Raw genomic sequence first — 57,671 nt, 5'->3', positions numbered from 1 at the left:
GGATATTTTGTTTCTAAAAGATACGGATGGAGATGATATAGCAGATGTTCGGGAAGTTTTAAACACTGGCTGGGGAATCCGTGACACGCACGCGGTATTGTCAAACCTCCGCGTTGGGTTCGATAACCACATCTGGGGGACAGTAGGTTATTCTGGTTACAATGGACCGGTTAAAGGTGGAGAAGGGAAATTCGCTCAAGGGGTTTTTAAAATGTTACCTGATGGGACCGAGATCTCCTTCATGCATCAGTTCAACAACAATACCTGGGGGCTGGGATTCAATGAGTCCGGTGATGTGTTTGGGTCAACTGCCAACAACAATCCTGCGTTCTTCTGTGGGTTTCCGGAAACCGGCTATGCCGATACAAAAGGGATGTCCGCCAAAATGGTTGCCGATACGCCTGCATTTCATCCTATCACGCCCAATGTCCGCCAAGTGGATGTCTTTGGTGGTTACACAGCCGGCGCCGGGTATGCCTTGGCTACTTCGGGTAATTTTCCTGAATCCTGGCGCAGTTCCATGGCGTTCATTTCGGGTCCAACGGGGAATTTGCTCGGCATGTATAAGAATGTGCCGGATGGATCCGGTTATGTTGCGAAGAACCATTTTTCCCTCATCGCCAGTGCCGATGAATGGTTTTCACCGGTGGCCGCGGAGGTGGGGCCCGATGGAAATCTCTGGGTGTTGGACTGGTATAACTTTATTATCCAACACAACCCGACGCCCTCGGTGGTTCGTGGCGGATATGATGCTGTTAACGGCACGGGCAACGCCCACGTGAATCCGAACCGCGACCGTCAGCATGGCCGCATTTATCGTCTGGTTTGGGATGGTGCCAAGAAGTCATCCATCGTAACTCTGCAAGGAGCAAATGCACGGGAATTGGTAGAGGTCTTGAAAGATGACAACCTGTTCTGGCGCTTGACCGCCCAACGACTGTTGGTTGAGCAGCAAGCATCAGGGGTGTTAAACGAGCTGAAGCAGATGCTCACATCAGGTGGTTTTGCCGGCATGCATGCCTTCTGGACCATTCATGGATTTGGGAAACTTGACCGAAGCCTTCATCAGGCAGCGCTCCTCAATAAAGATCCTGTGATCCGAAAGGCGGCGGCGACTGCTTTGGGTTCCACGTTGCAGGATCGCGAGTTGCTTATTGATACCGCCATTCTTACGGATGCAGATCCTGATGTTCGGCGTGTGGCTTTTTCGGCGTTGGCTCATTTGGCAAAAGACGCTGCTTTGCAGGCGGTGATTCGCAGGCTCTACCAGGATAGTGAAAATCGTGAGGATACCTGGCTTTCGATTGCGCTGAAGGCCGCGGCCGCCAACCAGGGAGTTAACCTTGGGGAATCGATCCTCGGACCCAACCTGATTTCGAACGGTTCATTTGAAGAGGTTGTGAATAGAGTTCCGAGTGGTTGGAAATTAACTGCATCAGACAACTATGGCGATACGAAGCTGATATTCGAACAAGGAGAGAAGGATCCCTATTCGCCCAAATCAGGAGATAAGCTCCTCACTATAGAAGTGGATGAAAGCGCCACCTTCTCCTGGACCAACAAGGTAAGCGTAAAACCCAATACCGAGTATCGATTGGCCACTTGGGCAGCAGTGCCTTCGATTAGAGAAGGAAATGGCTTTAATATTAACGTTTCAGAAATCCCCGGAGCTCAAACGGACACCCAGCGATGGAGAATGGCCTGGGAGGAAAGGGAAGTGTTTTTTAATTCCGGGCCCCACAACGAGGTATCTGTGAATATTAATTATACGGGAGGCAGACCTTTCACGAGCACACTCACCTTTGATGATTTCACTTTGTCAGAAGTTTTGGGCAAGGAAGACTCAACTGTTTCCGGTGATGTTTCCCGGGGAAGATCTTTGTTTTACGAACATGAAATTGCTTCCTGCACACGCTGTCATCAAATTGGTGGAGTAGGGGGAGTGGTGGGGCCACCATTGGATGGCATTGCTGGTAGGAAGAGCGACGACTACTTGCGCGAGAGCTTAGTGGATCCACAAGCAACAATCGCTGAGGGATTTCCGATTGAAATATCTCCTATGCCGCCATTCGGTGTGCTTCTTTCTCCTCAAGAGCTGGAAGATGTGTTGGCTTATTTAAAAACTTTGAACTGATGTGTTGTAGTATGCTTTTTAACAACTGTAGGAGCGGCTTTACGCCGCGATTTCATTTCTCTGCCCCAAAGCCATCGGGGCTACAATTTCTGTAATTACCTAAAATCTAAATCCATTATTCTAAATGAGTGATAAACAAATAAACATAGCCATCGTTGGTCTCGGATTTGGGGCCGAATTTATTCCCATCTATCAACGGCATCCGAATGCCAATATGTACGCGATCTGTCAGCGCACGGAATCCAAGCTCAATGAGATTGGCGACAAGTTCGGTATCGAAAAAAGGTATACCGATTATGATGAACTTTTAAAGGATCCGAATGTGGAAGCGGTCCATATTAATTCTCCCATTCCAAATCACGCGGAGCAATCCATCGCTGCTTTGAAGGCAGGAAAGCATGTCGCTTGCACAGTTCCCATGGCGACTTCGGTGGAGGATTGTCTGGAAATCATTCGGCTGACGCAGGAGACCGGCTTGAAATACATGATGATGGAAACCGTGGTTTACTCGCGCGAATTCCTGTTCATGAAGAAGCTTTATGATGATGGTGAGCTGGGTAAGCTGCAATTTCTCCAAGCATCGCATCAACAGGACATGGAAGGCTGGCCTGGCTATTGGCCAGGATTGCCTCCGATGTATTATGCAACGCATTGCGTAGGTCCTGTTTTGGGAATCGCGCGAAAGGATGCCGAGTATGTTTCCTGTTTCCCGTCCGGAACTATCGCTGAAGACATGCACCATTGCTACAACTCGCCCTTTGCAGTTGAGACGACGCATATCAAAATTCGGAACAGCGATCTCTCCGCGCGGATCATACGCTCGCTCTTTGACTTGGCACGGCAGTATCGTGAAAGCATCGATGTCTATGGACAAAAGAAATCCGTCGAGTGGCCACTCATCGAGGGAGAACCACTGGTAATTCATACCGCCAAGAAACCAGAACCGGAGATCCCTGAAAAAGTGGAGTGCCCGGACTTTGGTCACTTACTTCCCGATGAAATCGCAGGCTTCACGCTTGGAGGAGTCTATGGTGGGGTAGAAGGCGAAGAGCATTTGTCATTCACCCAAGGTGGAGGTCATGGTGGATCGCATCCGCACTTGGCGCACGAGTTTGTCGATGCCTTGCTTCAGGACCGCGATCCTTGGCCGAACGCCAAACAATCCGCTAACTGGACCTGTACGGGGATTCTCGCTCACGAATCAGCGTTGAAAGGCGGGGAATTAGTGAAACTACCGGAGGAAACGTTCTCGGAGTAAGGTTTCAGTGTTCAGGTGTCGGGTGTCAGGAAATTTAAAAATGTAGCCATGGTCGTGTTCACGAGCGAAGGGAGAAGGCCTGACAACCATGGATTGGTAGGGCTCGATCGCCGAGCGAGCCGATTCTTTCGGCGGTTTTGGCAAAACCGCCCTACCTTTAAAAGAGTGCCGGGTTCAACGAGTATAATTTGAAGTAAGAGGAAGAGTATGAGAAAGATTTTTATATCAGGAGCGTTTGTACTTCTAGCTTCAGCCTTCATCCTTCCTCCTTTAAGGTCGGAGACCGACCAACCCAACATTCTCTTCATCGCGGTCGATGACATGAATGATTGGATTGGGCCGCTTGGTGGTTTGAGTATCGCCAAGACTCCGAACCTCGATCGCTTGGCTGCGGAGTCGACGACCTTTACCAATGCCCATTGTGCGTCGCCCGCTTGCGCCGCCTCCCGTCTTGCGAATATGACGGGGGTGCAGCCATCGAAAACAGGTGTCATGCAAAATGTATGGTACGATGGACCCAAGTGGCGGGAGATCCCGATACTGGCGAACATTGAAACAGTTGAGCAGTTTTTCAAAAACCGCGGTTACGAAACATTGGCTGGCGGTAAGATCTATCATTCATTGGCGCCGCCCTGGTTAACTTCGAATCAGGTGGATCCGGCAGGTTGGGATTTTTATTATCCCAGCATATCGGTTCCGATGCCACACCAGATCAGTGCACCGGAAGAAGTGATTAATCCTGACCGATTCATAGGAGGGCGCCACAAATGGTTTACCTGGGGTCCGATTAATGCAGCGGATGAAAAGATGGCCGACCACCAAACCGTTGATTGGGCGAGTTATGAATTGATGAGGGAGCGAGAGAAACCGCTCTACCTCGCTTGTGGCATTTTTCGTCCCCACATGCCATGGGAAGTCCCACAAAAATATTTCGATTTATATCCGTTGGATGAAATACCTGATTTGGAGATTGAGGAAAACGATTTGGAGGATGCGCTCATTCATCCGCGACGAGGTTGGCACAAATTTGTTTTGGAAAACGATCAATGGAAACAGGTCATTCAGGCTTACTTGGCATCGATCAGTTTTGCGGATGCCCAAATAGGTCGATTGCTCGACGCGTTGGATGAATCGGGTAAGTCAGATGAAACAATTGTGGTGCTCTGGTCCGATCATGGAATGCATATCGGAGAGAAAGAAAATTGGGAGAAATTTACCCTTTGGGAGGAGTCCACCCGTGTGCCGCTTTTTGTTCGAGTTCCGGGAGTTACTACTCCTGGCAGCGTGGTTACCCAACCAGTTAGTTTGCTGGATGTGTATCCTACGTTGGTCGACCTTGCAGGATTTGAAGTGCCAGAACATTGCGATGGTGAATCCGTCGTTCCGCTGTTGGAGAATCCTAATATGATAAGGTCACACAGCGCTTTAACCAGTTTCACCTTTCCGGAGGAGAAAACGGGTCACTCGCTGCGAAGTGAGCACTTTCGTTACATTTATTACGAATGGAATAGCCTGGAAGAATTATATGATCATGCCGCCGATCCCAATGAGTACAAAAACCTGGCTTACGACGCTGCTCATTCAAAAATTGTGAGTCTGTTCAGAATGGAACTTGTGAAGCGAGTGGATCGAGTTAAGCTCGACGAACTATCCAGGAAACCCGATGGTTATACGATCACGGGTAACTCAATAATCGCGGATGACTTTGTTCCGATGTCCGAAGTGCCATTGCCGCCAGAGAGGCCGTTGGTGAAAGGGATACGGTGAGGAGTTTTGGTAGTGCGATGGCGTCTCGCCGCGCCGAGATTAAGATTAAGACGAAGATATTGCCACGTATTACAAAGTGTAGCCAGGGTCGTGAGACCATGGAATGTTGAATGTCAGTTTTGAATTTTAAAGAACGAGAAAAAGTAAGAGGGAAAGAAGGATTTTGATATGAAGAAATACTTGTGCGTTTTTGGGTTACTATTGAGTGGGGTTTTGCTTGTCGGAGCTGACAGGCCTAACGTTGTCCTCATCCTCGTCGATGACATGGGGTGGTCAAACATCGGTTGTTACGGAGGTATGGTGGAGACACCGAACCTTGATCGTCTGGCCAGAGACGGGGTGCGTTTTGACCAGTTCTACAATGCGGCTCGGTGTTGTCCTACACGGGCGACTTTGATGACCGGACTGCATCCTCATCAAGTTGGCATCGGTCACATGACTTTACCCATGGCGAATAAGGAGGAAGCTGCGCCCGGGGAGTCGAGGGGATACTTCTCACTAAGCCCAGAGGATATGGCTGATGTCCCATGGCAATACCAGGGATACGTAAGCACTGATATCCCAACCTTGCCTGAAATGCTAAAAGAGGTCGGTTATGGAACTTACATCACTGGCAAGTGGCACCTCGCTTCTGAAAATCCTATTACCTGGCCGACGCAACGTGGTTTCGATCGCTTTTATGGTCATCTGGCAGGAACGTCGGACTTCTTCGATCCTCCTAATCTCTATCGTGGCAACAACCCCATCCGCGCCCACGGTGAACGCTTTTATCTGACGGATGCAATTTCTGAGAATGCCATCGATTTTCTTAGTGACCATCACAACGAACGGCCGGGCGAACCCTTCTTCTTATACCTCGCTTACAATGCGCCTCACTTCCCGCTTCAGTGCATGCCCGAGGAATACGAAAAGTATCGTGGCCGTTTCATGGAAGGGTGGGATGTTCTTCGGGGCAGGCGTTTGGATAAACAGAAGGAAATGGGGCTGGTTCCCCAAAACACAATACTGGCACCTCGACCTGATATCGTACCGGCCTGGGATTCCCTGTCTCTGGAAAAGCAAAATGAGATGGACGCCATCATGTCCACCTACGCGGGCATGGTTGATCGCGTGGATCAGAATATTGGAAAATTGATCAAGCATCTGGAAAGAACTGGTGAGTTGGACAACACGCTTATTTTCTTTTTATCGGACAATGGAGGTGAAGCCGAAACTGGACCCTTGGGGCAGTTTAAATTCGAAGACCTCGGCCAGTATGGCAAGGGTGGTAACAAGTACGGCAGAGGTTGGGCGACCTTATCCAACACGCCTTTTAGGGAGTATAAGCACTATACGTATCAAGGTGGAGTTCAGACGCCTATGGTCGTACATTGGCCTGATGGAATAGCTGAACGCCCTGGAAATCGGTTTATCCATCAGTACGGCTATCTTCCTGACATCGTCGAAACGATCATGGATGTATCCGGAGCGACCCGGCCAGTCACTAAAAACGGAAGACAGGTTCCGAAGGGAGATGGAGTCAGTTTCGTCAGTTCGCTCCAAGGTAGTAACATCCCCATTCACCATGATCCGATTTTCGTTGAGCACGAAGGGAACCGGATCGCCCGGCAGGGAAGGTGGAAACTGGTTTCCTACTACGACAAACCCTGGGAATTATTTGATCTGGATGCTGACCGCAGTGAGAGCAATGATTTAATAAATAAGTACCCCGACATTGCCCGTAAACTGGAAGTCGCCTACGATGAATGGGCTGAACGGGTAGGGGTGATCTCTTGGGATGAAGCTCAGGATTTCAGTGTCTATTCAATTCGTCGAAAGAAACTGGAAGCGGCAAACAAGTAGGAGTATGAGGACGAAAAAAATAATCCTCGTGGTATGGCGGTCTCGCTGACTGTGTCGAGTCGAAGCTTTTAGCGAAGCCTGAGAGCGCCGAAACAAAGATGGTTGAATAGCGAAGAGTACGGTCAGTGTTTGTGATCGGCTGATGTTAAGATCGCCAATAAATTTGCACCAAAGTCGAGAGTATCCATTCGAGTTGTAGGAGCTAGCTTGCTGGCGATTTTGTTAACTGTAGTTGGTCGCGAATAAATTTGCTCCTACTCGTAGAACCAAGAAAAATGAGACCATGAACAGAATACTGATATGAATAAGTTTTTCCTGATATTGTTGCTTTCCTTCATAGGTGTGGTCTCGCAAGTTTACCCAGCTCCTCCAAACTTCGTCATGTTTATTACCGACGATCATGGAGTCTGTCACTCGAACCCCTACGGGGCCGATTGGATGCGCACGCCTCACATGCAATCCCTGGCTGACGATGGCTTGATGTTTACCCGGGCCTATGTGGTTTCTCCGTCCTGTGCGCCGAGTCGTGCAGCGTTGTGCACGGGCTTGATGCCCTACAACAACGGGATCGTGGGCAACCACGAAAACATACGGAAGGATGGCGTGGAACCGTTGCTTCCTATCCTGGCCAAGCTGGGTTACGAAATTGCCTGGTATGGCAAGGTCGGGCATGGGAATGCCTGGTATTCTCAGTTGCCGGAAATCACCATGATTCCCTACGCTAACAAAGCACCAAGAGGAGCCCAGCAACGGCTGGATATTACCGATGTGGAAAACTTCATAAAGAATCGGAAGGACGCCTCACGCCCCCTGGCGTTGTTCGTGGGAAACAAGTGGCCACATCGCCCTTGGCCGGAACCGGAAACGGCGCGTATTTCGCTGGAGGATATCAGGGTTCCTGAAAAGACCTACGACACTCCGGAGACCCGCAGTGAGATGACACGCTATATCGAGTCAATCGAACGGGTAGATAATCGCCTGGGTGAGGTGAGAACGCTTATACGCGAGTATCTGGACCAGGATAACACCCTGATCGTTTATACCGCCGATCATGGGCATGCCTGGCCTTTCGGAAAATGGTCGCTTTACGAGACGGGAGTCCGAACACCCCTTATTGCGGTCTGGCCGGGTAAGATAAAACCAGGAACGACCACACGAGCCATGGTTAGCTGGATCGATATCATTCCAACCTTTATCGATGTGGCAGGGGAGGGGATTCCTTGGAAAATCGATGGCCGATCATTTAAGAATGTCTTGCTCGGTAAAACGGACTCTCATCGTGACCGCATTTTTGCCGTCCAGAAAGGCGATAAAGCCATGAGCGTTTATCCCATTCGTTCCGTGCGGACCGAGCAGTTCAAATATATCTTGAACCTGTACCCCGAGTTTTATTACACGACGCATATGGATCTCGTTGGCTCCGAATCTCCTTACTATAATCGCAACTGGCCGTCTTGGATCGAAGCTGCCAAAACCGATCCGGAAGCTACAGCGTTCCTGCGAGCCTATCATGAACGTCCACCTGAAGAACTCTACCTCGTGGAAAGCGATCCTTTTGAAAAAACTAACCTGGTTAATGATCCCAGTTACCAGGATGTGCTCATTGAATTACGCGGCCTTGTGGCTGACCGCATGAAAGCAGTCGGGGATGATAAGTCGCTCAGTGGTGAACCCAGGTATCTAAAAGATCATCCACTGCCTTAAATGGCCGCTATTCAAATTTAGAATATGTGTATACTTCTAGGCGTTTGAACCGACCTTCATTTATCACTATTTTAGCCGCAAAAGAGCGCATAGAACGCAAAGCGTTTTTTTCTTTTTCCTGCACTCTTTGTTTTATTGTGGTCATGTCGTGCCGGGTCGCTCGGTAGTGGCCATTCGCTTTTCACATTCAACCATCATCCATTAAACCATGCTTTGCTTCTTTAGCTCCATCCGGCAGAGATTATTCCAATAAAGTTAGGGCGCAGTCGGCGCGCCCATTGCACTTGACGTATTATACTTTTAGTATACTACCGTTTGTGTAATGAGCATTCGCAACCCATTTGTTTTCGCCAAGGTGGTGGCTGGCCGGGACTTCTGCAACCGGGTAGAAATGGCTGGAATTCAAAGCAGGATCGAGAGTGGTCAGTCGATTGCGTTGATAGGTCCGCGCAGAACGGGTAAAACATCCGCCATTCATGAAGCGGTCAGGCGGGCAAAAATGAACCTGGTGTATGTTGACTTAATGGCTGTCAAGGATCTGGCCGATGTCATAAAGCGAATTCTGGATGCCTTGGCTGCGTCCAAACCTCTCATGTCCAGGATCATGGATGTAGCTAAACAAATAGGACCTTCTGTTTCGGTCAGCTCAGGAGTTGTCGATGAGTTTAAATTTAATGTTTCTTTGGGCCTCAGCCCCAATGAGGAGATAGATACTCTGGAAAAGGCGCTTCAATCCCTGGGTAAGGTTCTTGGCAATCGAACGGACTATGTCATAGCCTTCGACGAGTTTCAGGATATCTTGGAAATTGAAGGGCATGAGCAAGCGTTGGCTGCTTTGCGGAGTCGCATTCAGTTCATGAAACAGTCTATCGTTTTTTCTGGCAGTGTCAGACATCAGCTTAATTGGATATTCCGCGATCAAAAGTCTCCCTTTTATAATTCCGTAACTATTTTTGATATAAACTCGATTCCTCGTGCAAAACTGGAACCATTTCTAGCAAGACGGTTTGAAAAAATCGGGAATGTTCTCACTGCCGAATCCTGGAATCTCCTGTGGTCATCCACGGATGGCATTTCGGGAAACATACAACAACTTTGTGGCGCTATTTATGATTTGGGCGTTCCCAAACAGGTGACCGACAAACAAGTTGAGATGGCTTTAAATAATCTCATCATCCAGCAGTCGTCCTCTTATGCGGATATCATGCGAAACCTGCCCACCCATCAGGCGAAAACCCTTTCGGCCCTGGCCCATCATGGAGGTAAGGAGATAACGGGGAAACTATGGATGAGAAATGCCGGGCAAACGAATGCCTCATCTGTTAAAAAGTCCGTAACGGCGCTGGTTAAAAAAGAGTTGGTTTGGATCCATGAAAAAAACTACAGAATAGCGGACCCTTTCTTTGGTGTATGGTTGAGAATGAATTATGCGCAAAGATAAATACAAACCTGAAAAGTGCTTGTTATCCCCATCGGTACTGCCCGTTGTCGTTATGAGTTTTTGAATTTAATCTTACTCCAAAATACCATGCTCTGCTTCTTCAGCTCCATTCACAAATCCTCCTAAATGATTGAACATACTGACATCCTGATTGGTTTAGCTCAAGTAGCAGGTGTATTCGTCGGCTTTGGAACTTTGATTATTTTTTGGAAAAATGAAGGAACTACAACACAGGAAGTTGGTTTACTTAGAAACGCAGTAACCGTAGGACTTATAGTTTTAATTGCCTCGATTATACCGCTTTTGCTTTCGACGTTCCATTTATCTAACCGACTAATCTGGGGCCTATCATCCACATTGTTTTTTGGGTGCATTTGGTTTGGGTTACTTCACCCCCAAACCCGTAACGATATTCGAGCCCTCTTTAAGCTGGGTAGCTTCGGAAACATCCTCTTCTGGATTGTAATGGAAGTTCCTATCCAAGTTTCCCTACTGCTGGTAATGTTTGGCGTGTTTCCAAAACTCTGGCCCGCCTTTTACTTAACGGCCCTTATTGTGAACACGTTTCAGTGTGCACAAATGTTAGTCCAACTGGTTTATCTAAAAATTTCTACTCAAATTAGATAGAAACTAAACAACTAACCCCATGCTCCGCCTCTTTAGAAATATTCGCCAGAACCTCATCAACCAAGGTAAGACCTTCAAGTATCTGCAGTATGCCGTGGTCCTATCTGCAGTGCTTTCAAGTTTTATGATTCAGTCGGCGGTGCTACACGGAATGGAACCCACTTCTGAACCTTTCGTTGCGCCCAAAGGCGAATATGTTACTGAACAAGACCGCTATCACACGTTCCGGATTCCGGGTATGGTTGTCGCACAAAATGGAACGATTCTGCTCTTTGCCGAAGGTCGTCGCGGGGATGGAAGTGATCCGCGAAAAGACGAGAATTCTCCAATCGACTTGGTGATGCGCCGCAGTACCGACAATGGCGATACATGGGAACCAATAGCCGTAATCGAATCCGGGTATCGCCCTGACGGCAAGCTTGTCGATTTCGCTGATCCGACGCCTGTGCTCGATGCTAAAACCGGGACGGTGTTCTTACTCTACGGACAATGGCCGGATTTAGCGCCGACTACTGTGGCATACGGGCAGGATCCTGACTCTGCGGAGGGTAATCAGGTCGTCTGGGTTCGTTCCAGCACCGATGACGGCAAGACCTGGTCGGATCGTCATCAGATAGTTTATCCCGACGAACCGCATGAGACGAGTGACGGTCTTTTCTGGAGGCAGGCCGAACCCGGTCCAGGCAGCGGTATACAACTCCGATGGCAAAAGGATGCCTCACTCAACGGACGCCTCGTCATTCCAGCCAAGCGCAGCGGGTCGAAAACTCCAGATGGGGAAGTAACGGTTGAACCCTTCGTCTACTATTCGGACGACCACGGCAAAACCTGGCAGGTGGGACATGTAACTTCGGGTCCTGACGCCAATGAAGACGAAGTTGTCGAGCTGACCGACGGCACAGTATTTTTGGACGGTCGGCAGAACAGTGGTTATTTACGTCGCCGACATCCCAGCTACGATGGTGGAATTACCTGGGGACCTGACATTCCCGATACCATCCCGCTTACACCGGTGGACGGCTCAATGATACGCTACTCCGCCAAGCGAGACGGTCATGACCAAGACCGAATTCTTTTTTCCTGTGCGCTCGGAGAAAAAGGCCTCAATCGAAACAACATAGCAATATGGATCAGCTACAACGAAGGAAAATCCTTCACCAATCCGGTTCAGCTCAACTCCGGATTCGCGGCTTACTCCGTCATGCAGCGTCTGAAAGACGGCACCATCGGTGTGGCCGTCGAAACCGCCAAGGACGAGGGTGTCCGCTACGGCGAGATCACGTTCTACCGTATCGACCTCGCCCAACTGGAGCGTAAAACGGAATCTCATTGAGAGAGCCAGAAACGCTAGATCCAATCACCTAATGGCTGGTTGAGCCCGATACCTTGACCGGTTTGCTTCGGAACTATCCAGCTTTCCAGCGACTTGGAGCGATGCCTGGAGCGTGCCGCTGCATATTATCCGGCCGGTTGGGAACGTCGAAATCGATTGTCCGGGTATTGAGGCTCCGGAAGAAGGGTTGGATATGTTTGGGCAATTTCGCCACCTGCTTCGGATCGCGGTCTTCCACCGGGCCAATGGGTCCAGCCCAGGCCGGGCGGTAGGCAATGGCGAGCATACGGCGTGGACGTTTACTGTGGTTGGGGTAATTGCCGTGAAATACTTTCTGGTTGATCACCACGGCAGATCCGGCCTTGCAGGTGACCATGCGTTCTTCGGGATGGCTCAGGTAACGCTTGTAGGGATTACCGTCGCGGTGCAGAGACAAGTGAGACCGAGGAATGACCTTGAAGGGAGAACAGTCAGGAGTCTGATCATCCAGGTAGTAGAGGACTCGCGTGAGTATGGGGGCGCTGGCCTGGACACCGAAGATCCTGGAGCCGTAGGGTTGTGAGTCGGTGTGAATTGCGATTCCCGGATGTCCCGGGTTGGCGCAGGTATAACCGCAGGATGTGCAGATGAGCTCATCGCCGAAAAGGTCGCTTAAAAATTCAATAATGATCGGATGGGCAATCGTTTCAATAGCCGTTGGAGAGTCTGTCCACTGCACGTTCGAGTAGGAACTCTGGTAGGGGCTGTAATCAACGGTCTTCGTTGGAAGTTGGCTCAGTTCTTCTCTGATTTTCTCCAAAGTCTTTGTGTCCAACAAATCGGGTAGCACAACGAAACCATCCAATTCAATGGAGCGTATTTGTTCTTCGCGTGTTAGGCCTTTCCAATCCGTTGTAAAAGGGTGGGCTTCAGTCAGGCTTTCTTTGCTGTTGGTGAAGGAAGTATCCATATCGAATGAACTATCCCCACGGCTTTCATCCGTCAAGATGGGAGATGTTTGTTACGACCAATCAAACGTCCATAGAACGTTTAAGATTTTCCGAAACTAATTTCAAACTGTAGCCATGGTAGTGACACCATGGACCGGACAGGCTGCAGATGGATGTTTCGGAAAAGAAAGACAATTAAAGGAGCCATGTGTTGCCCAGGCTCTTCTGAAGCTGGATACAGATGGAATGGATAGGCTACAGATCGAAATCCAATCAATGGTGTAACCAGCAATACTGCATACCCATTGTAAAGGACGAGTTTACCTTCGTGAAAAAGCTTCTGGCGGATGCTGCGGAATGGGGACTGTTTCATGCGGCACCAAAAACGATTAACCATTTCCAAATAACTGCAGCTTTGCTAATATTCCTCCAACACGGCGAGGAAGTCTTCGAGGCTTTCGGCAATCTGCCTGGAGAATTCCATTAGGTTAATTTTCCGGCTATCAATTGTCTGGACCGTATATTTGAATTCGGACGAAGTCTTCAATTCTTTCAAGTCATACACGGGAGCACGGCCTGTACTTACTGATCCTCGCCCCCTGAATTTGTTAAAGCGATCGCTTGCAATGTTTATCTGGGATGAAACGTTCTCCTGGTTGCTCAGTCTCGATTCTACCCAACTCTCCATTTCCAAGGCTTTTTTGGCCAAAAATGGATTTCGGCCAATGACGTCCATGTTTCCATTTAAAATCTGCCCCAACAATCCCACGTAGACCTGTGGTTTATTATAAATACTCAAAGCACTAAGCCCATTTTCAAAACGAGCCAAATCATCGGGCTCAAAATCCGTTTGTTCCAGAAATGTCAGAACGAAATCAGATCTTTGCATAAAGCCCTCCATAATAGTAATGGAACGTTCTACATCCTGGATTGCCGCTTGTACATCCTCCCTCAACTGCACAATATACACATCAAACTCCGCCTGTGATTTCCGGTCCTCGTTCCAGTTGTTCAGCTGAAGCGCCAGCATGATCCCGATAATGATCAACGCGATTTCACCCACAGCATAGCCGAGGTAGCGGAGGAGTTTACCTTCTTTGAAAAGTGTTTGGCGTAAACTGCGGAAGGGACTCTTCATTCGAATTATTAGTTAACTACAAAAATCGCAAAAAGACGCAAAAGTATGAGATGAGTTCTGTGTAAGGTTTCGTGCATTTTGCGTGTTTCGTAGTTATGAAAGGGTATTGAAAGTTATTCGTATTCCTCCAGGACGGTGAGAAAGGATTCAAGTCGATCAGCCATCGACTCAGAAAACTTCATAATACCCACCGTATTGTGGGTAGAGTTTTCGGCTGCAAAAATGAATTCGGAGGAAGCTTGGAGTGCATCCAAATCATACCTGAGCTTTAGTTCTGGAACGTCGAGCTGGGTCATTGTTCGGTACCTTAGGAATATGGCATTGGATTGATCATCCAGTATTTGGAGATGATCAATGATCCTGAGTCCACCATCTATGGCACTTTCCAGCTCCAAGGCGGCCTGGGATAGTTTTCTATCGCGCTTGATGATCGTCATATCTCCTTCCAACAATTGGCCGAGAAGACCGATTTTAACTTGCGGGATAGCTTGTTTACCTAGATCAGCCAATGTGCGTTCGAAAGCCTCCAATTCATCAGCATTGTAATCCTTTTTTTCAAGAAACTGCACCATCCTCAGCTGTCGATCGATTCGGTTCTCAGAATTACTAACAACTCTATTCGCATTCTCTATCGCCTTTCGAACATCTTCCTTTAGCTGAAGAATATATACTTCAAACTCCGCCTGCGCTTTCCGGTCTTCATTCCAGTTGTTCAGCTGAAGCGCCAGCATGATCCCGATAATGATCAGCGCGATCTCGCCCACGGCATAGCCGAGGTAGCGGAGGAGTTTGCCTTCGTTGAAGAGTGTTTGGCGTATACTGCGGAATGGGGATTGCTTCATCTAGAGAGTTTTTAACTACGAAAGGGCGCAGAAGGACGTGAAACCTCAACAGAAGCAAACGGAGGAAACAGAGAGGATAGGTCTGATCATTCTCAAATAAATCATAAGCTACGGTTTATGGCATGTTTGTGTCCTTAAGGCTCGGTAATCCGAAAGAAATGGTTTTTTAAAATACTCTGTTTTCTCCAGCTCCTCTAGCGTAGCGGGTGGTTTGAAGTCCTATTCGTATTCTTCCAGGATGGTGAGACAAGCCACAGAACAAGGAGCTTAGAGCCACACCGAATCAACTAACTCCGATCACCGATACAATAGAGCGTTTGGTTGGTGCGGATGAACAACTGGCCGTCTGAGGCTGCGATCGAGGAGCGCGAATAGTGCTCGTCTTCGTCGCCCATGGCTATTTCGTTGAGGACCTTTCCGCTCTCGGCATCCACCACCACGACGTCAGAATTGAAATTCATCAGGTAAAGCTTTCCGTCCGCCGCCAGGGGCGACGCTTCAAACTTGATTCTTCCAGGTGTTGCGATGCTCCATTTGACTTTACCACTCTGAGGTTCGACTCGTGATAGCGCATTTCGAACGTCACTCAAAACGAAAAAATCCCCGTCGTAATAGGCCGGCGTCGGAACGTCCGAGCTTATGTCGCGTTCCTCGTTGCTCACCCAGGCGAGGTCATCATCGTTGAGTGTGCCGCGGCCACCCGCCTTGACGGCGTAGATCGGATCGCGTTTGGGCGCGCAGGCCAGGATAACACCGTCACCCGCAACCGGTGAAGGCACCAGGCGCCAATGACCGATTCGCGTGGGATTCCAGGTGCCCCAGCGCCAAAGCTCCTTGCCGTTCGCCGGATCGTGTCCTGAAATATCGTCGCCGCCCGCGACCAGTATTTCTTTGCGTCCATTGAATTCATAAGGAACCGGGCTCGTAAACGCCTCAAGCGACTCGGCCACTGCTTGGCTTGGGCGAAGGGTACGCCAGAGTTTTTCCCCAGTCTTGGGGTTCAAAGCCAGGATGTAGGACTCGTTGACGCGATCAGGTTCACCATTTCCACGCGTCGGGACATTGCGTTGAAGGATTTGCAGAATAAGTTTGCCGTCAAAGAGGAGGGGGCTGGTGCTCGGAGTCCAGCCGTAGGCCAGTCTTCCGAAATCCTTCTCGATATTGCGATTCCAAAGTTCGTTGCCCTTGAAGTCGTATGCGAAGATCGATCCGGTGCCGTAGAAGAAAACCACAACCTCACCGTCTGTCGCGGGCGAGTTGGAAGCGAAATCACTCTTTTCGTCACGGCGATGTCCTTTTCCAATCTGATGTTCCCACAGCAACTTTCCGGTATTTCGGTCGTAGCACAATGCGTGCAGAGTGTCCGTATCCGGGTTGGCCGTTGAAATAAACACGTGATTGTCCCAAACAATCGGAGACGCCGCGCTGGGACCTGGTAGATCCGTGCTCCAGGTAACGTTCTCAGTTTTCGACCAGTTGGTCGGGAGACTTCCGGCATCCGTTGAGCCATTGAAGTTGGGACCGCGCCATTGACCCCAATTTGCAGCGTTTGCGTAAAGGGAACTGGCTAGCAGCAGTAATAAACAAGGATAGCGTTTCATGGTATGTGTCTTAATGGGTTGTTTTATTCTCACTATCGCTCGTTGAAGTGCCTTCATTGGGCTCGATCATGTCACTTCGTTCGGTACATTCCTCGGTAGTGATTTGGGGATTAAGAACACCATCTCAATAGAAGGCAACGAAGTCTTAAAGCTATTCATAACCCTTTGTTGGTTTTTGTGCTTTGCTCATAGATGTGTCACTTTGTTCGGTACCTTCGTACCGCTCTAGCGAGCGGGTGGTTTAAACCTATTATTATTGCTCTCTCCAAAACTCATTCTCAGAGGACGAGTACTGCCATTCATTCCCTTAACGACCATAGGTGCTCTTTTGATCTGACCAGCAAGGCGTTTCCTGCGATAGCCGGGGTACAGCGGATGCTTTCACCGAGCTGATTACTGGTCACCACATCTAGGTCGTCCCCAGGACGCACCACGGTGATGGTTCCTCGTTCACTGGTTAGGTAGACGTAGCCATTGGCTGCGATGGGTGATCCGACGTATTGACCATCAACCCCCACACGTTTACGGTCGAGAATACGTTCGCCCGTCTTGGCGTGGAAAACTGAGAGGCGTCCTCCATCTGCAACAATATAAACATGCCCGCGGTACTAGAGGGGAGAAGGCATCTCATTGAGGCCTTTGGAGGTTTCCCATACGACATGGGTATCGCTAGCATTGCCTTGACCACCCGGCCGAATGGCAACCAAGCGATCCCTGTTATTTCGGCTGAGGTCAACGGCCATCGAATCAGCCCACTCCTCCTCGGTTACGATTCCATTCTTATCCGCGTCACCATATTTTAAAAGCGAACTTACTTTCATACTGCTGCCAGACCTCCTTGCCATCGAAGTCATAGGCGATGACGCCGAAGGAGTTGAAGTAAATATACACGCGTTCGCCATCGGTACAGGGAGTTGATGAGGCCGGAGAGCTGAATTCATGGGTCTTCTCGAATTCTTCCGGCACGACAGCTTGTCGCCACAGCTCATGTCCGGTGCTGGCATCATAGGCGACGGTAAGGAGTTTTTCATCATCGACACCGGTTATAAAGATGCGATCACCCCAGACAATGGGCGAAGAAACACCGGCGGGTGCCGACGACTTCCAGCGCACGTTTTTGTCAGCTCCAAATTCGATGGGAGGCTTTGCTGACTCCACGACACCCGAACCATTGGGCCCTTGAAATTGCGACCAGTTTTCCGCTAATAAACTGAAGGGCAGAAGACAGAGAATGATAAGGGAATGGAAGGAGAGGTAATTCTTCATATACTTTGGGGAACAAGGAATGGGTTGAGTATATTAAGTTAAATATTAAATGAAGCAGTGGTGTTCAAAGGCTATCTTTGGAGACGCGTTCATTCTATTCATGCGCTGTTTCGGTGCAAAAAGTTCCAATAAAATTATAGGTTTTGAAAATACTCCGTATTCTCCCTCCCACTAGCGACTCCACTGTCCATCTAGTGAGTTGGCATCGCATGGCTCGAAACGATTTTCCTAACTCTTAGGCAGAGGGGAGTTTCACCCGGTTGTCTGGTGTATCCTAAATATCAGGATTAAAGTTTCCAGGGATCTACCAATGAAGTGCCAGTGTTTTTGAAGTCCTTTGTATTTCGCGTGGCGAGTTTGAGAGAATGTTCCAGAGCAGTCGCAGCGATGAGGGCATCTTCAATATGTAAGACTCTTCCTTTCGTAGATGCAGATGCTCGAAGATCGGCTGCCCGGTTCGCAATGTGTGAAGTTACATCCAGGATACTTTGTGGATAACGCTCTTGGATGGAATCAATCCAGTTCAGCAATTTTTTCTGCTTCGATTTGGTCTTAACTAGTTTGGCTCCAAAAGTTAGTTCATGAAGCGTTATAACGGAAATATAGGAAACCTCAATGTTTCGGCAATAGTCTTCAACCGAAGCCTCGGGAACAGGCCGCGCGAGTTCGGAAAGCACATTCGTGTCGAGGAGTACACTCATCCTCAGCCTTGGTTAAATGGGAGCGGTCTGGAATCGCTTTCCCCTCGTTCAGGCAGAGTTAGTTCCACACCGGGAGAGTTTTGCGCGAGCCAAGAGCCAAGCGATTCGGAAGTTTGATGTAATCGATCCCATTCTTCCCTGGACACAACGACACATTGATTCCTGGTCCCAATGATTTGTGGCCCTTGGGTTCTCGCCCTATGCAGCACCTCTGACAGTTGGCCTTTTGCTTCACTTACCATCCAAACCGGAGACTTTCGTTGTTTATATTTCATAATAAATAAGTAGTCCATTATGGACTATTAAATAAGTTTCTGTCAAGAAGTGTGTCTATGCCGAAATATCCAAGGATGTTTTTAAAAGGCGGTGAGCATCTTGTCTTTTTAATGTCCGCTCAGGTTGATAAGTTAATCCTTTAATCCGGGGGGTACAGCGTCCTCGCTGTGCCGTGTTTTTCTGAGAATTCCTGGCGGCAAAGCGGGGACGCTGTAGCCTTTTGGAGTTTCCTAAAATGGAAATAGCCAAATCAATTCCTCCGGATTCACGTAAAAACATTCAGACTCTAACGCCAAGGCAAGCTTCCAAGATCGACGTTGCCCCCTGATAGAATGACACCCACGCGGTGGCCCGGTATTTCGTTTCGTTTTTCAAGAAGAGCAGCCACAGGTACGGCGGAGGAGGGTTCAATGATGATCTTCATGCGTTCCCAGACCAGGCGCATGGCCTCGATGATGGATTCTTCTGAAACAGTCACAATCCCTGCGCAGCGCTCTTTCAGGATAGGGAAGGTCAGTTCGCCCAGACTAGTCAGGAGACCATCTCCGATCGTTTTTGGATTGAGCGATGGCTGGATCGAGCCCGTTTCGAGAGAGCGAAACGCGTCGTCCGCATTGAGAGGTTCTGCGCCGAACACTTTCACGGCTGGTCGAGATTCGCTGACGGCGATCGACGTGCCGCTTAGAAGTCCACCGCCGCCGACCGGGGCCATCACGATCTCCAGGTCGTCGACTTCTTCGAGAAGCTCGAGTGCTGCGGTTCCCTGACCCGCGATAATCCGAGCATCATTGTAAGGATGGATCAGTAAGCGTCCCTCACTTTCGATGATTCGCGCCAGTGTGCCCTCCCTGGCTTCCAGGGTAGGTTCGCAAAAGGTAATGGTCGCGCCGTAACCTGCAACCGCAGCCTTTTTGATGGCTGGGGCATTTGATGGCATGACAATGTGCGCGGTCGATCCGGCGAGCTTTGCAGCAAGTGCTAACGCCGCTGCATGGTTACCTGAAGAATGCGTTGCAACTCCCCGTTTGAGTTCGGTCTCGTTAAGGCTCATTATGGCGTTGCAAGCTCCACGGAATTTGAAGGCTCCCACTTTTTGAAAATTTTCACACTTGAAGCTGAGCTCCGCGTCGAGAATGCGATCGAGTGTCGTGCAACTAAGAACAGGAGTCCGATGAGCATAGGGTGCGATTCGGTTGGCTGCTGCTCGGATGTCTTCAAGCTTGGTACAGAGTTTGTTCATTGGTTGAAGTTAGACTTCTACGAGGAAGTTTCGCTATTTAAAAAGGTTGGGTGAGGGATTGAGGAACTTAGGTGCTGAGGTGCTGAGGTGCTGGTTGTGATTTCAAAGTTTAGCAAAAAAGCGGATTAGGTTTTCGACGTGCTCCTGGATGGGGACGCCCAGGTGTTCGCAACCGAGGTCGATGGTAAGGCGATCGACTTTGGCGGCGAAGGACTTGTCCTTGATTTTCTTGCGGATCGATTTCGATTTCATCTGATCGTAGGGCACGGGGTTCATTTTCTGGTAAGCGTAGAAAATGCCGCAGATTTCATCGCAGGCGAGCAGGCCGGCAGCGAGCTTTGTTTGGGGTAGAGTGCTGTACCCATTGTATCCGTACGCGTGGGCTTCGACTGCGTGGATAAGGTCTTCCGGATAACCCCATTCGGTAAACCAGCGGAGTGATTCCGCCGGATGGGTTTCGGGGTGTTTTTGAAAATCGATGTCGTGCAGGAAACCGGTTATCCACCACAAGTGCGCATCTTCACCGAGAAGCTGGGCATACCCGTCCATGGCTGTAGCAACCATGAACGCATGGTGTCGTTGGTATTCGTCCTGAACATGTTCGTTGAGAAGAATGTTCGCTTCATCTACAGTTGGAAGGGTCATAGTCATTTAATCAACTTTCATGAAGACAGCTTTGGGGGTCATGGTCGAATCTGATTTTTTGGTTCTTCCTCTTGCGAATGTCGTCTTCCAGACTTGAGTGCGGCAAGGTCTTCCTTCCTAATTACAAGATATTGAAATGAAAAACGATTCATCGGTTCCTCCAAATGACGCACAGCGCCAAGCACATCCTTCCTTTGCTGAGGCGTTACGCTTTTGGCTGAAGCTTGGGTTTATAAGTTTCGGCGGTCCTACTGGACAGATCGCAATTATGCATACGGAACTGGTGGAGAAAAAGCGATGGATCAGCGAAGAGCGCTTTCTTCATGCCCTAAACTATTGTATGCTCCTGCCGGGTCCGGAAGCCCAACAATTGGCGACTTATGCTGGATGGCTGCTTCACCGCACCTGGGGTGGCATTGTTGCCGGTGCATTGTTCGTCCTGCCATCGGCATTTATCCTGTGGCTGCTCAGTTTTGTGTATATGGCTTATGGTAATCTTGAGTGGGTTTCCGCCGTTTTCGACGGACTCAAACCTGCCGTACTCGCTATCGTGCTAGCTGCAGGAATTCGTATTGGCAAACGGGCACTTAAGAACGAGATCATGTGGGCTCTTGCCTCTTTGGCATTTGTGGCGATCTTCTTTTTCGGACTACCTTTTCCGCTGATCATAGTTTTTGCAGCCCTTCTTGGACTGGCTGGCGATCATTTGGCACCAGGCAAGTTTCGCGTGCTGAAGGAACATAATGGGAATACCTCTAAAGGTAGGAGTGTCAGCGAAGAAACCTTATCTCAAGGAACTGTTTCTTTGAAAGGATCTCTCCAGGTGTGTGCTGTTTGGATATCGCTCTGGTGGGCTCCTATTTTACTGGTTGGTGCGCTCCTGGGATGGAGTCATGTGCTTTTCCAGCAGGGAGTTTTTTTCAGCAAGGCTGCGATGGTAACCTTTGGGGGCGCATACGCGGTACTTCCCTATGTTTCACAACAGGCAGTGGAGAACTTTCAATGGATGGAGGCGGGACAGATGCTTGATGGGTTGGCATTGGCTGAAACGACGCCCGGTCCACTGATCATAGTTCTGCAATTCGTTGGTTTCGTCGGAGCCTGGAAACTTTCGGTTCCTTTCACACCTCTCCTTGGAGCTACTCTTGGTGCGGCCATTACGACCTGGGCCACCTTCCTGCCTTGTTTCCTCTGGATATTTCTTGGCGCTCCCTTCATCGAACGCTTGCGTGGCAACACACGTCTGACTGCTGCGCTTTCCGCCATCACGGCAGCAGTAGTAGGTGTTGTGCTCAATCTGGCAGTTTGGTTTGGTTTGCACGTACTGGTTCCAAGCGGCGGCCCGGTTTATTGGGTAGGCATAGCAATTGTAGGCATAGCATTTGTGGGTATGTACCGGTGGAATTGGGACATAATTCCTGTTGTAGCAGGAGCAGCTGTTTTCGGACTTCTGCGTTGGGCAGTTTTTCTCTAATGTTTCTACATCCCTGCCATGGTCATCAGGAAATTTTCCTTCGACCCCACGATTTCCCAATTCGGAAAACAAAAGTTTCTATAATTCTTTGATCTTCAAATTGCGAAACCACACCGAGTGACCGTGATCCTGCAGGCCGATGTGGCCTTTTCCTAAAGTGGCAAAGTCCTTCCACTTACTGAACTTGGCGTTGGCGACTTGTTCGTCCCACTTGGGGCTGTGCATTTCATATTCTGCCGTTTTAATGCCGTTAAGCCAATATTCGACATGATTGCCCTTAACCAGAATCCGACCTTCGTTCCATTCACCTATCGGTTTGGTTACGTCACTTGTCGCGGCTTCAATTCCATAATTGGATGCAGAGTGCTCCTTTGGGCCGACTGGCTCTCCCTTACCTGACCGAAAACCTAAATTGTCCAGAACCTGGTACTCTGGGCCTGTTAGATACGGTTCTTTCGGACCTTCTCCAATATGGAACATCACTCCTGAGTTCGTTCCCGCTTCCGCCTTCCAGTCGAAACGCAGATCGAAATCATCATAAACGCCCACGGTGATTATATTTGCATGAGGTGTATTTTTTGTTCTGTTGATCAGGCTTAGCACACCGTCTTCCACAACCCAGGCTCCCTCAAGATTGGCTCCATTGTAACCTCGCCACCCATCAAGGGATTTCCCGTCGAACAGCGAAACCCAGCCGTCGGTGGATTCCTTTGAAGCTGCTGATGCATTGTCAGTGTTGGAACAGCCGCTCACGAATAAAAGTGCGGTGATCAAAATGAAGATAGGGAATTTTTGCATAATGGTTGGGGAAATAATTTCAGTTTCATCAAATCTAGGTACTTTCGCTCGAGAGAAGCAATTGGAATGTAGTGGTTTGCTCATAAAGCTTTTCCTCACCCTTGCTATTAACGCGCATTCCTGAATATTCTGTTGGCTCTAATCATTGCCCGATTTGTATTCACCTTATCGGCCCACTTATAGATTTGATAGTATGAATGTAGCGCTTGTAATTATCATCGTTTATATGGCAGTTGTAACCGTCATTGGGGCACTCCTGGCGCGTAAGAGTACTTCCTCAAAAGATTGGGCGGTAGCTGGTGGAGGTATGGGGATAGTTATGATTGCCGTGGGAATTGCCGGAACGCGTATTGGAGGTGCAGGTACCTATGGAGTAGCCGGTAACGTTATAAGTGGCGGTGTTTGGAATATGTGGTGGTACGGCATCAATACGTTTTTGGCGATGGCGCTTGTGGGGTTCTTTTTCGCAAAACCCTATCGCCGCACACGACTTCAAACCGTCGGCGAAATCTTTACCCTGCGTTTTGGAACACGTCGTTGCCAGGTGATGACCAGTCTATGCGTTCAGATTGAGTATTTCATCGTTAACATCATTGAAGCGTATGTAATAGCGGTGGTGTTGCGCGGAATCGTTGGACTTCCCATGGAATACGGCGTGTTCATTGCCGCGTTCGTTTTGGTGACTTACATCGCGATGGGCGGACTTTGGGGCGCTGCTGTAACCAACATGATCCATTGCCTGGTAATACTGGCCGGCCTGGGGTTAATCGGCGTGATGGGCATTAATCAGATGGGTGGCTGGTTGGAGGTGAAAAGCTCGATCGATGGATTTGTTAATACGTCTGAAAAAGATTTAAGTCATTTTTGGAATTTTACTGGAATGGGCTGGGGTGCGGTGTTGGGCATGTTCTTTTCAGCGGCAGTACACACACCCGCAGCGTCTGTTTACACCAACTATTCAACCGCAGCCAAAAGCGAAAAAAACCTGGTTCCAAGCTTTTTGCTGGCAGGAATCATCGGTGGACTCATGCCCATCCTTGCCGGTTTGATAGGATTGTTGACAGTGGCGAAGTATGGATTGCAACCCGGTACGAGCGGCTACACGAATCTGACCAAATTGGCGACGGACATCAGTCCCTTGATTGGAGGCATCGCTCTGGCCGCGGTGTTGGCTGCGGTGATTTCTTCCGGTGGGCCGATATTGTTATCGAGTTCCACGATGTTTGTTAGGGATTGGCTACCGTTTACCAAAGACTGGTCTCCCGATAGAAAATTAAAAGCTTATCGAATAACGACAGCTGTCTACGGAGTAATCGCTGCGATTTGTGCTTTGCTGGTCTCCAAAATGGAATCCGTTTCGATTCTTGATATGTTGTTATTCGGATTCGCTATGGTTGTTCCTCCAGCGCTGGCGGTGGGTTATTTGATCTACTGGAAACGCACCACAGAAAAAGGTGCCTTGTGGGGGATGATAACTGGATTGGCCGCAGGTTTGTTGTGGTTCGTGGCGATTAAGGTAGCCGTCGCAAGCGGACTGGAATTGACCGAATCATCGAGTGCCTTGGCTCGATTGGCGTACCACTGTTTTGCGATTAATGGAAAAGGCATCGATCCTTCCTACATAACCACCTTTGTGCCATTATTTGTAATCCCAATGGTTTCTTTCCTGTCCAAAGAAACGCCCGAAGGCAAAGAGGAATTCTACTCAATAGTATCAGGAGAAAAGAAGATGGACGTAGAATTGAATTAGTTTTTTGGGTAGAATCTTCTCAATTGATATCCGGTGCCTCAATGACACCTGCTTTTTGTAAGGCATCTATCTTCTCAACAGTATAGCCAAGATATTCGCTGAGCACTTCACGGGTGTGCTCACCGATCCGGTACGGGGCACCTGAAGGAGGATGAGTAGGTTTACCATCGATGTGAAACGGTGATGCCGTGACTCGGACTCGACCTCTTCCAGGATGATCGACCTCCGGGAATGCTTCACGGAAATGGAGTTGTGGATTCTCAATGGTTTCTTCTGGTGTGCGCATAGGTGCGGCCGGTATGCCGGCTGAGGAGAGAGCTGTCAGTGCTTCATCGACGCTTGAGTAGCTATTCAGGCCTTCCCTTAACAAAGCTAATAACTCAGTCCAGTGGACCCGCCGCAACATGGGTGTCTCAAATCGAGGATCTTCGGCTAACTCAGGTTTGCCTATAAGTTCAATAATTCGCGTCCACAAATGTGGGGCACCTGCTGACTGCATAGCCATGTGATGATCGCCGATCTGGTGAACGACCATGCCAACTCGCGGTTGGCGTTGAACAGGTGCTCCATTCAAAATCGCTCCGAAAGTGATGTCATCGCTCGCAATGAGGCATTCCAGCATGGAGACGTCGATCGTCGCGCCTTGCCCAGTACGGGCGTGGCGCAATAGTGCTGCGCTGATTGCACCGAAAGCGTGGGTCGCAGCGAGAACGTCCGCAGCTTGCAAATATTGTGAGCGCGGTTCGGATGAACCATTGCGGTCGAGGTCCATCATGCCAGAGACAGCATTGATGAGGTGCGCGTAAGCCTTCATAGAACTGGATGGGCCGGTCTGACCGAATCCTGAAATAGAACAATAGACCAGGTCCGGTTTCTCTGCGCGCAAGGTTGCGGCATCAAAACCGTAGCGTTTCATAATGCCAGGGGAGAAGTTTTCCACGAGAACGTCTGCTTTGCGAACGAGATCAAGAACGAGTTCACGCGCCTCGGGATGTGCGAGGTCAATGGCTATACCTTGTTTTCCGGTATTGATACGCACGAAGTAGCTGCTCTGGTCAGCTCGACCTTCTTCCAGTTGACTCACGGTGTAGCGAATTTCGTCTCCTTCACCGGGACGCTCGATCTTGATTACATGTGCGCCGAGGTCCGCCAGCAGACGTGTACAGTAGGGACCTGCCAGTACGCGCGTGAAATCTATGACGGTGTAGCCGTCCAGCATTTTTTCAGTCTTAGAAGATGAAGTACTTTCAGTCATGGTAACAAATAATAGAACAGGTCATCTTTAGGTTGATAATCTTTTAGGCAAGCCAAGCTTGGATCTAATCAAGTAAGTTTATCGAAATTCGTCGCTAAAGAGAGTAGGGATAACGGTAATTAATCCTGTGAAGAGTTACACTCTTTCAACTTCTTCAATATAAAAAGTTTTATCAGAATCCTACCCAATGAATTACAATCGCAGAAAATTTCTTAGACAAAGTTTGATGGGCGCGAGTGCGCTTCTGGCAGGGCCATTTGCTCTAAATGCAGACATCAAGTCTGGCATCAAAATAACCAAGGTGAGTCATTATAGGGATCCGACTTACTTGAAGCCGACTTTCGCCCAGGCAAGAGACATCGTGGTGATTGAAACCAACGCTGGGATAAGTGGAATCGGCGAAGGTGGATCTAAGGAAATGATCCAGAACTGTGCGGAGATGTTGGTTGGTGAAGATCCATTTCGGATCGAGCATCTTTGGCAGAAAGTGTATCGCCAATATTTTTATCCGTCGGGTAGGGAGCGACTTCACGCCATGGGTGGTTTGGATATGGCGTTGTGGGATATAAAAGGAAAATATTTCAAGACGCCAATTTATGAACTTTTGGGAGGATTGACTCGAGATTTCCTGCCCTGTTATTCCACGGGATTCCCTGATCAAGGATCGGTCAAAGAGACAGCGAGGGCGTGTATCGAAGCCGGGTTTTACGCATATCGGGTCGGCACAGTTTCGGAAGGTCCGGTTTTCGATTCTCACAAATTCATGGATGAGAACTTTCGTTTTTACTCGGAGGTCCGTGAAGGGGTTGGCGAAAAAGGCCAGTGGGCTACTGATTTTCATACCCGCTTCGATACAGCTGAAGCTGTTACTCTGGCTAGAATGATAGAACCGCTAAAACCGCTGTTTGTTGAAGATTTGGTGCGGTCGGAAAATGCCGGTGTTTATCGTGCGCTCAGAGATCGGATCAATGTACCCATTGCGGTCGGCGAGCAATTTGGAGACCGATGGGATATCAACGAATTGATTGAGGAAAATTTAATTGATCACTCCAGAGTCACTCTTCCGAACGTTGGCGGAATTACCGAGCTTAAGAAAATAGCCGCACTGTGCGAAACACATTACGTCGGGATGATTCCCCATTTTACGGGTCCGATTTCCACCGCTGCCTTGGTTCATGTGCTAGCTTCGTCATCCGGTTTTGTTATGACCGAAATCACTAACGATCGCCCTACCAAAACAAGTTATCTCAACGACGATTATCTTAGTTTTAAGAACGGGAAACTCTACCCGAATGAAAGACCTGGGTTAGGTGTGGAATTTGATCCCAAGCATATTGAGTTGGTAAATGTAATTACCAAACCATCCGCTTACGATCATCCCGTATTTCAACGAGGAGATGGATCAATTACGAATTGGTAGGCATTAACGTCGGAACCGAGGAGCCGATTCATCGGTTTCCTCCAGCGACTTATTAGCGCTAAATACCTCAAAGGTTTGACCTGCCCATTCTAAAGGCCAAAAAATTTCAACCGATTCTGTATTTGTATTTTCTTTTGGTCCCCGAATGAGTAGATCTAATGCATGAGTTTCTAAGTTCTCAGAAATCATGTAATGATCCTTTTCATTCTCTTTGAAAGTGACAAACCCAATTCCAGCAATTTCAGCTCCGTGAAGTTCAGCGATGTCGCTTTCTAGAATTCTATCAGCTATTTGATCTAATTCTATCCCCATTCGAATATCTGCAAGAAAATCTGATTCAGAATAATCTGTATAATCAGAATCGGTTTCTTTTTCAATTCCACACGAAAACAATAGTACCAATAATGGTATTAAGACTAGGAGGGCTTTCATTTCATTCTGCTAACTATACTGCCGCGCATCAAGAATTGCGTTTTTTGGACCATTGTTAGTATCGATACGTGGTGCTATTCCTGTGTTTCGGCGAAACTACCTCTTCAAAACATGATGCACGGCAGTATAAAATGTTAACTTCGACCGGCGTCTTTTGATTTACGTCGAAATCAAATGTTTGCCAGGCGACGATTGGTATCTCCAAACCGAGGAACATTGACTCCCATTCGATCCATGAGAGACAGGTACAAACTACAGGCTCTTCGGTTGTCTGCGTCTTCTTCTTTGAAGTCCAGAACTTGTCCAGGTTGAAGTGACCCGCCGCCTTTTCCTGCGAGGAGGATGGGCATATGATCTGCCTGGTGCAGGTCTCCATCAAAGAAATTTGAGCAGAACATCAGCATGGAATTGTCCAGCAAGGATTGGCCACCTTCGTCGATGTCCTTCATGCGACCAAGCAGGTATGCAAATTGTTCAGTGTGAAATTGATTGGTTTTCAAATACATGGCCTCGAGTTCTGGATCGCGTCCGTTGTGAGTCAGGTCCAGGTGAAGGCTACCTTTGACGTGCTCGAGGAAACCGAAATTCATTTGTGAAAGATCGTTGTTGAGCATGCAGGTTGCGATGCGCGTCTTGTTCATTTGAAAGGCCAATACGATCAGGTCCATCATGAGCCTCATATGATTCGGGATGTGCTGAGGAAGCGTTTCCGATGGCCGGGTCAAGTTAGGTTCAGTGATGGAAGGGTGCCAACCCTCAAGTTGATGATCTTTCGCTGCGAAGTTTATGCGTGTCTCGATGTCTCGAATGGAGTCGAGATAGTCCGTCAGTTTATGCCTGTCGCTGTAGGCAACCTGGCTTTTCAAATAACTGGCATCTTCTAAAACTTCATCCAGGATACTCTGGTCCAAACCACGATCGCTGCCGTTGCCGACCAGTAAGTCAAATACCCGGGATGGATAAATTTCCTTCATGGCAGGCTTTGTGTCAGTACTCCAGGAAATGTTGGAACCGTAGAGCATGGATAGTCCGTCTTCGAGACGGAGCTCAGTAGGTTCGATTCCGAGAATCAAGCTGGGGATGGGTGATTGGTGACCAATTTCCTTTGCCATTAATTGATCCATCGTTTGACCAACACGTATTTCGCTTTGATCCTTACTAACCCAGGCACCTGAAAGAAGATTTGGTGTGCGACCCAAATGCGCGCTGTCATGTTCAACCGCCTTTTGGTTAAAAAGACCGCGGATGAATGAAAAATGTTCGGTAAATGGTTCCATCGGCTTTAACCCGGGACCGATTTCCATTTTTGATTCGTTCTTGTTTGCCCACCAATGTGCGGGCTCAACTCCATTGGAGAAAAATAAGCAGCCGAATCGGACAGGGGCTTTATTTGCTAATCCACCCGATATTCGTTTTCCTGTTTCCAGAGCATAAGTGGGAACAGATTCCAACCAGGGTAGCGCTAAAGTCATTCCTGCTCCTCGCAAAAATGTGCGTCGTGAAAAGCGTTTGGATTTCAGGAACTGAGGCATGATTAAATTTCGGTGTCTTCCTCTTTAGAGGACGTTTTCTTCTCAATAGCGGCAGATTCGTTTCTTTGACTTCTTTGGTGACGGAATTGGGTACTTGTCACAATTTGTGTAATCAGGTTTGAAAACCGGTTATCAGCTTCGAGGCTATTCATCATTTTGTCGATCAATATCCGGTCCGCCAATATTTCGCTTCGACCCAGAGCATAGCCAAGCAACTTCCTGCAGAGGTTTCGGCGAACAGTTGCTTTCTCCTGTTCAAAATAGTGATACAGATCATCCAGTCCGCTTATCAAAGTTCCGTCGTTGAGGATCCCCATGGTATCGATGTTTCCACCATCCCTGTAAGTATCACGCCATTGACCAATAGGATTGAAATTTTCCAAAGCGAAACCCAAGGGATCTATCCGAGTATGGCAATTGACACAGGAAGATTCCCGTCTGTGGGCCTCCAGGCGTTCTCGAACCGTTTTCCCGTCTGGCAAAACGTCCTCATTCGGAATAGAACCAGCATCAGCGGGAGGAGGGGGAGTTGGAGTTCCTAATACTCGGCGGAGAATCCAATCTCCACGTTTGACCGCACTGGTTCGAAGGGGAGCTGACGTTACTGTTAAAACTGCACCTAAATTAAGCAATCCGCCTCGATTGAACTTTCGGGTTCCGTCGACACGCACCAGTGTATCGGATTGAGAATCAACCGAGTCCCACGGTATTCCGTAATGTTGTGCGAGTTCCGGATTTAGAAAAGTGTAGTCAGCGTAGACTATTTCATCGACTGGTCGGTCTTGCGTTACGACGTATTCGAAAAATGAGATCGCCTCATGGTACATGGCAGCTTTCAGCTCGTCGGTGAAATAATTGAAAAGTTCTGTATCGATTCCGTTATAACCATCAAAGCGATAAAACCCAAACCACTGTCCGAAGAATTCTGTCACAAATCTTCGCGACTTTGGATCTCTCAACATGCGCTTGGTTTGTTCAGCCAAAATCTCAGGATCACTCAGTTCACCAGATGCGGCCAATTTTAGTAGTTCTTCGTCTGGTTTGGAAGACCAAAGGAAATAGCTAAGCCGACTCGCCAGTTCCCAATTGGAAAGAGGAACCATAGCGTGGCTCTTAATCGGACTTTCGATGCGGTAAAGAAACTCGGGTGCAACAAGAATTCGTGTTATCAAAGTCCGGATAGCCTCCTGGTGGCTCTGTTCCTTGACTTGTATAAGCTCCGAGTAAAACGAAGTGAGACGATCCTTGTCCTGCTTCCTTAGCGGCCTCCGCCATGCCTGCTCGGCAAACAGCAGTACGTCGTTGATTTGCCCTGCCTGAGCTTGCTGAAGTTCGGTTTGTTTTTGATTAAAATCTTGGAATACATTTTCGACGTGTTCATGGGGAATGGAAGGAAGCTCATTGATCCAACCTTGATCAAGATCGGCGAGTGATTTGACAGGGCTTTTCAAATCGTACTTTTCGTTAGCGAACCTAAAAATGGTGTCATGATAATCGAACGAAGTGAGGAGGTCCGCCCAAGCTTCATCGAGCTTTCTTGCGCTTGCTGAATCGAGGATAATATTCGTTAGAAACGAATCTTGCCTTTGGTACTTAATGGCCGTGTGAAAATAGTTTCTCTCAGGTTTATTGTAAGTGTTATCAAAAGGTTCCGGAATGTGATCCCGATCTGATGGAGTAGGTTCGAGATGAGAAACCTGCGGCAGGTTTTGAGCAAAGGCCAGAATACCGGTTCTAAGTTCCTCTATCTGGGGGCTATTTGGATCTGCTAATAGCGCGGATGCTGAACCAGTTGAAGCGATAGTCTCATTTGCATTATATCCGTCTGTGATTTCACAACGAACCAGGACGTCATCGCCGTTTTCAGTATCCAAAATTGCTTCCACTTGAAATTCCGCCCGTGACCTTTCTTTAGGTAATTGTACCTGAATTATTAGCTTGGTTGCATCGTCAGTTACGAAGTCATTGTCGTCTATCTTGGCTCTGTTCACACCTATCCCGAATTGGATTAATTCAGCGGTTTCCTGTGAAACAAGTTCTCGCAGCGGTACCAGTGTTGGAGTGGTGCTTCCAGTTTCAAGGATTCTAATGGTCGGTTGTTTCCAGTGGACTGCTGGCTTTGAACTATCTTTACCGCCTGCTACTTTTGCCAGAATCTCAAACTCGGTGTAAATGGCAGTCGGGTGTCGGTTCATGCGAACCCGAAACTGGTGTGACTGGTTTGCCTCGAAAGCTTCGTCGCTCAAAACGGCATACTCTTCATCATCTATGGTACTCGCTGCCAAGGTTTTCTGCCATTCAAAGAGGTCCTCATACAAGTTAGAACAGGCATTGCGAACCGTGAATTCTGAAGGAGTCAGACTTTCAATTGGAATAGGGAGGTCATTCCATTTGTCGATTATTTCGCTGGTAGGAAAACTTGGGTGTGCCTGTGTAAGAACCTTCCAGATGTGTTCTGTAAACTTGGGGGAAATGGATTCTTCCTTTGCCAACTCGGTCAGTGTAATAGAAGGCCGGCCAAGCGAATGACGATGCTGGTAATACCAGGCCGCGTAGAAAGCTTTGGCGTATTGGTCCAATCCAAATTCATTCGCTCCTTCTCCGGCTCCTGTACGGAAACCATTTTCTCGATAAATAGTTTTGATGCGATTTATCGCCGAAAGCTCCTGTCCTGTGTCCCCGGGATCAGTATAAAAATCTAAGGCACCCGCACCGATTAGCGCATGCGACGCTACCGTCTTTGCTGCATCAAGGTAACGTTCAAGCGTCGAATCCTGGATAAACTGGACTTCTCCCACATTTGAGAATCCTTCTCCACCTACAGCTTCATCCATAAAGGATTTTTCAAAATCAAATTCGAGCCCTGTCAGATCCTTGATTGTGTAGGCGTACTCTGCACTGGTGAGTCGTCGCAAAACTATTTCTCCAGGGTCACCGGCATTCTTTTGAACGGTGTCCTCAATCTCCTTGCGAATGAACGACGCCAATTGCTGTCGTTGCGTGTCGCTTGGTTGGTCCTCATTATCTGGCGGCATCTCTACCATCTCCAGCATCTCAGCCGCCAGTTCCCAGCTCTTAAAATCACCGGGAATGTCCAGGTCCCTGGTCAGTGTCTCGAAATTGATATCTCCCTTGGTTTTTTTGTCGTTATGACAATCAAAGCAAAATTGTTTAACAATAGGAATTGCCGTGTCGATCTTGAGCTCAGCGCTCCAACTTGTATGAGGCACAATAAACGTGACTATCAGAAAAAGACCGCAAGGCAAAGCGGACTTGTATCGGGAGGCTTTAATAGCTCCAGGGGAATTGTGAACTAAATTTCGAACCATAAGCTTGGGCGTAGCTGATAGAGAGGGTTCAGGAGTTAACACTATAAAACACGTCTATTCTGTCAACAGGGTATCTGGCCTAATATATTTATCATTTAGTACCCGATGTTTAGGTACTAAAGATCTTGTTTTCTAAATTTTAGTAACCCCTCATGGATGGGAGTGAATCCACGAATCGTGCATTCGTACGCTTCAGTTCGGACACCAATAATTTATGCTGTTTTTTCACTGTATCGCGGTATTCGGGAAGTAGGGCGAGGTTGGTCAGTTCGTCGGGATCGTTGTCGATATGATAGAGTTCCGGAATCTCGTTCTCCACAAAGGTTTGAATGAATTTGTAACGGTCCTGAATGACAAAGCCATACCACGGAACATTGTTTCCTGTATAAGGTAAAGGTTTGGGAATGATGCCCGAATCGGGCCGGAACGCTTCCAGGGTAAAGGTCAAAAATACAGGTCTTTCCCAGGCTTGGCCCGGATTGCGAAGCAAAGATGTCATGTCTCTTCCATCCATTTTCCATGGCAAATCGAGACCGGCAAATTTGAAAAAAGTAGGAACCAGATCAATGCTGCCCACGGGAGAGCTACAAACTTGATTATCAGGAAGGGTTCCAGGCATCGAAACAATGAAGGGTACTTTTATATTGGCAGAGTAGGGAGCCCGCTTGTGTCGGAAGCCATGTTGTCCCCACGCAAATCCCTGGTCGGCGGTAAAGACGACCAAAGTGTTGTCATATTGTCCTGAGGCTTTTAGGGCTTCAATGAGTCGACCCACCCCCTCATCCACGGATATTGCCGCCTGGTGGTATTGCCTGGTGGCGTCATAAAGGGTCCCGCCGAATTTTCCATTGTCATAGGATCGGGCCGTGCCCTTTTCATCCGCCTTCCAGACGCCGTACTGGCCTGAATACTCGGGCTTCCCGGCGCGGGGAGGATAAATATCTGCCGGTGTTGGTATTTCTACTCCCGGATATTCTTCCAAGTGCCTGTCTGCTGGGGTAAAGGGTCCGTGAATACCGGTATAGCACAACCACAAATACCATGGTTTTTCCGTGTCGCGATTTTGTCCGTGGATGAATTCTACAGCTCGGTTGGTGTAATTGTCAGTGGCGTAGGCTTCTACGGTGCCAATCGGTTTGCCATTTAGAATTATTTTTTGATCTACGTAATATTCCCTTGCATTGCCGGCCGTTGGTTCTGGGCGAATCCACACGTACTGAAAATCCCAGTCTCTACCATAACCGGTATCGGTGCCGACATGCCACTTTCCGATATGACCGGTGGAATACCCGTTTTCCCGAAACTCCTTGGGCCAGAATTTCAGGACGTTCGGATCATACTCTGCACCCGGGTAAGGGCCCACTCGATGAAGGCTGGGGATGTTGTGCTGTTGCAGGCCGGTGAGCATGGTTGCCCGGGCCGGCATGCACCACGAACTTGTGTAAGCCTGATCAAATCGGATTCCCGATTGAGCCAGACGGTCGAGGTTGGGTGTATGAGCCCAGTCGTAAGCTTCAGGGTAGCTGCTTACTGTTCTAGAACTTTGGTCATCCGTAAAGATGAACAGGATATTCGGCTGTGGGGTTTGCCCAAAACCTTCGCAGGAAATAAACAAATAAATCAGGGCAATGTTAGCCAAAGGGAAGAATGGCCTCCTAACTAAAAAACAAAAATAACGGTACGATTTCAACATTGCTTGAACCTAATTTTAAAATCGGAACCAAGGCAAGGATATGGTTTGGATCATCAAAACAATTTTCTATCCTTTTAAAGTAATTCCAGGCTGCTTGTCCGTTTTTCACTTACGCAACAATTTTTTTGCCTTATCCAATCTCCGGACCGGTTATTTCTCAGAAACGGCAACGTTCTCTTTTAAAAGAAATGACTGATACAATATCGTAATGTTGATCTTGGTTTTCGGCTACCTACCTATCTATAGTCCGGAGTAAATGCTTCAAAACAAGATCCATAGCCTAAAGCAGTTGGTCCTTATATTTGTGCTTCCTGTTGTTTCGTTTGCACATGACCACGCCGAACCGCATATAGCGGTTGAGGCGTATCAGACACCGCAAACGCCGATTGTTATTGGGCAAGGTGATTTCAAATACCGTTTGATTCCCGACTGGGGAATGCAAAACTCACCAGCCATACAGCTCGGTCATTGCAATGCCATACTGGAAGATGCCCATGGAAGAATACTCCTGCTAAATGCGAGCGAGGATCATTGTATGATAGTCTTGGGTCCTGATGGTGCACTATTGGATGCTTGGGGAAGTTTTGCTCCAGGAGCACACGGACTTTCTATCGTAGAGGAGGATGGCATTGATTATCTGTTTATTACAGACAACAGCCAAAACGGGAAAGTCTTCAAAACCACAGCAGATGGATATGTATTAAAGACGATTTCGTGTCCGATGGAGTCGAGCCTCTACGACAATCCTGATGATTTCCGACCTTCCAAGACCATGCATTTACCGAATGGAGATTTCTTTGTTATCGATGGTTATGGGAAGGACTTTATCCACCGTTACAATTCCAGATGCGAATACCAGTCATCTTTTGGCGGAACTCTCGGAGAAGGGGAGGCAAAGCTCGCGCATTTCGGTCCTCATGGTGGAGCTATTAATTTTTCTGACCCGAAGAACCCGGAAATTATTTTAGCATTGAGTGATAAAAACAAGATGAAGCGATTCACGATCGATGGCCAGTGGCTTGAAACAATTCTCCTTCCAGGCAGCAATCCACGCGACGTCATTTTTCATAGGGATCATATCGTGGTTCCCCATCTGGGAGATAACTGGCCAACGGATAAGAATGCCGCAGGTTACATTTCGATCCTTGATAAAGGCTTTCAAGTCGTAGCCAATCTCGGAGCCGATGCACCGGTTTACGATCGTCGCGGCAACCTGAATACCATGAAGCACTCGAGCCATTTATTTTACCATCCCCATGGCTTGTGCTTCGATCAGGCGGGCAATCTCTATGTGGCTCAGTTTGCTTCGAACGGCACCTAGCCTCTTAAATTTGAACGACTGAAAAAATAATGAGTCCATGTGGGACGTAAATTTCTTCGCGTCCTTCCGGTCTTAAGCACAAAGTGTAGGGTTTCTTCTGTCCTCCAACGTGTCTCGCCCTTGGGCGGCGGCGGAAGCTGAAAGCGACGGATGGAAACCGCGATTCGTGAATCCAGGAATCCCGACTAAAGTCGGTCCTGCATTTGTTTTCGACTTTAAAAGGATTTAAGAAGATGTCTGTTACTCCCTTCATTATTATCACCTTTTTGCAGAAACACCAGGTTGTGATAAAAATGGATCGAAACGATGTTCTTATCAAGGTAGGTGGGCTCATAATTATCTTCGGTGAATTCCTCATAATTCAGTCCATCTGTTAGTGACTTTAAAAAGTTCATGCTGGTGTGAGGTGCATTTTTATCACTGGATCCACCCCAATCATGATTCAAGTTTTTCCCCCAGTAAGAGGTTTGAAGGTCTTCAATCGCGTAAATTCCATTCGGAGCCAGAAAGGGAAACAAAAAATTAAAAGTCGCAATAACATCGGGTGAGTAGTGGCTGCCATCATCTATTATAACATCAATATCTCCGATGTCTTTGACAACATTGGAAAGAAACTCCCTATCGACCTGACTTCCTTTAAAAGTTTTTATTCGGTCTTCCTCATGGAAAGACTTATCGTGAATATCGATCCCGTAAATATTACTGTTAGGGAAATAAGTCTTCCACATTCGAAGTGATTCACCTCCGTCTTTTGGTTTGGCGTAGCCTCCAATACCAATTTCCAGCACATTCAACTTTTTTAATCTGACGGGTTCAAAGTGATGCTGGTATCTTTTAGAGTAGAAATGCACGGCTTCCTTATCCGTTCCATACGCAACCGCGAGTTTTTGAAGGTCGCTACCGTATTTAAATCGGTATAATAAATGCCGGATTTGTCGTTTCCTTTTGAGACCAATACTATCCTTAATTTTCCTCGAAAATAATTGGAATAAGTTGCTCATAATTAATCAACACAAGGACAGTTGTGCGGTTGTGCTTTGTCTAACTGTGGTGAAACAGCATTACCTAAAATTCATTCGCGTTTTATAACAACTTCATAATCCAATTTATCGGGAAGGTTTCAGCAACCATTTGCGATGCCAAGCAAAGGCCACAGCCAGGTGCACGATGAAGGTCTCGAACTAATTATAAACTGGATCAAGGGGATGGCATAAACCTAAAAGGTTCATGGTGCCAGAGGGATTCTTACAACTATTATTCAACGATAACGCGTATCGCTTGCAATATAGCCAAATACAATAAAACTTCTTTTTTATCATGCCCGATTATCCCGATATTTTCCGAGTCCGCCAATCGTTTGAACGCACGGTGATTACTGACATCCCCGCTGAAGTTGATGCCCAACTTTCAATGTTGAAATTAAGAGACAAGGTCCGGCCAGGCCATACGGTGGCCATCTCCGCGGGCAGTCGAGGTATCGCCAATATTCATTTGGTTATAAAAGCGATTGTTGATCATTTTAAAGGTCTGGGAGCCAAACCCTTTATTGTTCCTGCGATGGGAAGTCACGGAGGAGGAACTTCTGAAGGGCAACGCGGTATTATCGAAGGCTACGGTGTGACTGAGGAATTTTGTGGCTGCCCCATTAAAGCCAGCATGGAAACAATCATTGTCTGCCAGGCGGACGAAGGATTTCCGGTTCATTTTGATAAATATGCATCTGAGGCGGACCATGTCGTTGTGTGTGGTCGAGTTAAACCCCACACCAACTTCTTTGGAGATATTCAGAGCGGTCTGATGAAGATGATGCTTATCGGTTATGGTAAGCACAATGGTGCCAGGATTTATCACCGTGCGATCAAAGATTTTGAGTTCGGTCAAATTGTCAGAAGCGTTGGAAAGGAAGTTCTTTCCAGGTGTAATGTGGTTGCTGGAGTAGGTATCGTTGAAAACGCTTACGATGAAACAGCAAAGATAGCAGCAGTCGCTCCTGAAGAATTTGAAGAACGTGAGAAAGAGCTGCTTGTATTAGCTAGAAATTGGCTTCCGCGCTTACCTTTTGATCGTTGCGACCTCCTGCTTGTCGATGAAATCGGAAAAAACATCAGTGGAAGCGGACTGGATACTAACGTAGTTGGTCGAAAAGATGGGTACCACAGAGCTGGACCAAATGAATTTCCAAATATTCGGTTCATCGGAATTCGTGGGTTAACGGAAGAAACCCATGGCAATGGTTGCGGTATCGGCGTTGTGGAATTTTCTCTCACACGAGCTATTGATCAGGTGGACATGAATATCACACGTATCAATTGCTTGACGGGTGGAGAAGCTTCTGGAGCCATGGTTCCTATTCATTATCCCACAGACCGCGAAGTCTTAAACTCCGCCCTTCCACTAATTGGCTTAACCGAGCCTTGTGATGCCAAGCTGATGTGGATTCAAAATACACTCCACGTCTCCGAGCTGGAATGTTCGGTTGCTTATTTGGATGAAGCTCGGGAACGGGACGACCTCGAAATAATCGTCGAACCGCGTCCGTTGCCGTTGAACGAAGAAGGCATGTTGCCGGAAGTCAAAACGCTAGGCTAGTTGAATCGCAACCGGGTTCATTCCTCGAAGCTTGGTTCGTCGCTGACTTTTCCGATTCATCGAGCCCCGAAGCCCGAGGGGTTGCTTTGTTATGATGCTTCTTTGCTTGCTGCGGAGTAGCAAAGCAAGGGCGAAGATTTCACTTGTAATCTCTAATCCTTCACGATTTTCCCGATTGCTAGCCCGGCAAGACACCAGGTGATACCTGGGTCAACTAAGGTATCAAGGCTGTAGGCCGGATGAGATTGGGAACGTTTAAACTTGTTATTCCCCGATGCTTGGAGGGTGTTGAAGGGAACGTTTGAAATCGCGGAGATCGCCAGCCATTTGGACAAGCTCAAGGAATACAAGCTGGCTCCTACATTTTGACATGCGAAAGTAGCTGTAGGAGTGACCTTGGTCGCGAATCGAATACCAACGATGTCTGCTGGATTCTTGCGAGCAAAAGAAAAAAGAGCTTGTTCTTGTATTTCAGATCCCCCGATGCTTGCAATTGGGAGTTTCATTTGGTTTGAGATTAGCAGGACGCTTGTTTGTTCATTAAAGACTCTAATCCGGCTTGAAGATGGGGTCAGATGTCCTTTATTTTTAAATTTGTTCATGAGATTCCTCCTCTACCCAATAACTTTGATTTTCGTTTTGATGGCCTTCGGCTGTCCCGCCCAAAAAGGAAAGTCACCTCTGTTTGGCTTTAACCAGGTTCATACCAATGTGATTGTGATCATAACGGATGATCAAGGCTATGGAGATATTTCTGCCCATGGTAACCCCTACTTAAATACGCCCAACCTCGATGCTTTACACAAAGATAGTGTCCGACTCACCAATTTTCACGTTGATCCTACCTGCTCGCCCTCAAGGGCAGCCTTGGCGACAGGCCGCTATTCAAGTCGGGTAGGGGTATGGCTCACCTACGGCGGACGTAATCATCTGCGAAAAGACGAAATGACCATGGCCGAGGTTTTTAATAATAGCGGGTATAAAACCGCAATGTTTGGCAAATGGCATTTGGGCGATAACTATCCCTTCCGGCCACAGGATCGAGGGTTCGAGGAATCGCTTATTCACGGAGGTGGAGTGGTGGGTGAAACTCCAGATTTTTGGAACAACGACTATTACGATGATACCTACTTGCGCAATGGCGAGCCGGAAAAAACGGACGGTTATTGCACCGATGTTTGGTTTCGTGAGGCGGGTGATTGGATAGAGAAGAACCAGAATGAGCCGTTCTTTGTCTACCTGGCGACCAACGCTCCGCATGGTCCTCTTCACGCACCGATAGAATTCATTCAACCCTTTTTGGATGCTGGAATCCCCGAACGAAGAGCCCGTTTTTATGGGATGATAAAAATCATTGATGAAAATTTGGGTCGTCTGCGAAGTCGCCTGGAGGAAATGGAAATTGCTGAAAACACCCTTATCATTTTCATGACGGATAACGGCAGTGCTGCGGGAGCAGAACTAACCGAGATACCAAACGGGTTTGTCGAAACAGGCTACAATGCCGGGATGCGTGGAATGAAAACTTCAGCCTACGAAGGCGGTCACCGGGCGGCTGGTTTTTTTCATTGGCCTAAAGGTGAACTGATCCAAGGCAATGATGTGCCCCATTTGACCGCGCACATCGATGTGCTTCCAACATTGGTTGAGTTGTGTAATTTAAAGGTTCCCGGCAAAGTACAATTCGATGGCGTTGATCTTACTCCTTTGCTTCGGGGCGATCCTGATCTCTGGGAAGACAGAAGCATCGTCGTTCATCACCAAGGTCGGTTTGGCGACTTTGTTGGCGAAGGATTATTAATCAAGAATAAGGATTATTCTGTGATGACTGATCAATGGAGACTCGTGGGAGAAGAGCTTTATGACCTGTCGATTGATTCAGGTCAGAGATCAGATGTGGCCGCTGTTAATCCCAAGGTTGTTAAAAAGCTAAAAGAAACCTACGAAACGTGGTGGAAGGATATTGCCAAACGTTCCCATGAATATGTGCCCTTCGTCATCGATGATTCAAAACAGAAATGCTACACTTTCTCTTCACAGAACTGGCATGGAGATGCCGTACCCTACAGTCAACAACACGTTCGAACAGGAATGAAGGCAAACGGGTTTTGGGCAATTGATGTAGTGGAAAGTGGCAGCTATGACATTTCTGTCCGGAGATGGCCGAAGGAAGTCGACGCTCCTATAGGCGGAACGGTGGAGCTCGGACCCTACGTTGCGGAGTTGCACAATCATTCGAGCAAAATAATTAACACACCAACCTTGGCTATTCCCGTCAAAGCGGTCCGGCTAAAAGTAGGAGACTACGATCAAACGGTTTCGGTTTACCCAACCGATGAAGAAGCCCGTTTCAGTGTCTATCTTTCAGGCGGTGAACAAAAAATACAATCCTGGTTGATTGATGATGGTAATGAGTCAAGGTCAGCCTACTATGTATATCTAACAAAGAGCTAATGCATCCCTTACCATGGAAATTCGATTCCAGCCAAAACTCTCAACTCTTTCGAATTATGAATGTTACAAACTTGGTTTATCCGAACTATGAATACGTTGGAATCATTTAATCTCTCAGGTAAAACGGCCCTGGTCACAGGCTGTAGTCGAGGTATTGGTCAAGCGATGGGAATTGCCTTGGCTGATGCCGGGGCAAACATCATCGGCGTAGCAGCTCACATGCCACTTAAAGATTCCGAACTTGAGATTGCGGTTAAATCTTTGGGAGGACAATTTTCAGGTTACGATTGTGATTTTTCCGATAGAGCGGCCTTGTATCATTTTATTGACGCTGTTAAATCTGAGCACCCTTGCATCGATATTTTAATTAATAATGCCGGGACCATCCTGCGTATGCCTGCTGCCGAGCATACCGATGAATATTGGGACCAAGTGATCGAAGTAAATTTGAATGCCCAGTTCATACTCACCCGTGAATTTGGTAAAGAGATGCTGAAACGTGGGAGCGGCAAGGTCATATTTACGGCTTCATTACTTACCTTCCAAGGCGGTATCACAGTGCCTGGTTATGCAGCTAGCAAAGGTGGAATCGGCCAATTGACCATGGCATTCGCCAACGAATGGGCAGGGAAGGGTGTTAATGTTAATGCTATCGCTCCAGGATATATCGCTACCAAAAATACGGAAGCCCTCAGGGAGGATCCCGTCCGCAGCGAACAAATTTTATCCAGGATTCCGGCTGGTCGTTGGGGCGAACCGGACGATTTTAAAGGACCGGTTGTGTTTCTCGCTTCTGATGCAGCCAATTATGTCCATGGAACAACTCTCCTGGTGGATGGCGGCTGGATGGGACGATAATGAATGCCAACGATTAACTTATGAGTGAGATAATTAGAATCGAGACCAAGCTTTATAATATTCCGTTAGTCGAGCGGCTGTATGATGCACAACACGGGATGCACAGTCATTTTGAATTAGTAGTTGTAGCAGTTTATTTGAAAGACGGTAGCGTGGGTAACGGTTATACTTACACTGGAGGTCGAGGTGGACAGGCTATCAAAGCGATGTTGGACTTTGACTTGGCACCGGCACTGAAAGGGCAGGAAGGAACCGAAGTTGAGGCAATCAATGAATTCTGCGAATGGTATATTCACTATGTAGGTCGTGGTGGAATTGCCTCATTTGCTATTTCTGCGTTGGATATCGCTCTTTGGGATATTCGTTGCAAAGAAGCAGGTCAACCTTTGTGGCAGTACCTGCAGGGAGATAACCCTTATTGTAAGGTTTATCGAGGAGGAATTGATTTGGATTTCCCGCTTCCAAAGCTTTTGGATAGCGTTCGGAACCATTTGGCGGATGGATTTAATGCCGTAAAAATTAAAGTGGGTAAATCTGATTCAGATGAGGACATTGAACGTATAAAGGAAGTCCGGAAATTGATTGGTGACGACGTCATTTTCATGATTGATGCCAATTTTTCCATGACGGTAACCAAGGCCATTGAATTTGCCAAAGAAGTGGAACCCTATAATATTTTTTGGTTCGAGGAGCCTACCATACCCGACGATTATTCCGGGTATGGAAAAATTGCCGACGCAGTTAAGATTCCCTTGGCCATGGGTGAGAATCTTCATACCCTCCATGAATTCGGATACGCCTTTGATAAGGCAAAACTCTCATTTATTCAACCAGATGCATCCAACTGCGGCGGAATAACCAATTGGCTTAAGGTCGCTCAAATGTCGCGAGTTTATGGAATTTCCGTGTGCTCCCATGGTATGCATGAACTGCATGTAAGCCTTGTTGCCTCCCAATCAAACGGCGGGTGGGTTGAGCACCATAGTTTTCCAATAGATGAGTATACCAAGCGACCGCTTGTGAAAAAAGACGGTCTTGCTGTTGCTCCTGACACTCCCGGCATCGGAGTTGAATTTGATTGGCAAAAACTGCGACCCTATCGGGACCTATAAATTCATAGTGGATCAATTGTTTCTTACTCAATGATCGTCCCCATGGTATATCCACATAGGTTCTGTTTTACCTGAGCGTTGAAATCCCAGGCTTTCATAAAACGCAACGGCTTCCCCATAGGCAGTGAGCTGTTGTTGATGGAAATCAGGAATGATTTCACCTCAGGGAAGAGACTGACATTAAGAATCAACCGTTTTGTGTACCAGGCTTACTGTTTCCAAAGAGGCTTTTTATGTCGGTGATTTTCGTGATGAGCAGTTGTGCGCCGACAGTGCTTCCATTACCGGTTAGCGTGATAGGTGTGCCCACATGGTATGCGAGATTGAAATTATGGAAATCTCGGAATTCTATTTCAATACGGACGGGTTCCTTGCCATCAATGTCTATGTAAAATACGCGAGCCTCATCGAGATTGTCTGACATGCGGAGGCGGCCTTGTGCAGTAATTACACCGGCTTGATGCTTCACCCAGCTATTGAATGGTTGCTCGCGAAATTCATTAAAGCGACCTCCGTCGAGACCCGGTAATGGTGAGCTTGAAGCTGAAAACGAGTCGGTTTCGATTCCAAATATTTTTAGCAATGTCAAATGAAGGTTACTAAGCTCCTGATTCTTTGAATAACGAATATACCGGCCGGTCTTTATGCGTCCGTTGCCATTACCCGCCAAAATAATCGGGATCCGTTGTGCCGTATGATTATCACTATGACCCATGCCGGATCCAAACAGAACAATGCTGTTGTCAAGCAAGCTTCCGTTTTGATCCTTGTAAGATTTTAACTTGGTCAAAAGGTAATCAAATTTCTCCATATGCCAAAGACTGATCTTGAGAAGCGATTCCAGATTTGTGCGGCTAAAATTACGGAAGAAATGGGATAGGTAGTGGTGCTGTTCTTTAATGCCAAGGAAATCGAAAACCATCCGACTGTTACTGTTGCCGAGCATATAGGTGATGCAGCGAGTCGAGTCTGTCCAAAGAGCCAGAGCGATAATGTCGATCATGGTTTCGACCTGCTCGTTTAAATTGGAGCTCATTCCCGGACGTTGAAAGTTTGTGAAGTCGAAATGTGCGTTGCTCTTTACTTGATCCAGATTCTCGATACGACGTTCGGTTTCGCGAACTACGGTGAGATATTCGTCAAGAGTTTGTCGATCCTCACTTCCAGCCTTTCGAGCCAGAGTCTTCGCATCGTTGTTAACGCGATCCAGGATACTTGTCATTGCAGCTCGCTGATTCGGATCACTCATTGGATTCCTAAACAATCGATCAAATACCAACTGAGGATCGCTTTCTCTCGGGATGGCTCCTCCGTCCTTATCGTACGAAATGTAGCTACAGCCAAATTGTCCGGTAAAAAGTCCTTCGGTGGTGAGCTCCAGGGAGCGATGAGCGGTATCCCCACCAATCTTATCCGCTATCAGTTGATCTACCGAAGCACTATCTTTATTCTCATGGTGTCCAGACAGGAAACGACGTGTGGAGTTGGCGTGGGAGGAAAAACCAAAGTCGCCCATATTGTCGAGTATGAGCAAGTCGTCCTTATGTTTCGAAAATGGTGCCATGAGAGGTGACATTCTAAAGTCGAATTCTTTGCCTCCATTAATATTCCAGGATGGTGGATGGACCCCGTTAGGCTTGAAAAGAGTCAGGAACCTCAATGGTGCTGAATCCAGATTGGAAGCTCCACCAATTATATGGCTCGTCTTTGCTTCCATCAGGTTGAGAAAGGGTAGCGGTAATACAGTGCCGGCCAATCCTCTTAAAAAGGTTCGACGGTCAATTTTCCAGTTTCTCGTCATGATTCGTTCTTCGGGCTAGGGGAGATGTAGGTCTGTTGAAATGGTAGGCTTAAGGCTACTTCGATGAAAAGATCACGCCATGAACCATTGGTTTCGTCAATCTTTTCAGTGATCGTGGTTACTGTAGGGCGATCGAAGGATTCGAGTTTTCTGCACAGAGCGTATGCCAATACTTGCTCGACCACATTCCGGATGATATCCTGGCGCTTGGCTCCAAGAAGTAATTGTTTAAGGCCTTCGAAATCTTCGAAACCTTCGCCGCTTGGTAATTGCCCGGACGTATCGATCACTTCCAGCGAGTCTTCATGTTCCGATATCCTGCGTGGTGCTTTATAATTGGGATCCAGTTTAAATGCGCCACTGTCGTCATAGGCCTGCAAAGCAAAGCCGAAGGGGTCGATGCGATCATGGCAACGAGCGCAGGTCGGATCACTTCTATGCTGTTCAAAACGTTCACGAAACGAAAGTGTTTCATCGGGCATGGCGGACTTGATTGCGGGAACATCGGCAGGAGGTTCTCCGAGACGTTCTCCCATAATTCGCCTCAACATCCAGGTGCCGCGCAATATAGGACCTCGATTCATAGCAAGGATTCCAGGCATCGTGAGAATGCCGCCGCGACTTTCTGTGTGCTCGAGAGTGATACGTTGGTTGGGAACCAATTCCCGTTCTATTCCCTTGAACTTAACGTACTTCTTCAATTGTTCGCTGTCTTTGGGGTAGAAGGACGCTGTGATGTAATTGGTAAACACAATCTCCGAGTCAATGAGCTCCATGACAGGTCGATCTTCAGTAAAGAGATAATTGAGAAAATCCAGTGGCTGGCTGCGCAGTGCTTCACGTTCGGTGACATCTTCGGCGGCTTGATCAATATCTGCAAGATCGAGCCATTGGCCGCCAAAACTTCCGGCAAGACTTCGTGCCTTCGGAGAGGCTAACATTCGATCGATCTGCATGGTCATTTCATCGGGATCATCCAAGCGACCTTTGTTTGCTACTTTGATCAGTTCTTCATCCGGCATATCTTCCCACAAGAAGTAAGATAGACGTTCAGCCAGTTCATATTTATCGACCAATTGTTGTTTGCCAACCTTGCTTTCCAGCAGATGCCCACGATAAAGAAACTGAGGAGAGACTAAAAGCACCTTCATTTCCGTTTTGGTAGCATCAACGAGAGCCTGACCTTCAAGGCCTTTAAGCGTGCTCAGGATTTTGTTAATCGCATTTCTTGGAAGTGGGCGACGGTAGGCAAGTGTTGAAAAGGTCCGCAGAATCGACTTGGCTTGAGCTTGACTCAATTGGGTCGGAGTAAAGGCATCAGGCAATTTTTCCCCGATTAACTTTTCAAGTTGAGGAAGCCTGTTATCAGAGAACAATTCCTCAAGTGCTCGATCAGCAAGGTAGGCATACTGCTCCCAAATATTGGAAGACAAGCGGGCTGCATTTGTGTCATTGATAAATCCGCTTTCTCCAGGTGGATCGGTTGGAAGCAGTTTAATTACGAGGGATCTTTCTGCCTTGGTTTGTTCCGCCGCTATTATGGCTACCTCAAGATCGAATCCAAACAGTGTTCGGAGTGTGTTTCGGTATTCGGGAGCAGATAATCGTCGTGGCTTGAATTCACCTGGACGCGCTTCAACGGATCTAACAAAGCGATCTTCATACCAGTTAATAACTAATTGTGCTTCTTCAAGGCTTGGCCGTAGGTCCTCTTCTTCAGGAGGCATTTCTTCATAGGCCAATCTATCCGAGACCGTCTCCCAAAGTTCAAAATGTGCTGTCACATCCGCTTCGTTGTTAATCAGAGTGAAGTCTACCTCGCCCTTAACTTTTTCACCACCATGGCAGTTGATGCAGTACTTTTGCAGAATGGGTTGAATATCCGCATCGAAATCAACACCAAAACTATTGGCAGCGAAAGCGATTGTGAGAACTGCCAATACAGGCTTTGAAAATTTCGATCTAAGGGGATAGATATTCATGGGTTATTTAGAAACAAAACTGGCGAATGAAGGAATCGCAAAGTTTTCTTTCAATCTACACTAAGGGACTTTTTGTAATATTCGCCGGATTGAATGGAATATTATAATCAACAGTTTCGGTTGATGCTTTGACAATGTAACCGGATCGGGCAATCAATTCGGGACCTGACAAAAATTCATCCCTTGTCTTCCTTAAAAGTAGGTTAAGTCGATCATCGAGAGTTTTCTGCAGTGAAGCAAATTCAGGTTTGTTTACCAGATTGTCCATTTGAAAGGGATCCGATTCGTTATCGTACAACAACCAGGGCCCATCCAGTGAGCGGCAATAGGTATAGCGTGTGGTTCGTACGCCCCGGTACTCTCGCCCACCTTTATCGCGAGTCCATTGACCAAACGGTGACGGGCAAGTCATTAATGCTGCGTGTTCGCTATCCGGCTCTTCGGTACCCAAAATGACCGATGATCTATTAATGCCTTCGACCTCATCCGGAATTGCGGTTTGAGTAAGACCAAGCAAGGTTGGCATGATGTCGGGTGTGTCGATGGGCATCGAAATAGCTCGTGCTTTGTTCTTCAACGCCTCCGGCCATCGAAGCAGAAACGGAATTCGTAACGATTCGTCCCAAGGTTGTTGTTTCTTCATTGCTCCACGCGAGTGTAACATGTCCCCATGGTCTGAGGTGTATACGAGAATGGTGTTTTCCGACAAACCTGTTTCTTCGAGTGTTTTCATGAGATCTCCCATGCAATCGTCCAGTGCCGTCATGTGAGCATAGTAGCCTTTGTAATCTTTCATCGCTACTTCCCTTTCGCTTTGAGGCACGTTTTTTCGTAAAATGATTTCTTTGTCTTCGTATAACTTATGGTATTTTTCTGGAGCGGTGTGATAGGGAGCATGAGGTGGCCCCCAGGAAAGAAATAGCGCAAAAGGAGAATCAGAATTCGACTGTGCGTGCCGCTCCAAATATGACTGAGCGTCTTTGGTCTGTTCGATGGCGTCGTAAGCCTTCCAATATTTCTTTTCAGATGAATCCCCGAAGTAGGGAGAATTATTGTAGTCATGAGTACACTCCAGGGCTTTCCAATATTCGAATCCCTGGCGACGTTCCGGAGGAGTAAATTCTTCGCGACCTTGTCCGTCGATGTGCCATTTCCCAATCCAACCCGTTTTATAACCAGCATCGTTCAGGCAATGGGCAATACTTTGATGTTCAGGCGCCAGGGACAGGTCATTTAAATAAAGACCGTGAGTGAGTGGGTATTTTCCTGTAATGAGTGTTGCGCGATGCGGACAACATACCGGAATTCCGGAAACTGCGTGAGTAAAGTTAATGCTTTGGCCAGCAAGTCGATCAATGTTGGGCGTGATGACATCTGGATTCCCGGCATAGCCGTGGTCGCATTGACGCCATTGGTCGGAGAATATATAGAGTATATTTGGTTTCATCGATTTTGCTTCTGCTTTTGAGCATCCAGCGGGAAGTGAAGCGGCTAAAGATGCTGCTGCCGTTGTTTTGATAAAGTCTCTTCGATTGATCATGGCCTATCTTTGTTCATTCTGACTCTGAATTACCGGGGCAATTACCAACCACATAATCGTTCCGATCAACATGGTCATTTTTACCTCCGACAGTTCCATGCTACCTAATAAATAAAGCACCGGCGGAACAATGGTTAAAACCAGGCCAAGGCGTGCCTGTATTTTCAATACGTATTTCATCATTAGATAGTTTCGACTATGGTTGGCTTCGAGTTGCGGCTAAGGATTAAGTAAAGTATTCCGCAAGCTATCCAGCAAGGCAATGGCAAGAACCAAGGTGACACACCTTGGAATTTATAGAAATACAGGGCAATTCCTACCGGTATTAACCAGGACAGAAGTACGGGAACACTGAATGAGGTTGAGGCTTCGGATTTTTGTAAGCTACTTCCATCGCCCTTTCGTTTGAAATGCCAATCGAAGAAAATAATAGCCCCTATAGGAGCAAGGATGGTTCCATAGATTCCGACAAAATCCAAAAGCTGCCATGCGATTGCTGGAAAAGTGCCTGCCAAGGTGGCAATGAAACCGGTAAACAGGGTTACTCGAAATCGAGACGCTTTGGGAATGATAGCTTGAAAGGCAAGGCCTGCCCGGTAAATAGTTGGGTTTGCCGTAGTCCAACCAGCAACAATGACACAGATGATTCCTGCCAGTCCTGTTACGCTATAAGCCATGGGTCCTGGCACAGGATTGGAATCACGGAGCAGCTTGATTTGAGCGGCGAGCATGAATGCTGCCGCAATCCAGGCCATGTAATGACCTACATACATACCAGCTGAGCTTGCCCAGCCGTAACTTCCTTTATTCGCAAAACGAAAAACCGACAAATCGGACATACCGAAATGCATGGCTGCATTGCAAAACCAGGCAAAGAACACCACGCTCCAGAAACTCATGGACGATTCGGACTGACCTTCCTGCGCGAATACAATCGATTCAGACCAAAGAGCATTTAAAGCAGACCAGTCAGAAACATCCAGCTGCTTGAAGGCCACCAGGCCGCATGCAAGAAAAACCAAAATCATCCATGGAGCAGCGACATTGGCAAATTTCGCGACCGTATCGTATCCCTTGGCGGCAACGATCGAAATGAAAAAGCCGACAACAAACACTATGAGTACAAATGAAACACTCGTAGGGAGAATATTTTCTCTGGTTGGCATTTCCATATCAAATGGAATCCCAACCGCTGTGGCAGACACCGTGATCATTGCGCCGGCGAGAAAACAAAAGAGGATGCCGTTCGCCAGATTGTAAATTACCACCAGATGCTTTCCTGCGATTTTTTCCAAATGGTAGTATAAGGTCAGTCGGGCTTGCGTGGCAATAGGTGCGCAAATGTAACGCCAACTAAGAACTGCCAACAAATTTCCAAGTAACAGGCCGGAAAAGATATTTTGAAGGCTTACACCGTTCAGTAGAAACAGGGGGCCAATCATAAACTCTGTTCCAGCACAGTGCTCTCCGGCATACATGCCCCAAAACTTGTTGGCCCCCTTCAACTGTGATTCAGGTACAGGTTCGCGTTCGTATTCGCCAAATGAACTGGCCTGGTGGTCAGGGTCGGTTGAGTAATCAGATTGGGTCACGTAAGAGAAGAAATGGTTTTGATTGTTGGGAATGGGAGATCCGCAATTTGTGGTGGGAAATTGGGTAGTGTCAACTATTTGACTACTCTGCCTGGAAGTTCTTTCTGCTTGGAGGAAGTTTTTCGCACCTTCCTCATTGCTTCTGAAAACGAACTGTTTTTAACTGCACTAATCTCTCGAATTGTATGATGCTTAAAGTCCTGAAAATAAAGTGCCTCAATTTTGTTCTGTGGATCATTGTTACTCCACTGCTGGTTTTCGGAGGAGACAGGCCTAACCTCTTGATTATTTGCACCGACGAACACAATTTTCGGACATTGGGTTGCTATCGGGAACTACTGTCGGAGGATCAGGCATTTGTCTGGGGGGAAGGAATCGCAGTTGAGACCCCGCATATTGATTCGTTGGCCAGGGATGGGGCAATTTGTACCAGTTTCTATGGTACGACTCCTCTGTGTGGACCGTCCCGTGCTTCTTTGATGACAGGGCTTTACCCTCATGCCACCGGTGTGCCTGTAAATGATAGTCCCCTAAAAGACGGTATACTTACATTCGCCGAGGTTTTGAGCCGGCAAGGTTATAAAACCGGATATTTCGGAAAATGGCATTTGGAAGGCACAGCGAAACCTGGTTGGGCACCTGAACGAAAGTTTGGTTGGGAGGATAATCGTTACATGTATAACCGCGGGCATTGGAAAAATATGGAAGATACACCGAACGGACCGCGGGTGAATACACCCATAGGTAAGAATGGTGAACCTACCTACGATTTGGGTGATGCTGACGAGGAGACTTATCCAACCGATTTCTTAACGGACCGAACTATTGAGTTTATGGAAAGGAACAAGGATGAGCCGTTTTGTGTGATGCTCAGTATTCCCGATCCGCATCAGCCGGATACGGTTCGGCCGCCTTACGATACGATGTACAACCACTTCAATTTCGAATCACCTAGAACGCTTTTTGAAAAAAACGAGGAATCGCCCAACTGGATCGTGGGAAACGAGGGGGACCTTACCAATGATCTATTGTTTCAAGAGGAAGATATGGCCGGGTATTTTGGCATGGTTCGATTGATAGACGACAATGTCGGTAAGTTGTTGAGATTTCTTGAGCGGCAGGAACTCGATAAGAATACCATCGTCGTTTTTCTTTCAGACCACGGCGACCTGTTGGGTGAACACGGGCGCTTGAACAAGCGCTCGCCCTATGAAGGTTCAGCTATTTCGCCTTTGATCGTTCGGTATCTGGGGAAGATTAAAGAGGGGAAGGTAATTCATTCTGCAATGACAACAGCTGACTTTGGACCGACGATGTTAAGCCTTTTGAAAAGCGAGAACAGTTTGGGAGATATTCATGGGCGTGATGTATCCCGTCAGTTTTTGAGTTCTGCGAAAGTTGTAACAGAGGAAGAGGTCGTTTATCTTCGTGGTGTGATGGGTCCATTGGGGCCGCCCCCTTATTGGTTAGCGGCGATCGACTATCGCTATAAATTGGTCATCTCCAAAAGTGAACCACCGTGGTTGATCGACTTAGATAAAGATCCGGATGAGCTGATAAATTTTTACAGTCGCCAACGCGAAATAGCTTTGGATCTTTCTGGTAAGCTGAAACAGTTACTAATCAAAACCGCTGATACTGCTTTGAACGACCCGGAGCTCATGCGGTGGTTGGAAAACTAGTCCTAATTTATTAAAATATTCTCTCACCCCTAACAAGTATCTCGAAATGCAAAGTGATTTTAGGCAACCCCTGATGATAATTGGCTGTGTTTGTTTCGTATGCTTCTTTCAAAGTGCAATTGCACAGCAAGCTGACTATTTGTCGCCTGAGCTTCGGCAACATGTGGAACAATTAAAGCAATCATTCCAAAATGCTCCTACTAATCCAAACAATTACTCCGGACGCGCCAAGGTCCTCTGGGATTGGGCCAACGCCTTTGCACTATCAGGCGGTTCTCTTCCGGTGAATCTGACAACTGCGGTGCGTCCGGTGCTTCCCGACCCTCCTACTCGACGGAACGGACAAGGTATCGATTTTTACATTAAAGAACTCACGCTTTTGGATGAAGAGCCGAATGCCTTGGGCACGCTCACCGCTGATTTGGGTCCTTTTGAAGCGCGGACGTTTGTAACGGTGGTTCAAAGATACACCGTTGGATCCAAACCCATTGTGAGGGGTGGTGGTATTCTGGTGGCGCGTCATTTCATGCCTGGCTATGGGCAATACCAGGATGAGGATCCGGCTGGAGATAATTATATGACGATAACAAGCAGTAATGCTTCAGTCGAATTTCGGGCAGACGGCATTCCGGTGAGCGGGATGCATGGAGGTTTTCGAGGTGCGGCACCGGCCCGGATTTATCGAATTGAAAAAGGAACGCTAAATTCAGGCGATGTGGTAACGATTACTTATGGAGATAAATCGGGAGGTAGCCGAGGTTGGCTGATGGGGTCTGCGTCCACCGACTTTCTTCCGGTTCCTTTGTATGTTGATTTTGATGGCAGTGATCATACCTATGCATTGCCGATCCAGCCAATTCGAGTCTCAGGGACAGAATTGGCAGGTGTGCATGTTTTTTCCCCGTCCGTTGTCAGACCTGGAGAAACATTTGATATATCTGTCCGTGCACAGGATAGGTTTTATAACCGGGCTAAGGGTGCCATTCCCGGGTTCAAAGTTTACGCAAATGGAAAGCCTTGGGTGACGACTCAAAAATCGAGTCAGGCGATAACGGTCATTAAAGGTCTGACGTTTGAAGAAGAAGGATCGTATCAGATTTCGGTTGTTTCAGACGATGGTTCCATTTCCGGAAATGGAAATCCGGTCCTGGTGTCCCGGACTGCCCGGAAAGTCTATTGGGGTGACACGCATGGTCATTCCGGTTTTGCCGAAGGAATTGGAACTCCCGATCATTTTATGGAATGGGCAAAGGAAGATGCGCGTCTCGATTTCGTGACGCACTCGGAGCACGACATCTGGATGGACGACAGCGAATGGGAAGAGTTGGTCAGCAATGTAACCGACTATTCTGAGCCGGGAAGGTTCACGGCCTATCTAGGATATGAATGGACCACCCAAAACCAGTGGGGAGGACATCACAATGTCCTCTTTCGCGACTTGGAAAATAACTTTCGCCTTCCCAATCAAATCTACCCAACTTTATCCAGTCTGTTTCAAGGATTAAGAACAAACTTTCTGATGGAAGACGTATTGGTAATTCCTCACGCACATCAGGCAGGTGACTATCGTCAGAGCGATCCTGAATTAGTGACTCTCGTAGAGATCATGTCCAAGCATGGCACCTTCGAATGGTTCGGTCGCATGTACTTAAATCATGGGCACGAGGTTGGCTTTATTGCTGCCAGTGACGATCATTTGAGTCAACCTGGATACACCGCTCCTTCCGAGAGTTACCATTCCCAACGAGGCGGCCTTGCTGCTGTGTTGGCTGAGGAGAATACCAGGGACGGGATTTTCGACGCCATGAAATCGTTACAGGCCTATGCGACAAGCGGAGACAAAATTATTCTCGATGTTTCAATCAATGGTGTGGGGATGGGAAAGCGTATTCCTTTTTCGGAGGATCGAACGATCAAAGGTAGAGTGATAGGAACCGCACCCATTGGATCGATCACCGTAATAAAAAACGATGAGGAGATTTGGCATAAGGATTACCTGACGATTGAATCCGGTGACTATGCAGATGAGGAAGATTTCTATATCACTTTTTCAAGTGAATCGTTTCCCATGCACGCACAGGATAATCCTCGTGGAACACGCGGGTGGGGCGGACGTTTGGAAATATCGGGTGCCGAAATTCTGGCCTTCGAAGGGACTGATTTTCTGCATCCTGAAGTGAGTAGCTTGAGTAGGGATCCAAGGAACGCGAACGCACTTCTTTTCGAAACAGGTACGAGGGGAGATACCAGCTCGATCAAAGTGCGACTTAAAAATGTGAGCGAGGATACGCGCATTCATTTTGATTTTAATGCGACTACCGAGACGGGTAGTCCACCTCGGTTTCGTCAGCCAGCGAGGATTCGGCCTGCGAAGGTTGATTTGGCTTTCAAGGATCTTCAACGAGGACAGACCGTAAAAGCAATACCTCTGGATGTGTATCGCGATCGGGTTACCCTGCGCCGGGTCATCAACAAGGGCGAGACCGATGTCAGTTTCGAGTTAAAAGATCAGAGTAACCTGCAGGGCGAGTATTATTACGTCCGTGTCGTGCAAGCCAACGACGCTATGGCCTGGTCGAGTCCCATCTGGGTCGGCGGCTACGAGCCGCGTTAGTTTTTACAGGACGCTATTTGAGTTTTTGCCTGAACAGCCAATCCCAAACGTCTGGTGTAGGGTCGCAGCGATCGCTGGAAGTGTGGGTGATAAATCCTTTTTCCGCTTCATCGCCTTTGTAGTAAAAGGCATAGTCGCTCGCGTTGTGTTTCACGTCCTTGAGCACGGTAAATTTCAAGTTTCCTCCGGCGGCCTTCATGGAATCAAATATCTCCTGGGAGAAACTAAAGGGAACAGTAGGATCCACATCGCCGTGGAACGTCCAAATGGGAACGTCTTTGAAGCGAGTTTTATCTTTCCAGGGAGGGAGGCCACCCGCGGTGGGAATTGCTGCAGCGAAGCGTTCCGGAGCTTCCCACAAGGCGTTCCAGGAACCCGCACCGCCCATCGAGTGCCCCATCACATAGATGCGCTTTTTATCCACGCTGAAGTCCCTGCTGATTTTATCCACGAGCAGAAATGCCATGGACAGACTTCCGGTAGAGGTAACATCCGTTGTGTAACGACCGGATTCGAAACGTTTTTGCCAGGCTGGGCCGAAACTGGCAATTTCTTCTGCTGAAAGTTCGGGATTCCGTTCGTTGAATACAGACCATGAATCCCAGGACTGGGGCGCAACTACGATGCAGGGATATTTCTTGCGCCAAGCCTTGTCGGCAAAAACCTCGGTCCAATTCCGCATCTGTGTTTCGTTGTCATCCCCGATACCCCCGCGACCATGCAGGTTTAGGATAAGCGGATATTTCTTTTTTGGATTATAATTTTCGGGCAAGAGGAATCTATAAGGCATTCCTTCAAAGGTATGTGCCTCGTAGACGTTGAGAACCTCGGGTGCAATTCCGGCACCTTTGTTGCGAGTCTCATTTTGGGCGGAAAGGAATGATTGGCTGAGGAGGAGGGGGACAATGAATTTTACTAAGGAATTCATGGGTGTTTTTTCTGGATTGTTTTGAAACGCATAATTGTAGGAGCAAATTTATTCGCGACTCGTGAATCAATAAATATTCGGGTCGCGAACAAGTTTGCTCCTACATTTTATAGTGAGATTCGTGATGATTTTAACGTTATTTCCGGTAATCGAGTGGTGGATCGCGGTCACCCAGGAGTGGATAGTAATCAAAGTCTTTGCCTCGGGCTTCATTCCATTCTGTTCGGGCTTTCTTAATGAGATTTGGGTCTTGAAAAAGATCGGCGGCTGTCATGGCAAGTGTCTTGGCGGCATTAATCATGCCTTTATGACCGATACTGGTACCTCCCGCAGAGACCGCCTGCCACGTATGTGCCGAGGTTCCGGGTACCCACGTAGCCGTGCCTAATCCGGTTGTCGGAACTAGCCAGCTAACATCTCCGACATCCGTGGATCCTCGAGTAGAGCTTAGTTTATACTCGGCGATTTCTTTTTCGGATCCAATTGTCCTACTGGGTTGAACCAGTGTTTCGTACAGGTCCTTTGCAAATACTGTTTCTTCTTTTGAGTAATGGACGCCTCCGACGGTTCGGAGATTTGTATCCATGAGTTTTGCTAAAGCTTGGTTCGGGAGCACATCGTAGTTTCCGTGAATGACTTCGTATTTCATAGTTGTGCCCGTACCCAAGGCGGCTCCTTCAGCGGTCAGAACCAAGCGTTCAAAAAGTTCACGGACAACTTTGTAGTCCGGATGACGAATATAATAAAAAACCTCGGCAAATTCCGGAACAACATTGGGGGCTTCTCCACCTGAAGTGATCACGTAATGGATGCGCGTGGTTTCTGGAACATGTTCACGCATCAAATTAGCCATATAATTCATCGCCTCTACGCCATCTAGAGCGGATTTTCCTTTTTCAGGTGCGGATGCTGCATGTGCCGCAACTCCATAAAACCGAAATTTAGCAGATTTATTGGCATTCGATGATTGAGGAGATGCATTGTTTTGGTCCGACGGATGCCAATGCAGCATCACATCTACATCGTCATAAAGTCCTGCGCGCCCCATATAGACTTTCCCGGATCCGCCTTCTTCAGCCGGTGTCCCATAAAGACGGATAGTCCCTTTCAGTTTACCCAACTCAATTTGTTCCTTGATCGCAATAGCCGCGGCCAACGATGCCGTACCAAACAAATGATGTCCACAAGCATGCCCAGCTGCTCCTTCAATGCGCGGATCTCGTTCTGTCGTTGCATTCTGAGATAAGCCCGGCAACGCATCAAACTCCCCCATGATACCTATCACCGGTATTCCACTTCCATACGTTGCGACAAATGCTGTTGGAATTCCGGCCACCCCGCTTTCGATTCTAAACCCTGCCGCTTCGGCTTTACTCTTCAAGAGCCCCGAGCTCTCGTTTTCGAGGTAGCCTAGCTCGGCCAGTTCCCATATCTTCTGGGCAGTATCGGCATACTCGGAGGCATACGAATCAATAGATGTCTCAAGTTTGCTCTTAATGCCTTGCGCGCTTACGGTGTGGATCAGGCAGAATAAGGAGCTCAACAGTGTGAAATTCTTAATTGAAAATCTAAAAATAGTCATAAAGGTGATGCAGAATTAGAATGCCATTTTTCAACGTGATCATACTGAAAAATTATGGCAATTCCAGAAAGCAGATTTGTTATTCTAAATCGAAAAAGAGAGAATCTTCGACATAATTAACAAATTGGAGTTTAAGGTTTAGCTACACGGAAATATGTAGTTATTTCCTATGATTTATTTGGAAAGCCGACAATGACCTGATCTGTTTGATTTTAGCTTAGGCTCAAATTGAATTAAGAGAAAACACTATCAAATTTGGGCGTAACAACGGCAGAGAACCTTTAGTGGAATCACCTAGAGATTTACTAGGGTTAAACGCCTGAAAGCGTAGGAAAATCGCCTGATAGATCTTTATCCCTGAGTATGGTAATCTATCGAAATCGATTTCACCGAAATGAGTTTTTTAAAAAATCAACTAGCACAATATTTAAGGGGAATTGGGGATGCTTTTCCTAATTATTCTAAGCGATGTATCACCGCTTTAGGAATTCTCTTACTACCATCCACTGAAGTTTTCGCACACGCTACGGGTGAAAATTATATTTTTCTTTCAATCTCCAAGGAAGGTGTAGCGACTGGGAATTTCACTTTCCATCGATCTGATTTGGCCGAAAAACTCGGAATCGAACTGACTCCTGGTACCACAAAAGAATCCAATGGATTTGTCAGCAATAGCGCTTCCCAAGTCCATGATTACATAAAGAATAGGTTTTCAATGAGTGCTGAAGGAGCAGCGCCAGTTGACATCCAATTCACAGGACAGAGCGTTATGGAGGATTTTCCAGCCTTCGTGGAGTATCATTTTCGTGCGGAATTTGGTTTTGTACCAGAAATAATCGATTTCAAGCATGAGTTGATGTATGAAAACGACCAATTTCATCGGGGAATGATCTGTTTGAATTACAATCCGCTAACTGATACGCATTATCCGGAGGAAACCGTCGCACTAATATTCAATCGTATCGAGGATGTGCAGCAGCTGGATCTACGTAAACCGATCAAGGACCTCCTAATGCCGAAGCAATTTATTTGGCAAGGCATTTTGCATATCTGGATAGGCATTGATCATATGCTTTTCCTTGTGGTGTTGATTCTTCCCGCCGTGTTGATGCGCAAGAAGGGGGTGCAGGACAAATTCTTTCCGTATCGCTGAAACCCTTTATTTTGGGCTTGAAAGTGTCTAGCTACT

At 47.6% G+C, this 57,671-nt stretch carries 44 protein-coding genes and 1 pseudogene (1 of these 45 running past the window's edge); 20 read left to right on the top strand and 25 right to left on the bottom strand.

Annotation, left to right across the window (positions count from 1 at the left end; all coding sequences use genetic code 11):
* The 8 genes from O3C43_06775 to O3C43_06740 all read left to right on the top strand — a co-directional run.
* A protein-coding gene (locus O3C43_06775; GenBank protein MDA1066191.1) for a ThuA domain-containing protein crosses the window boundary here: on the top strand, positions 1–2,134 show its 3' portion. Its footprint begins 1,157 nt before the window's first position; only the last 2,134 of its 3,291 coding nucleotides appear in the window; its start codon lies off the left edge, out of view; it ends in the stop codon at positions 2,132–2,134.
* Between the two features lie 124 nt (positions 2,135–2,258).
* Positions 2,259–3,392, top strand: coding sequence for a Gfo/Idh/MocA family oxidoreductase (locus O3C43_06770; GenBank protein ID MDA1066190.1), 1,134 nt, complete (start codon positions 2,259–2,261; stop codon positions 3,390–3,392).
* Positions 3,393–3,599: 207 nt separating this feature from the next.
* Positions 3,600–5,159 (top strand): sulfatase, encoded by a 1,560-nt coding sequence (locus O3C43_06765; GenBank protein ID MDA1066189.1) that lies wholly within the window; start codon positions 3,600–3,602, stop codon positions 5,157–5,159.
* Between the two features lie 168 nt (positions 5,160–5,327).
* A complete protein-coding gene (locus tag O3C43_06760; GenBank protein ID MDA1066188.1) occupies positions 5,328–7,001 on the top strand; it encodes an arylsulfatase in 1,674 nt (557 codons plus the stop codon).
* A gap of 300 nt (positions 7,002–7,301) precedes the next feature.
* Positions 7,302–8,705, top strand: a complete 1,404-nt coding sequence (locus O3C43_06755) for a sulfatase (protein MDA1066187.1) — start codon at positions 7,302–7,304, stop codon at positions 8,703–8,705.
* A 322-nt stretch (positions 8,706–9,027) separates the two neighbouring features.
* Positions 9,028–10,146 (top strand): ATP-binding protein, encoded by a 1,119-nt coding sequence (locus O3C43_06750; GenBank protein MDA1066186.1) that lies wholly within the window; start codon positions 9,028–9,030, stop codon positions 10,144–10,146.
* Positions 10,147–10,272: 126 nt separating this feature from the next.
* Positions 10,273–10,773 carry a hypothetical protein gene (locus O3C43_06745; protein MDA1066185.1) on the top strand — a complete coding sequence of 167 codons (501 nt, stop codon included), beginning with the start codon at positions 10,273–10,275 and terminating at the stop codon, positions 10,771–10,773.
* Positions 10,774–10,792: 19 nt separating this feature from the next.
* Entirely contained in the window at positions 10,793–12,106 is a 1,314-nt protein-coding gene (locus O3C43_06740; protein MDA1066184.1) for a sialidase family protein, read from the top strand.
* Positions 12,107–12,179: 73 nt separating this feature from the next.
* Here the strand turns inward: O3C43_06740 and O3C43_06735 are convergent, their stop codons facing one another.
* From O3C43_06735 to O3C43_06715, 5 genes are all read right to left on the bottom strand, one after another.
* Positions 12,180–13,055, bottom strand: coding sequence for a phytanoyl-CoA dioxygenase family protein (locus O3C43_06735; protein MDA1066183.1), 876 nt, complete (start codon positions 13,053–13,055; stop codon positions 12,180–12,182).
* Positions 13,056–13,453: 398 nt separating this feature from the next.
* Positions 13,454–14,173, bottom strand: coding sequence for a DUF6090 family protein (locus O3C43_06730; GenBank protein ID MDA1066182.1), 720 nt, complete (start codon positions 14,171–14,173; stop codon positions 13,454–13,456).
* A 113-nt stretch (positions 14,174–14,286) separates the two neighbouring features.
* Positions 14,287–15,015 (bottom strand): DUF6090 family protein, encoded by a 729-nt coding sequence (locus tag O3C43_06725; protein ID MDA1066181.1) that lies wholly within the window; start codon positions 15,013–15,015, stop codon positions 14,287–14,289.
* Positions 15,016–15,302: 287 nt separating this feature from the next.
* Positions 15,303–16,616: a PQQ-binding-like beta-propeller repeat protein gene (locus O3C43_06720; protein ID MDA1066180.1), complete on the bottom strand. Its 1,314-nt coding sequence runs from the start codon at positions 16,614–16,616 to the stop codon at positions 15,303–15,305.
* A gap of 299 nt (positions 16,617–16,915) precedes the next feature.
* Positions 16,916–17,134 (bottom strand): PQQ-binding-like beta-propeller repeat protein, encoded by a 219-nt coding sequence (locus O3C43_06715; protein ID MDA1066179.1) that lies wholly within the window; start codon positions 17,132–17,134, stop codon positions 16,916–16,918.
* A gap of 78 nt (positions 17,135–17,212) precedes the next feature.
* Between O3C43_06715 and O3C43_06710 the strand changes: the two genes are divergently transcribed.
* A complete protein-coding gene (locus O3C43_06710; protein MDA1066178.1) occupies positions 17,213–17,419 on the top strand; it encodes a hypothetical protein in 207 nt (68 codons plus the stop codon).
* Here the strand turns inward: O3C43_06710 and O3C43_06705 are convergent.
* From O3C43_06705 to O3C43_06690, 4 genes are all read right to left on the bottom strand, one after another.
* Entirely contained in the window at positions 17,406–17,882 is a 477-nt protein-coding gene (locus O3C43_06705) for a PQQ-binding-like beta-propeller repeat protein (GenBank protein MDA1066177.1), read from the bottom strand. The two genes, O3C43_06710 and O3C43_06705, sit on opposite strands and share 14 nt — an antisense overlap.
* 287 nt (positions 17,883–18,169) lie before the next feature.
* Positions 18,170–18,583 carry a type II toxin-antitoxin system VapC family toxin gene (locus O3C43_06700; protein ID MDA1066176.1) on the bottom strand — a complete coding sequence of 138 codons (414 nt, stop codon included), beginning with the start codon at positions 18,581–18,583 and terminating at the stop codon, positions 18,170–18,172.
* A 562-nt stretch (positions 18,584–19,145) separates the two neighbouring features.
* A complete protein-coding gene (locus tag O3C43_06695) occupies positions 19,146–20,099 on the bottom strand; it encodes a pyridoxal-phosphate dependent enzyme (protein MDA1066175.1) in 954 nt (317 codons plus the stop codon).
* A 102-nt stretch (positions 20,100–20,201) separates the two neighbouring features.
* Positions 20,202–20,744, bottom strand: a complete 543-nt coding sequence (locus tag O3C43_06690; GenBank protein ID MDA1066174.1) for an HDIG domain-containing protein — start codon at positions 20,742–20,744, stop codon at positions 20,202–20,204.
* A 136-nt stretch (positions 20,745–20,880) separates the two neighbouring features.
* Here O3C43_06690 and chrA point away from each other — a divergent pair, with 136 nt between their 5' ends.
* Positions 20,881–22,218, top strand: coding sequence for a chromate efflux transporter (gene chrA, locus O3C43_06685; GenBank protein MDA1066173.1), 1,338 nt, complete (start codon positions 20,881–20,883; stop codon positions 22,216–22,218).
* A gap of 78 nt (positions 22,219–22,296) precedes the next feature.
* Here the strand turns inward: chrA and O3C43_06680 are convergent, their stop codons facing one another.
* Entirely contained in the window at positions 22,297–23,016 is a 720-nt protein-coding gene (locus O3C43_06680; protein ID MDA1066172.1) for a DUF1080 domain-containing protein, read from the bottom strand.
* A 193-nt stretch (positions 23,017–23,209) separates the two neighbouring features.
* Here O3C43_06680 and O3C43_06675 point away from each other — a divergent pair, with 193 nt between their 5' ends.
* Complete coding sequence (locus O3C43_06675; protein ID MDA1066171.1) at positions 23,210–24,766, top strand: sodium:solute symporter family protein; 1,557 nt, start codon at positions 23,210–23,212, stop codon at positions 24,764–24,766.
* 19 nt (positions 24,767–24,785) lie between these two features.
* Here O3C43_06675 and O3C43_06670 read toward each other — a convergent pair whose 3' ends face one another.
* Positions 24,786–26,021 (bottom strand): CoA transferase, encoded by a 1,236-nt coding sequence (locus O3C43_06670; protein MDA1066170.1) that lies wholly within the window; start codon positions 26,019–26,021, stop codon positions 24,786–24,788.
* A gap of 187 nt (positions 26,022–26,208) precedes the next feature.
* On the opposite strand from O3C43_06670, the gene O3C43_06665 reads away from it, so the two are divergent.
* Positions 26,209–27,441: a mandelate racemase/muconate lactonizing enzyme family protein gene (locus O3C43_06665; protein ID MDA1066169.1), complete on the top strand. Its 1,233-nt coding sequence runs from the start codon at positions 26,209–26,211 to the stop codon at positions 27,439–27,441.
* A 3-nt stretch (positions 27,442–27,444) separates the two neighbouring features.
* On the opposite strand, the gene O3C43_06660 is transcribed toward O3C43_06665, so the two are convergent.
* From O3C43_06660 to O3C43_06645, 4 genes are all read right to left on the bottom strand, one after another.
* Positions 27,445–27,873 carry a hypothetical protein gene (locus O3C43_06660; GenBank protein ID MDA1066168.1) on the bottom strand — a complete coding sequence of 143 codons (429 nt, stop codon included), beginning with the start codon at positions 27,871–27,873 and terminating at the stop codon, positions 27,445–27,447.
* Positions 27,874–28,043: 170 nt separating this feature from the next.
* Positions 28,044–29,405, bottom strand: a complete 1,362-nt coding sequence (locus tag O3C43_06655) for a DUF1552 domain-containing protein (protein MDA1066167.1) — start codon at positions 29,403–29,405, stop codon at positions 28,044–28,046.
* A 2-nt stretch (positions 29,406–29,407) separates the two neighbouring features.
* Positions 29,408–32,734 (bottom strand): DUF1592 domain-containing protein, encoded by a 3,327-nt coding sequence (locus tag O3C43_06650; GenBank protein ID MDA1066166.1) that lies wholly within the window; start codon positions 32,732–32,734, stop codon positions 29,408–29,410.
* Between the two features lie 139 nt (positions 32,735–32,873).
* Positions 32,874–34,373 (bottom strand): sulfatase-like hydrolase/transferase, encoded by a 1,500-nt coding sequence (locus O3C43_06645; GenBank protein MDA1066165.1) that lies wholly within the window; start codon positions 34,371–34,373, stop codon positions 32,874–32,876.
* Between the two features lie 310 nt (positions 34,374–34,683).
* Between O3C43_06645 and O3C43_06640 the strand changes: the two genes are divergently transcribed.
* Positions 34,684–35,748: a hypothetical protein gene (locus O3C43_06640; protein MDA1066164.1), complete on the top strand. Its 1,065-nt coding sequence runs from the start codon at positions 34,684–34,686 to the stop codon at positions 35,746–35,748.
* Positions 35,749–35,963: 215 nt separating this feature from the next.
* Here O3C43_06640 and O3C43_06635 read toward each other — a convergent pair whose 3' ends face one another.
* A complete protein-coding gene (locus O3C43_06635) occupies positions 35,964–36,749 on the bottom strand; it encodes a class I SAM-dependent methyltransferase (protein ID MDA1066163.1) in 786 nt (261 codons plus the stop codon).
* Between the two features lie 316 nt (positions 36,750–37,065).
* Between O3C43_06635 and O3C43_06630 the strand changes: the two genes are divergently transcribed.
* Positions 37,066–38,337 (top strand): lactate racemase domain-containing protein, encoded by a 1,272-nt coding sequence (locus O3C43_06630; GenBank protein ID MDA1066162.1) that lies wholly within the window; start codon positions 37,066–37,068, stop codon positions 38,335–38,337.
* 152 nt (positions 38,338–38,489) lie between these two features.
* Here the strand turns inward: O3C43_06630 and O3C43_06625 are convergent, their stop codons facing one another.
* The gene (locus O3C43_06625) at positions 38,490–38,843 is read right to left on the bottom strand and encodes a hypothetical protein (GenBank protein MDA1066161.1); all 354 of its coding nucleotides are present in this window, start codon (positions 38,841–38,843) and stop codon (positions 38,490–38,492) included.
* Positions 38,844–38,937: 94 nt separating this feature from the next.
* On the opposite strand from O3C43_06625, the gene O3C43_06620 reads away from it, so the two are divergent.
* From O3C43_06620 to O3C43_06610, 3 genes are all read left to right on the top strand, one after another.
* Positions 38,938–40,791 (top strand): arylsulfatase, encoded by a 1,854-nt coding sequence (locus O3C43_06620; protein ID MDA1066160.1) that lies wholly within the window; start codon positions 38,938–38,940, stop codon positions 40,789–40,791.
* An 87-nt stretch (positions 40,792–40,878) separates the two neighbouring features.
* Positions 40,879–41,649, top strand: a complete 771-nt coding sequence (locus O3C43_06615; protein MDA1066159.1) for an SDR family oxidoreductase — start codon at positions 40,879–40,881, stop codon at positions 41,647–41,649.
* A 20-nt stretch (positions 41,650–41,669) separates the two neighbouring features.
* A complete protein-coding gene (locus O3C43_06610) occupies positions 41,670–42,761 on the top strand; it encodes a mandelate racemase/muconate lactonizing enzyme family protein (GenBank protein ID MDA1066158.1) in 1,092 nt (363 codons plus the stop codon).
* Positions 42,762–42,788: 27 nt separating this feature from the next.
* Here O3C43_06610 and O3C43_06605 read toward each other — a convergent pair.
* From O3C43_06605 to O3C43_06580, 6 genes and pseudogenes are all read right to left on the bottom strand, one after another.
* Positions 42,789–42,905, bottom strand: a pseudogene (locus O3C43_06605) (GNAT family N-acetyltransferase).
* Positions 42,906–42,948: 43 nt separating this feature from the next.
* Positions 42,949–44,562 (bottom strand): DUF1552 domain-containing protein, encoded by a 1,614-nt coding sequence (locus O3C43_06600; GenBank protein ID MDA1066157.1) that lies wholly within the window; start codon positions 44,560–44,562, stop codon positions 42,949–42,951.
* Positions 44,559–46,544, bottom strand: a complete 1,986-nt coding sequence (locus O3C43_06595) for a DUF1592 domain-containing protein (GenBank protein ID MDA1066156.1) — start codon at positions 46,542–46,544, stop codon at positions 44,559–44,561. The genes O3C43_06600 and O3C43_06595 overlap by 4 nt, the downstream gene beginning before the upstream one ends.
* A 55-nt stretch (positions 46,545–46,599) precedes the next feature.
* Positions 46,600–48,084, bottom strand: coding sequence for a sulfatase (locus tag O3C43_06590; protein ID MDA1066155.1), 1,485 nt, complete (start codon positions 48,082–48,084; stop codon positions 46,600–46,602).
* 3 nt (positions 48,085–48,087) lie between these two features.
* Positions 48,088–48,267: a hypothetical protein gene (locus O3C43_06585; protein MDA1066154.1), complete on the bottom strand. Its 180-nt coding sequence runs from the start codon at positions 48,265–48,267 to the stop codon at positions 48,088–48,090.
* Positions 48,267–49,676, bottom strand: coding sequence for a hypothetical protein (locus O3C43_06580; protein MDA1066153.1), 1,410 nt, complete (start codon positions 49,674–49,676; stop codon positions 48,267–48,269). Before O3C43_06580 ends, O3C43_06585 begins: the two co-directional genes overlap by 1 nt.
* A gap of 185 nt (positions 49,677–49,861) precedes the next feature.
* Between O3C43_06580 and O3C43_06575 the strand changes: the two genes are divergently transcribed.
* A complete protein-coding gene (locus O3C43_06575) occupies positions 49,862–51,358 on the top strand; it encodes a sulfatase (GenBank protein MDA1066152.1) in 1,497 nt (498 codons plus the stop codon).
* A gap of 73 nt (positions 51,359–51,431) precedes the next feature.
* Positions 51,432–53,972: a DUF3604 domain-containing protein gene (locus O3C43_06570; GenBank protein ID MDA1066151.1), complete on the top strand. Its 2,541-nt coding sequence runs from the start codon at positions 51,432–51,434 to the stop codon at positions 53,970–53,972.
* A gap of 13 nt (positions 53,973–53,985) precedes the next feature.
* Here O3C43_06570 and O3C43_06565 read toward each other — a convergent pair whose 3' ends face one another.
* Together O3C43_06565 and O3C43_06560 are read right to left on the bottom strand one after the other, a co-directional pair.
* The gene (locus tag O3C43_06565) at positions 53,986–54,900 is read right to left on the bottom strand and encodes an alpha/beta hydrolase-fold protein (protein ID MDA1066150.1); all 915 of its coding nucleotides are present in this window, start codon (positions 54,898–54,900) and stop codon (positions 53,986–53,988) included.
* A gap of 136 nt (positions 54,901–55,036) precedes the next feature.
* Positions 55,037–56,482: an amidohydrolase gene (locus tag O3C43_06560; protein ID MDA1066149.1), complete on the bottom strand. Its 1,446-nt coding sequence runs from the start codon at positions 56,480–56,482 to the stop codon at positions 55,037–55,039.
* Between the two features lie 394 nt (positions 56,483–56,876).
* Here O3C43_06560 and O3C43_06555 point away from each other — a divergent pair, with 394 nt between their 5' ends.
* Positions 56,877–57,635 carry a hypothetical protein gene (locus O3C43_06555; GenBank protein MDA1066148.1) on the top strand — a complete coding sequence of 253 codons (759 nt, stop codon included), beginning with the start codon at positions 56,877–56,879 and terminating at the stop codon, positions 57,633–57,635.
* The last annotated feature ends 36 nt before the right edge of the window (positions 57,636–57,671 follow it).

The sequence above is a fragment of the Verrucomicrobiota bacterium genome (assembly GCA_027622555.1).
In the GTDB taxonomy this organism is placed as follows: domain Bacteria; phylum Verrucomicrobiota; class Verrucomicrobiia; order Opitutales; family UBA2995; genus UBA2995.
This window is presented reverse-complemented; position numbering and strand designations above follow the sequence as displayed.

Coding starts and splice junctions, on each gene's coding strand:
- O3C43_06700 (MDA1066176.1), bottom strand. CDS start 18,583: ATGAGTGTACTCCTCGACACGAATGTGCTTTCCGAACTCGCGCGGCCT.
- O3C43_06760 (MDA1066188.1), top strand. CDS start 5,328: ATGAAGAAATACTTGTGCGTTTTTGGGTTACTATTGAGTGGGGTTTTG.
- O3C43_06660 (MDA1066168.1), bottom strand. CDS start 27,873: ATGAAAGCCCTCCTAGTCTTAATACCATTATTGGTACTATTGTTTTCG.
- O3C43_06710 (MDA1066178.1), top strand. CDS start 17,213: ATGCCCGCGGTACTAGAGGGGAGAAGGCATCTCATTGAGGCCTTTGGA.
- O3C43_06680 (MDA1066172.1), bottom strand. CDS start 23,016: ATGCAAAAATTCCCTATCTTCATTTTGATCACCGCACTTTTATTCGTG.
- O3C43_06765 (MDA1066189.1), top strand. CDS start 3,600: ATGAGAAAGATTTTTATATCAGGAGCGTTTGTACTTCTAGCTTCAGCC.
- O3C43_06745 (MDA1066185.1), top strand. CDS start 10,273: ATGATTGAACATACTGACATCCTGATTGGTTTAGCTCAAGTAGCAGGT.
- O3C43_06705 (MDA1066177.1), bottom strand. CDS start 17,882: ATGAAGAATTACCTCTCCTTCCATTCCCTTATCATTCTCTGTCTTCTG.
- O3C43_06560 (MDA1066149.1), bottom strand. CDS start 56,482: ATGACTATTTTTAGATTTTCAATTAAGAATTTCACACTGTTGAGCTCC.
- O3C43_06590 (MDA1066155.1), bottom strand. CDS start 48,084: ATGATCAATCGAAGAGACTTTATCAAAACAACGGCAGCAGCATCTTTA.
- O3C43_06740 (MDA1066184.1), top strand. CDS start 10,793: ATGCTCCGCCTCTTTAGAAATATTCGCCAGAACCTCATCAACCAAGGT.
- O3C43_06595 (MDA1066156.1), bottom strand. CDS start 46,544: ATGAATATCTATCCCCTTAGATCGAAATTTTCAAAGCCTGTATTGGCA.
- O3C43_06600 (MDA1066157.1), bottom strand. CDS start 44,562: ATGACGAGAAACTGGAAAATTGACCGTCGAACCTTTTTAAGAGGATTG.
- O3C43_06615 (MDA1066159.1), top strand. CDS start 40,879: ATGAATACGTTGGAATCATTTAATCTCTCAGGTAAAACGGCCCTGGTC.
- O3C43_06650 (MDA1066166.1), bottom strand. CDS start 32,734: ATGGTTCGAAATTTAGTTCACAATTCCCCTGGAGCTATTAAAGCCTCC.
- O3C43_06730 (MDA1066182.1), bottom strand. CDS start 14,173: ATGAAGAGTCCCTTCCGCAGTTTACGCCAAACACTTTTCAAAGAAGGT.
- O3C43_06750 (MDA1066186.1), top strand. CDS start 9,028: ATGAGCATTCGCAACCCATTTGTTTTCGCCAAGGTGGTGGCTGGCCGG.
- O3C43_06640 (MDA1066164.1), top strand. CDS start 34,684: ATGCTTCAAAACAAGATCCATAGCCTAAAGCAGTTGGTCCTTATATTT.
- chrA (MDA1066173.1), top strand. CDS start 20,881: ATGAAAAACGATTCATCGGTTCCTCCAAATGACGCACAGCGCCAAGCA.
- O3C43_06655 (MDA1066167.1), bottom strand. CDS start 29,405: ATGCCTCAGTTCCTGAAATCCAAACGCTTTTCACGACGCACATTTTTG.
- O3C43_06625 (MDA1066161.1), bottom strand. CDS start 38,843: ATGAAACTCCCAATTGCAAGCATCGGGGGATCTGAAATACAAGAACAA.
- O3C43_06770 (MDA1066190.1), top strand. CDS start 2,259: ATGAGTGATAAACAAATAAACATAGCCATCGTTGGTCTCGGATTTGGG.
- O3C43_06630 (MDA1066162.1), top strand. CDS start 37,066: ATGCCCGATTATCCCGATATTTTCCGAGTCCGCCAATCGTTTGAACGC.
- O3C43_06610 (MDA1066158.1), top strand. CDS start 41,670: ATGAGTGAGATAATTAGAATCGAGACCAAGCTTTATAATATTCCGTTA.
- O3C43_06585 (MDA1066154.1), bottom strand. CDS start 48,267: ATGATGAAATACGTATTGAAAATACAGGCACGCCTTGGCCTGGTTTTA.
- O3C43_06690 (MDA1066174.1), bottom strand. CDS start 20,744: ATGACCCTTCCAACTGTAGATGAAGCGAACATTCTTCTCAACGAACAT.
- O3C43_06725 (MDA1066181.1), bottom strand. CDS start 15,015: ATGAAGCAATCCCCATTCCGCAGTATACGCCAAACACTCTTCAACGAA.
- O3C43_06570 (MDA1066151.1), top strand. CDS start 51,432: ATGATAATTGGCTGTGTTTGTTTCGTATGCTTCTTTCAAAGTGCAATT.
- O3C43_06620 (MDA1066160.1), top strand. CDS start 38,938: ATGAGATTCCTCCTCTACCCAATAACTTTGATTTTCGTTTTGATGGCC.
- O3C43_06720 (MDA1066180.1), bottom strand. CDS start 16,616: ATGAAACGCTATCCTTGTTTATTACTGCTGCTAGCCAGTTCCCTTTAC.
- O3C43_06670 (MDA1066170.1), bottom strand. CDS start 26,021: ATGACTGAAAGTACTTCATCTTCTAAGACTGAAAAAATGCTGGACGGC.
- O3C43_06675 (MDA1066171.1), top strand. CDS start 23,210: ATGAATGTAGCGCTTGTAATTATCATCGTTTATATGGCAGTTGTAACC.
- O3C43_06565 (MDA1066150.1), bottom strand. CDS start 54,900: ATGAATTCCTTAGTAAAATTCATTGTCCCCCTCCTCCTCAGCCAATCA.
- O3C43_06755 (MDA1066187.1), top strand. CDS start 7,302: ATGAATAAGTTTTTCCTGATATTGTTGCTTTCCTTCATAGGTGTGGTC.
- O3C43_06695 (MDA1066175.1), bottom strand. CDS start 20,099: ATGAACAAACTCTGTACCAAGCTTGAAGACATCCGAGCAGCAGCCAAC.
- O3C43_06665 (MDA1066169.1), top strand. CDS start 26,209: ATGAATTACAATCGCAGAAAATTTCTTAGACAAAGTTTGATGGGCGCG.
- O3C43_06555 (MDA1066148.1), top strand. CDS start 56,877: ATGAGTTTTTTAAAAAATCAACTAGCACAATATTTAAGGGGAATTGGG.
- O3C43_06735 (MDA1066183.1), bottom strand. CDS start 13,055: ATGGATACTTCCTTCACCAACAGCAAAGAAAGCCTGACTGAAGCCCAC.
- O3C43_06575 (MDA1066152.1), top strand. CDS start 49,862: ATGATGCTTAAAGTCCTGAAAATAAAGTGCCTCAATTTTGTTCTGTGG.
- O3C43_06635 (MDA1066163.1), bottom strand. CDS start 36,749: ATGAGCAACTTATTCCAATTATTTTCGAGGAAAATTAAGGATAGTATT.